General features: G+C 51.4%; 41 protein-coding genes (2 of these 41 running past the window's edge). 20 read left to right on the top strand and 21 right to left on the bottom strand.

Annotation, left to right across the window (positions count from 1 at the left end; translation table 11 throughout):
• The 3 genes from ACO08I_RS06085 to ACO08I_RS06075 form a co-directional block, all read left to right on the top strand.
• A protein-coding gene (locus ACO08I_RS06085; protein ID WP_421949709.1) for a beta-galactosidase crosses the window boundary here: on the top strand, positions 1–433 show its final stretch. 1,574 nt of this gene lie to the left of the window's left edge; 433 of the gene's 2,007 nt are visible here — the last part of the coding sequence; its start codon lies off the left edge, out of view; its stop codon occupies positions 431–433.
• A gap of 99 nt (positions 434–532) precedes the next feature.
• Entirely contained in the window at positions 533–1,129 is a 597-nt protein-coding gene (locus tag ACO08I_RS06080) for a DUF6992 family protein (RefSeq protein ID WP_282778656.1), read from the top strand.
• A 68-nt stretch (positions 1,130–1,197) separates the two neighbouring features.
• A complete protein-coding gene (locus ACO08I_RS06075; RefSeq protein WP_044228686.1) occupies positions 1,198–1,665 on the top strand; it encodes a DUF4199 domain-containing protein in 468 nt (155 codons plus the stop codon).
• Positions 1,666–1,747: 82 nt separating this feature from the next.
• Here ACO08I_RS06075 and ACO08I_RS06070 read toward each other — a convergent pair whose 3' ends face one another.
• The 3 genes from ACO08I_RS06070 to ACO08I_RS06060 form a co-directional block, all read right to left on the bottom strand.
• Entirely contained in the window at positions 1,748–1,951 is a 204-nt protein-coding gene (locus ACO08I_RS06070) for a YgaP family membrane protein (RefSeq protein WP_044228683.1), read from the bottom strand.
• A gap of 187 nt (positions 1,952–2,138) precedes the next feature.
• Positions 2,139–2,774, bottom strand: a complete 636-nt coding sequence (locus ACO08I_RS06065) for a Crp/Fnr family transcriptional regulator (protein WP_282778653.1) — start codon at positions 2,772–2,774, stop codon at positions 2,139–2,141.
• Between the two features lie 61 nt (positions 2,775–2,835).
• Positions 2,836–5,250, bottom strand: coding sequence for a TonB-dependent receptor (locus tag ACO08I_RS06060; protein ID WP_421948815.1), 2,415 nt, complete (start codon positions 5,248–5,250; stop codon positions 2,836–2,838).
• A 107-nt stretch (positions 5,251–5,357) separates the two neighbouring features.
• Between ACO08I_RS06060 and ACO08I_RS06055 the strand changes: the two genes are divergently transcribed.
• The 5 genes from ACO08I_RS06055 (at position 5,358) to ACO08I_RS06035 (ending at position 11,301) form a co-directional block, all read left to right on the top strand.
• Complete coding sequence (locus ACO08I_RS06055) at positions 5,358–5,975, top strand: MarR family winged helix-turn-helix transcriptional regulator (RefSeq protein ID WP_282778649.1); 618 nt, start codon at positions 5,358–5,360, stop codon at positions 5,973–5,975.
• A 207-nt stretch (positions 5,976–6,182) separates the two neighbouring features.
• The gene (locus ACO08I_RS06050) at positions 6,183–7,067 is read left to right on the top strand and encodes a T9SS type A sorting domain-containing protein (protein ID WP_421948814.1); all 885 of its coding nucleotides are present in this window, start codon (positions 6,183–6,185) and stop codon (positions 7,065–7,067) included.
• A gap of 1,185 nt (positions 7,068–8,252) precedes the next feature.
• Positions 8,253–9,677, top strand: a complete 1,425-nt coding sequence (locus ACO08I_RS06045) for a helix-turn-helix transcriptional regulator (RefSeq protein ID WP_421948813.1) — start codon at positions 8,253–8,255, stop codon at positions 9,675–9,677.
• A gap of 36 nt (positions 9,678–9,713) precedes the next feature.
• The gene (locus ACO08I_RS06040; RefSeq protein WP_282774064.1) at positions 9,714–10,844 is read left to right on the top strand and encodes a glycerate kinase; all 1,131 of its coding nucleotides are present in this window, start codon (positions 9,714–9,716) and stop codon (positions 10,842–10,844) included.
• Between the two features lie 58 nt (positions 10,845–10,902).
• Positions 10,903–11,301 carry a hypothetical protein gene (locus tag ACO08I_RS06035; RefSeq protein ID WP_282774065.1) on the top strand — a complete coding sequence of 133 codons (399 nt, stop codon included), beginning with the start codon at positions 10,903–10,905 and terminating at the stop codon, positions 11,299–11,301.
• A gap of 2 nt (positions 11,302–11,303) precedes the next feature.
• Here the strand turns inward: ACO08I_RS06035 and ACO08I_RS06030 are convergent, their stop codons facing one another.
• A complete protein-coding gene (locus ACO08I_RS06030) occupies positions 11,304–13,865 on the bottom strand; it encodes a PKD domain-containing protein (RefSeq protein WP_282774067.1) in 2,562 nt (853 codons plus the stop codon).
• A 56-nt stretch (positions 13,866–13,921) separates the two neighbouring features.
• Positions 13,922–14,248 carry a 2Fe-2S iron-sulfur cluster-binding protein gene (locus tag ACO08I_RS06025; protein ID WP_044228656.1) on the bottom strand — a complete coding sequence of 109 codons (327 nt, stop codon included), beginning with the start codon at positions 14,246–14,248 and terminating at the stop codon, positions 13,922–13,924.
• Positions 14,249–14,463: 215 nt separating this feature from the next.
• On the opposite strand from ACO08I_RS06025, the gene rplS reads away from it, so the two are divergent.
• Positions 14,464–14,817 carry a 50S ribosomal protein L19 gene (gene rplS / locus ACO08I_RS06020; protein ID WP_282774071.1) on the top strand — a complete coding sequence of 118 codons (354 nt, stop codon included), beginning with the start codon at positions 14,464–14,466 and terminating at the stop codon, positions 14,815–14,817.
• Positions 14,818–14,934: 117 nt separating this feature from the next.
• Here the strand turns inward: rplS and ACO08I_RS06015 are convergent, their stop codons facing one another.
• Positions 14,935–16,140 (bottom strand): hypothetical protein, encoded by a 1,206-nt coding sequence (locus ACO08I_RS06015; protein WP_282778447.1) that lies wholly within the window; start codon positions 16,138–16,140, stop codon positions 14,935–14,937.
• A gap of 223 nt (positions 16,141–16,363) precedes the next feature.
• Here ACO08I_RS06015 and hpf point away from each other — a divergent pair, with 223 nt between their 5' ends.
• The 4 genes from hpf to ACO08I_RS05995 all read left to right on the top strand — a co-directional run bounded on the left by hpf (position 16,364) and on the right by ACO08I_RS05995 (position 20,532).
• Positions 16,364–16,669, top strand: a complete 306-nt coding sequence (gene hpf, locus ACO08I_RS06010; RefSeq protein ID WP_044145907.1) for a ribosome hibernation-promoting factor, HPF/YfiA family — start codon at positions 16,364–16,366, stop codon at positions 16,667–16,669.
• A 466-nt stretch (positions 16,670–17,135) separates the two neighbouring features.
• Positions 17,136–18,542 (top strand): MBL fold metallo-hydrolase, encoded by a 1,407-nt coding sequence (locus ACO08I_RS06005; protein ID WP_282778449.1) that lies wholly within the window; start codon positions 17,136–17,138, stop codon positions 18,540–18,542.
• Positions 18,543–18,681: 139 nt separating this feature from the next.
• On the top strand, positions 18,682–19,500 hold the full coding sequence (locus ACO08I_RS06000; protein ID WP_421948812.1) for a sterol desaturase family protein: 819 nt from the start codon (positions 18,682–18,684) through the stop codon (positions 19,498–19,500).
• An 81-nt stretch (positions 19,501–19,581) separates the two neighbouring features.
• Positions 19,582–20,532: an aldo/keto reductase gene (locus ACO08I_RS05995; protein WP_421948811.1), complete on the top strand. Its 951-nt coding sequence runs from the start codon at positions 19,582–19,584 to the stop codon at positions 20,530–20,532.
• An 8-nt stretch (positions 20,533–20,540) separates the two neighbouring features.
• On the opposite strand, the gene ACO08I_RS05990 is transcribed toward ACO08I_RS05995, so the two are convergent.
• Positions 20,541–21,014, bottom strand: a complete 474-nt coding sequence (locus tag ACO08I_RS05990) for a hypothetical protein (protein WP_282778455.1) — start codon at positions 21,012–21,014, stop codon at positions 20,541–20,543.
• A 112-nt stretch (positions 21,015–21,126) separates the two neighbouring features.
• On the opposite strand from ACO08I_RS05990, the gene ACO08I_RS05985 reads away from it, so the two are divergent.
• Positions 21,127–23,535 (top strand): DUF3536 domain-containing protein, encoded by a 2,409-nt coding sequence (locus tag ACO08I_RS05985; protein WP_421948810.1) that lies wholly within the window; start codon positions 21,127–21,129, stop codon positions 23,533–23,535.
• A gap of 28 nt (positions 23,536–23,563) precedes the next feature.
• Here the strand turns inward: ACO08I_RS05985 and ACO08I_RS05980 are convergent, their stop codons facing one another.
• Complete coding sequence (locus ACO08I_RS05980; RefSeq protein WP_421948809.1) at positions 23,564–24,979, bottom strand: pyridoxal phosphate-dependent decarboxylase family protein; 1,416 nt, start codon at positions 24,977–24,979, stop codon at positions 23,564–23,566.
• A gap of 137 nt (positions 24,980–25,116) precedes the next feature.
• Between ACO08I_RS05980 and ACO08I_RS05975 the strand changes: the two genes are divergently transcribed.
• Both ACO08I_RS05975 and lptE read left to right on the top strand, forming a co-directional pair.
• Positions 25,117–26,073: a WD40 repeat domain-containing protein gene (locus ACO08I_RS05975; RefSeq protein ID WP_421948808.1), complete on the top strand. Its 957-nt coding sequence runs from the start codon at positions 25,117–25,119 to the stop codon at positions 26,071–26,073.
• 176 nt (positions 26,074–26,249) lie between these two features.
• Positions 26,250–26,756 (top strand): LPS assembly lipoprotein LptE, encoded by a 507-nt coding sequence (gene lptE, locus ACO08I_RS05970; RefSeq protein ID WP_044228627.1) that lies wholly within the window; start codon positions 26,250–26,252, stop codon positions 26,754–26,756.
• Positions 26,757–26,764: 8 nt separating this feature from the next.
• On the opposite strand, the gene ACO08I_RS05965 is transcribed toward lptE, so the two are convergent.
• From ACO08I_RS05965 to ACO08I_RS05955, 3 genes are all read right to left on the bottom strand, one after another.
• Positions 26,765–28,399: an ABC-F family ATP-binding cassette domain-containing protein gene (locus ACO08I_RS05965; protein ID WP_282778463.1), complete on the bottom strand. Its 1,635-nt coding sequence runs from the start codon at positions 28,397–28,399 to the stop codon at positions 26,765–26,767.
• Positions 28,400–28,463: 64 nt separating this feature from the next.
• Positions 28,464–28,565 carry a hypothetical protein gene (locus ACO08I_RS05960; protein WP_421948807.1) on the bottom strand — a complete coding sequence of 34 codons (102 nt, stop codon included), beginning with the start codon at positions 28,563–28,565 and terminating at the stop codon, positions 28,464–28,466.
• Entirely contained in the window at positions 28,562–28,870 is a 309-nt protein-coding gene (locus tag ACO08I_RS05955) for a nucleotidyltransferase family protein (protein WP_421948806.1), read from the bottom strand. Before ACO08I_RS05955 ends, ACO08I_RS05960 begins: the two co-directional genes overlap by 4 nt.
• A 109-nt stretch (positions 28,871–28,979) precedes the next feature.
• Between ACO08I_RS05955 and ACO08I_RS05950 the strand changes: the two genes are divergently transcribed.
• Positions 28,980–29,993: a sodium:calcium antiporter gene (locus ACO08I_RS05950; RefSeq protein WP_421948805.1), complete on the top strand. Its 1,014-nt coding sequence runs from the start codon at positions 28,980–28,982 to the stop codon at positions 29,991–29,993.
• Between the two features lie 24 nt (positions 29,994–30,017).
• On the top strand, positions 30,018–31,991 hold the full coding sequence (locus ACO08I_RS05945) for a hypothetical protein (protein WP_421948804.1): 1,974 nt from the start codon (positions 30,018–30,020) through the stop codon (positions 31,989–31,991).
• Positions 31,992–32,178: 187 nt separating this feature from the next.
• Here the strand turns inward: ACO08I_RS05945 and ACO08I_RS05940 are convergent, their stop codons facing one another.
• The 4 genes from ACO08I_RS05940 to ACO08I_RS05925 all read right to left on the bottom strand — a co-directional run bounded on the left by ACO08I_RS05940 (position 32,179) and on the right by ACO08I_RS05925 (position 34,892).
• Positions 32,179–32,634, bottom strand: coding sequence for a hypothetical protein (locus ACO08I_RS05940; protein WP_421948803.1), 456 nt, complete (start codon positions 32,632–32,634; stop codon positions 32,179–32,181).
• A 163-nt stretch (positions 32,635–32,797) separates the two neighbouring features.
• Positions 32,798–33,136: a hypothetical protein gene (locus ACO08I_RS05935; protein WP_421948802.1), complete on the bottom strand. Its 339-nt coding sequence runs from the start codon at positions 33,134–33,136 to the stop codon at positions 32,798–32,800.
• A gap of 73 nt (positions 33,137–33,209) precedes the next feature.
• Complete coding sequence (locus ACO08I_RS05930) at positions 33,210–34,028, bottom strand: sterol desaturase family protein (RefSeq protein WP_421948801.1); 819 nt, start codon at positions 34,026–34,028, stop codon at positions 33,210–33,212.
• Between the two features lie 120 nt (positions 34,029–34,148).
• Positions 34,149–34,892: a hypothetical protein gene (locus tag ACO08I_RS05925; protein ID WP_421948800.1), complete on the bottom strand. Its 744-nt coding sequence runs from the start codon at positions 34,890–34,892 to the stop codon at positions 34,149–34,151.
• Positions 34,893–35,103: 211 nt separating this feature from the next.
• On the opposite strand from ACO08I_RS05925, the gene ACO08I_RS05920 reads away from it, so the two are divergent.
• A complete protein-coding gene (locus ACO08I_RS05920; RefSeq protein ID WP_421948799.1) occupies positions 35,104–36,156 on the top strand; it encodes a sensor histidine kinase in 1,053 nt (350 codons plus the stop codon).
• Positions 36,149–36,856, top strand: a complete 708-nt coding sequence (locus tag ACO08I_RS05915; RefSeq protein WP_421948798.1) for a LytR/AlgR family response regulator transcription factor — start codon at positions 36,149–36,151, stop codon at positions 36,854–36,856. The genes ACO08I_RS05920 and ACO08I_RS05915 overlap by 8 nt, the downstream gene beginning before the upstream one ends.
• 21 nt (positions 36,857–36,877) lie before the next feature.
• Here the strand turns inward: ACO08I_RS05915 and ACO08I_RS05910 are convergent, their stop codons facing one another.
• From ACO08I_RS05910 to ACO08I_RS05885, 6 genes are all read right to left on the bottom strand, one after another.
• Positions 36,878–38,761, bottom strand: coding sequence for an FG-GAP-like repeat-containing protein (locus ACO08I_RS05910; protein WP_421948797.1), 1,884 nt, complete (start codon positions 38,759–38,761; stop codon positions 36,878–36,880).
• 81 nt (positions 38,762–38,842) lie between these two features.
• Positions 38,843–39,529, bottom strand: a complete 687-nt coding sequence (locus ACO08I_RS05905) for a T9SS type A sorting domain-containing protein (protein WP_421948796.1) — start codon at positions 39,527–39,529, stop codon at positions 38,843–38,845.
• Positions 39,530–39,567: 38 nt separating this feature from the next.
• On the bottom strand, positions 39,568–41,517 hold the full coding sequence (locus ACO08I_RS05900; RefSeq protein WP_421948795.1) for a tail fiber domain-containing protein: 1,950 nt from the start codon (positions 41,515–41,517) through the stop codon (positions 39,568–39,570).
• A 307-nt stretch (positions 41,518–41,824) separates the two neighbouring features.
• Positions 41,825–43,312 carry a thioredoxin-like domain-containing protein gene (locus ACO08I_RS05895; protein ID WP_421948794.1) on the bottom strand — a complete coding sequence of 496 codons (1,488 nt, stop codon included), beginning with the start codon at positions 43,310–43,312 and terminating at the stop codon, positions 41,825–41,827.
• 126 nt (positions 43,313–43,438) lie between these two features.
• On the bottom strand, positions 43,439–52,003 hold the full coding sequence (locus tag ACO08I_RS05890) for an HYR domain-containing protein (RefSeq protein ID WP_421948793.1): 8,565 nt from the start codon (positions 52,001–52,003) through the stop codon (positions 43,439–43,441).
• Between the two features lie 387 nt (positions 52,004–52,390).
• Positions 52,391–57,671: the 3' portion of a T9SS type A sorting domain-containing protein gene (locus ACO08I_RS05885; RefSeq protein WP_421948792.1), read on the bottom strand. 581 nt of this gene lie beyond the right edge of the window; 5,281 of the gene's 5,862 nt are visible here — the last part of the coding sequence; the start codon falls outside the window, past its right edge — the gene reads right to left on this strand; its stop codon occupies positions 52,391–52,393.

Here is a 57,671-nt window from a genome sequence, read left to right as displayed (position 1 = left end):
CGGGGTGGGGGAATCGGACAATTATGTCTCCATCTGGGCGGAACTGCTAACCCCCGAAGGAGCGGAGGTGCTGGGGCGCTACGATCATCCTCACTGGGGCAGGTACGCCTGCATTACTCAAAACCGGTATGGCAAAGGGCAGGCCACCTACATTGGAGCGTGGCCCTCCCCTGCGATTATGCAAAAACTGATCGCTGACGCAGTGGGCGAGGCAGGAGTAGAGCGCCCAAATACACACTTCCCTGTTATCATCCGCAAAGGCGTAAACGGGCAGGGAGCCGTCCTGCACTACGTTTTCAACTACAGCCCCGAGCCTCAAACGACCGCAGGGCCAGTCATGCGCAGCACGGATCTGCTGACGGGCAAAAAGTACAATGGGCAGACCGTACTTCCGCTGGAGCCCTGGGGGGTGGCCATTCTTCGGGAAGACTAAGAAAGTACTGCCTGCAGAATCCCACTGCAGGCAGTATTATCTGAAGTTTTGATGAACATTCCCCGCCCGGGAAGATTTCTTACATCAAAAACCGAAGCTATGCCAACCAAGCGGATCCTCCTCACTTTCACTTTCTTCAATTTTCTGATGCTGGGCTATGCGCAGACCAATGCCCTGACCGATTTCAACCAAAATCGCCTGCAGAAACAGAAAACCAGCATGATGGTCCTGGGGGGCTGGGCGGTAGGCAATATCGCCCTCGGTGCCACATTAGCCAGTCAGCGGACCGGCGAGAGCCGCTATTTCCATGGGATGAATGCCGGCTGGAACCTGGTCAACCTGGGCCTGGCCACCGCCGGGTACATCGCTGCCACTAAAGGTGACCCCTCTGCCCTAAGCCTGGCCGAGAGCATCAATGAGCAGCATAGCGTACAGAAAATCTTCCTGTTCAATGCCGGGCTGGACGTAGGGTACATGCTGGGCGGTGCCTATCTGATAGAGCGTGCTAAAAACACCGAGGAAAAGCCGGAGCGCCTGCGGGGATTTGGGAAATCCATCCTCCTTCAGGGCGGGTTCCTGTTTGTTTTTGACCTGGCCGCCTACTTCTGGCAGGCGAGTGGCAATGACGACCTGCAGCCCCTGCTGCAAGGGCTTTCCTTCACCGGCAACAGCATTGGGTTCCGGCACCAATTTTGAACTCGTAACGGCAGTTTGTAAACATAGGTGCCTGATTTCCAGTTTTATAAGAAATCAAGCATCACGATATGAATAAGATTGCAATTAAGTACGGACTGTTATTATTAGCCAGTTTTGTCGGGCTATTTTTATTAATGCACGAGGTCATTCAAATCCGAAATTATAACCTGAGGATACTCAACGGTTTTGCGCACATTGGATTACTCTATATGGCCATCCGCCGCTACCGGCGCGAGAATCCGGATACTGTTAATAATTATGTGTCCGGTGTGGTAACCGGAATGTATGCCTCCATTATCGGGGTATTGCCGTTCACCGCTTTTGTTATGTTTTACCTTATTGGCGACGATACTTTCATGAATTATATTCAGGATACCATTCCGATTGGAAAGTACTTCAACCCATTCACAGCCAGCCTGTTTGTCTTCACGGAGGGTATTGCGGTGAGCCTGATCGGTTCCTATATTGCCGTTCGGATAATTGACATGAATTTCGAGCAAAACCACTCAGAAATACCTACGGAATACGCTGAATAGTGCTAGTCCTGTAAAGAAATTGAAAAGCCGCCCGGGTACTCTGGAAGCGGCTTTTTTAGTATGTGGTTTCGAAGTGAAAAACTTACGCCCTTTTGCAGGTACTCAGTCCAAAGGGCGCATAGAGCGGGCAAAAGCTAATGACGCTCGTGAGTACAAAAACGCCCGCCAGCACCAATAAAACAATACCCAAAGTGCCTGTAATGGTATTCGTGAAGTACAGAGCAGCGATGATTACAGCAATGATGACCCGGACCAGCTTGTCGGTGTTTCCCATGTTCTTTTTCATGACGTATTAGGTTTTAATGAGTTGAATCAATGCAACCATGCCCCAAATTAAAAGCAGGCAAGTCAGGCAGACTGCGATGAGCTTTGCAATTTTGCGGGGATTCATGGGCACTGTATTTTAATTGATTCAAAGATAAGGGCAGGCTGAGGAGGAAGCAGGTGACCGCAGTCACCACTCGGGAAAAAACTTAAAGGACTTCAATGCCCTCCTCCAGCAGGCGTACACTGCCCTCGGCTTCGAGCTTTTTGAGTGTCCGGGTAATGACCTCTCTGGCAGAGCCCAGGTCCTCGGCAATTTGGCGGTGGGTGAGGTTGAGTTTTGATTTTCCGGTGAGGCGTATACGGTCGTTGAGGTAGGCAAGCAATCGGTCGGGAAGACGGTGGAAAAGCACCTGTTCAATATTTTTCAACAGTTCTGTATACCGGCGCTGGTATTGCCGGAAAAACAGCTGATTCAGCATAGGGTAGTGGCGCAACCATCCGTGAATCTGTCCACTGGGCAAAAGCAGCACCACCGCATCTTCCTCTACTTCGGCTACAATACTGCTCGGGCGGTCTTCCAGCACTGCACTGAAGGACATCACGCAGCTCTCCTCTGGCCGGATGTAGTACAGCAGGAGCCTTTTGGCTTCCACCTCGGCGTAAACTTTGAGGCGGCCTTCCAGCACCAGCGGAATCGCACTTACGTACTGCCCTTCCCGAAGCAGGGTAGCACCTGCCGGAAACTGCTCCAGGCGGCCATTATGGATGAGTACTTCCTGCAAAGGCAGCGGGAGGAAGCGCAATTTGCCGAGGAGGTAGTCTTTATCAGGCTTTTCTTTCATCAAAACCAGTTGTCAGGCGTCGAAGTTACTAAACTCGCCTGACAACCGGTTGCCGGTAATGCTAAATTTCAATTTGAAGGCCGATACTCGGGACCACCGTACCCGTAGCATCATTAATGGTCTTGAGCCGGAACTGCTGCTGATTGATGGGCGCATCCGGATTGGTGATGATACCTCCGCCGATTGGTTGCCCGTTTTCATCCAGCGGGCGATCCAGGATGAGCTGATCCTGGCCTACGCCATTGCCGGTAACGTTCTCGATATCGAGGAAGATATTCAGGCTCCATTTGTCGAAAAACCACTTTTTATCTACCCGGATGTCAATAGCACTGACCAGGTCGGCACGACGGGTATTGAGCTGATCGAAGTCGCGAATGCCCCGGCCGTTAGCCTGCCAGTTGAGGACGAGGGCGGAGGCCTGCCGGTCGAAAGGCGTGAAAGGCAGCCCGGTCTGGAAGCGCCAGTTAACCCCCACTTCCCAGTTTTTCTCAAAGCGCTTGCCGACGACTACGTTGGCGATGTGGCGGGCATCCCAGGAGGAAGGCACAAAGTTGCCATTCTTGTCCTCAAACTCACTCCAGCCCAGGGTGTAGGAAGCAATACCGTAGAACCCCTTGTAGAGGCGCTGCTGAAAGAGAAACTCGATGCCGTAGCTGCGCCCCTCAGAACGAGGCACAACCGGCTCATTGCCCAGTACTCCGAAATCGCCCCCAAGGTTAGCCAGCGTCAGGCTGTCGCGCAGCAGGAAAGGGTAGTCATAATAGTATTTGTAGTAGCCCTCGATGGAAATTTTGGAATTGGAAGCCGTGTTGTATTCGAATCCAGCCACCACATGATCGTTTCGGATGTACTTAATGCCATTCTCCCGGTTCACGAACACGCCGTCCTCCTGATAGCCCAGTATGGTGTAAGGGGGCAGCTGGTAATAAATGCCGGTGTTGAAGTTGACTGCCAGGCGTTCAGTCAGGGCATAAGAAGCAGAGAAGCGTGGCGAGAACTGCTGCCCCAGGTTGCTCATCTCGGTACTGTAGTCATTGGCATCCATCCGGAAGCCCAGGGAGAGGGTCAGGCGCTCATCCAGAAACTTTTGGCTGCCCTGTGCAAATAATTCGTAGCGGTTAAGGTCAAAGTTGGAGGCAAAGTCGATGGTCTGTGGCCCGGCGCTGGTGAAGATGCGGTTGAAAGTGCTCACGTTATACTTTACATACTGATAGCCCAGGCCATAGTTGAGCTTGAAGTCGCCAAAGCGGATATCATGCTCCACCCGCAGCTTGTTTTCAATTTCCTGGGATTTGTAGCGCAGGGTCAGGTTCTCCTCGCTGCTGTCGTCGTTGTCCAGGTATTTTTCGCTCTCGTTATTGAGCATATTCCGGCTGACCACAAAGGTCCAGAAGCCATTGTCGGCGTAGTGTTTATAGACAAGGCCGTTGGTGTAGTTCCACTGTGGGGAGACTGGCAGCTGATTGAGCAGAAATTGTTGCTCTTCGGTCTCGTTGGCATCCAGGTTGAGTTGAAATTGATCAAGGGCGCCCAGCCCAATGAAGGTCAGCTCGTTTTTCTTATTAAACTTGTGCTTCACCTTTACCTGAAAGTCATTGTAAGTCGGCAAAAACGGAAGTCCGATCACATCAAAGAGGAACTGCAGGTACGACCGGCGAACGGAAGCCAGGAAAGTGGTTTTGTCTCCAATAGGGCCCTCCAGAGTCACGCCCACATCCGTAGCACTCATCAGGAAGGTGCCACCAATGCGGTCATCCCGCCCATCGCGCTGCTTGAACTCCAAAACTGAACTCAGGGTGTTGCCCCGGTTGGCCGGGAAGGCACCACTGTAAAACTCTACCTCCCGGATGAAATTCACATTGATCAATCCTACCGGCCCGCCGGAAGCCCCCTGCGTGGCAAAGTGGTTGATAGTTGGTACTTCCACATCATCCAGGTAGAAGCGGTTTTCATTAGGTGCACCGCCTCTGATGATAAGGTCGTTTCGAAAGCCGGCGGGAGTAGTCACACCGGGGAGGGTTTGAATGACCCGGGAGATATCCCGGTTGCCCCCCGGATTCCGCTGAATTTCGGCCACCCCTATGGTGCGCAGGGAAAGCGGGCTTTCTTCTGTTTTGGTGAATGGCGAAGCTTTGACGACCACTTCCTCCAGATCCTGGGCAGACTCGCTTAGCGCCAGATTGACGATGGCGGGCTTGGAGTTGGTCACTTGCACTTCATACTCTGTCTTATTGGTATAGCCCAGGTAAGAAGCGCGCACATCGTACAATTTCGGCTCCAGCCCGGTGATTTCGAAATTGCCGTCTATGTCAGTCGTAGTACCAATGTCGGTACCCAGCAAAAGCACATTAGCAAAAGCGATAGGTTCATTGTTCAGGGCATCGGTCACCTGCCCCTTAATGATGCCCGACTGGGCCCAAAGCGCAGGGCTTAGCAGCAATCCAAGCCATAAAGTCAATAAATGTTGAACTTTCATTATGTCGTTTTGTCGTGGTGATGGATTTGTTATTTATGCCAGCAGAACATTCTGTTTTTGAAAGTGTTTATATGATATCAAACTTTTTTAGTTCAAAATAGAACTTTATGAAAATCGAAGATGCCAAGCAGGTACTCGACTGGCTGGGAGCTTTCCAGGAGCAGGATAAGGACAAAACCCTCTCCCCGGTTGCCTTTGGAGAATGGTTGCAGCAGCAGGGGGAAGCTGCTCCGCAGCCGGCAGTTTTGCCGCCTAATACCGACGGTTTGATATCCATGTTCTTCGGTTTTATGGCCAATTATGCGGCCTACTACGCCCGGCGTATCTTCCGCCACCTTGATCTGTATTCCATGACAGATTGGGCATTTCTGGCCACTCTGGAGCAGGAAGAACCCCTGACCAAGTCGGTCCTGATCCAGAAAAATATTTTGGAGAAATCCACGGGCACCGAAGTGCTCAAGCGCCTGAAGAAGCAAGGCTACATCGAAGAGCTTTCCAACCCGGAGGACCGCCGCGCCAAGCTGGTCCGGCTGAGCGACAAGGGGCGGAAGGTAGTGGCAGAAGCAAATGCCCGCATTATACCGATGGGGGAAGTGGTGACGGGTGACCTGACAATGGCTGAAAAGCAGCAGTTGCTGAATCTGCTGCAAAAACTGCATCGGTTTCATCAGCCAATCTTTGAAGGTGCAGATGAGCGCGAGCTCCAAGCGCTGTTGCACCTGTAGTTGTACATCGTTCCTATGTTGCAGGTGAAACAGGTGTTTTTTACCCTGCTGTTGACTACCACATTTACTTTTTTACTTTTGCAGTTCAAGAAATAAGGTATTGACCGCTCTGTAATTGTTTTTTTCCAACTATGCCCAACATGCACGTACGAAGTACAGGTCACGTCGATAGATGTAAATGGGAACGAGTCGTCCTGCACCTCCACGGTGAGCGTACAGCAGAGCCCGGGGCTGCCACCGGAGTGGTCGGTGACGGGGCTGAACGGTTCACCGGGCAGTGCCACGTGGGACATCTGTACGGATAACGGGACGCTGAACCTATGGTCAGGGGGGTATCATTCAGGCAGTGGCGGCAGCCCAGACGGCTACCTGTTTGTGCACCAGCCGTTTTGTGCGAGCAAAGGTGGGCTGCAGTTGGACCTGGGCACGGTCTCCGGGGACAGCTATATTGGGCTGAGCGTGCGGAGCAGCCTGTTGCCCGATGCGGCTATGGTCGGCTTATATTGGAATGGCAGCGGGCTGTTGCGCTGGGAAGTCCGCGGAGCAGACGGTGCCCTGCGTGAAGTTACGCTGCTGGATGCGCCGAATGCGAAAAAGATCCGCCTGGAATATTTCAACGGGACGTGGCGCGGGCGTTATCAGATACTGGGCGCAGGGTGGCTGAACCTGGCGGCGGTATCAATACCACAGCCATCGGGGAGCTGTTTTGAAGTGGGAGTGGGGGGCTTTACGGTGGACCCATCGGGCAGCATGTCAGGTTCGGTGAGCAAGGTGCGGGTCGTGGTACTGGAGCAGCAGGTGTGGTCGCCTCCGGTCACGAACCATACATCCGGCTCTGGCAACGGGCTGATTATCTGGCCCAACCCAACGGCTGGCGCTGCGGTACTGGAATGGGCGGTACCTCTGGAGGCAGAAGCGGAAGTACGGATATATGGCCCGCTGGGGCAGTTGGCCCTGCCGGTTCAGCAAGCGGAGGCCGGGCAGCAGCAATTGAAACTGGATATGGAGGGGCTTCCGGCAGGCGTGTACACCGTCCAATGCAGGTCTGCCGGAAGCCCCGGTCAGTTGGTAAGAATAATAGTGTGCGAATAAGATAGAGTTGGTGCAGCAGCTACGATAGCTTGAGGTTTTTGTGGGCGTTTTATTTGTGCATTATTTTCGGCTGGTATGCTTAAGTGTATACCAGCCATTGTTTTTTCGGCTGAATATGCTTTGAAATGCCTTACTTTTTTTGATAAATCCCGCGCAAATCGTTAACGGTGAATCTACAAGCGGGCATTTTCGCTCTACAAAATAATTTAAAATGAAGTAAATCAACGACTTATGATATTTTAACCTTTAGGCTAATTTCTTTGATGTTTTGAGAATCCCCCTTATGTTTGAAAAAGAATATACGGGTCTACATTAATAAGAACTATGAATAACGACTAAGCTTTACTAATTAGATCTAAGTTTTCAGTGAGTACGAATGCGCTCCTCTCTTAATTACTCCTCCTGATATGGAAGCTAATCAAAGAAGGTTAGCTTCCCGGGGGGAAGACTTCTCATTCTGTTTGGGTAATTTTATGTTAAAGCTGGTGGCCTGTTGGGCACCAGTTTTTTTTTATCTGATCCTTATGTGCCCTTTCAGCAATGATAAATAAAGAATGCTCTCATTTGCTGTTTGCAACACGAATACGAACGATCCTTACTGTAGGGTTACACAATTCGATTGGGTCGTTTTTTGGGAAGGATGGGAAAAAAAACTAACTTAGTTCCTTATAAGGAACAGATATGCACAGTAAACGTATGAAACGGCAGTGTTTGTCGTTATGTCTCTGCCATTGCAGGCAGGGCATCCAGCAATTGGCTCTATTCAGTATTATTTTTTTGGTGTTGCCCCTTCAAAGCTGGTCTTTCGGGCAAACAGAAATAGATACCCCCTGTGGAAACAGCCTCAGTGAACAGGATAACACCTATTCACCCAGCCGCCTGCTTGAACTCTTGCAACAGGCAGAAAAAACCGGTAGCCCAGAGGCAGAATGCTATGACAGCCTTTACAGAAGCTTGTTTTTCCCATCAGATTCTCTTCAGTACGAATACCATAAAGCCCGGCTTAGAATGGTGTTGTACAGCGGTAAAACGGAAGTGATAGAAGGCGTACTTGATGAGTACAAATCCCTGGCTGACAAAACGAATTCTGTCCAAATCAAAGGAGGGTACTGGCTGTCGAGGGGCAATGCTTACTTCGCAAATGGGGAGAAAAGCCTTGCTGAATCCGCATATCGCAAAGCAATTGTGTTCTTCGATCAGGCAGAAGATCAACGCCGGCTTTATCTGGTTTACAGTAACCTCAGCATGGTTTATCTGAATAGTAAAAAATATGAAGCGGCTTACCAATATCTTTTGCTCAGTCAGCAATTAGCAGGAAAAACAGAGACGCTTATCTCTGAGCAGGAAAAGGCGGTAGTGCTAAATAATATAGGGCTTACCTATTTTCGTCGGGATATGTACCAAGTTGCTGACTCTATTTTTACAGAGGTACGGGAAAAAGCCTCGGCTATTGAGGACGGCGCCTACCCCATGGTATTAAGTTTGATTAATCAAATAGAAGTGGCTGGTTTACAGGAGGATTGGGAAAGAGGTGAAGCATTACTGGAAGAGCTTGACCTGTATATGGAAGAGTTCAATTATCTGTTGCCCGCTTACACAGAGGCTGCTTTCAGAATATACTTAGGTAAGCAGCAATACGCCCGTGCTGAGTATGTGCTGGATAGCCTGCGGCGTTATGAATTAAATAAGAGGACTTCACTCTCGTACGACTTTTACTTCATGAAGATTGAGTACCATCTTGCTTTAAATCAGCCAGATCAGGCTCTTGCTGCTATTGACCTGGCCGAAGGTCTGGCTCGCGAGGATGCACAGTCCCGGGTAGCGTTATCAGAGTCCCGGGTCAAGGCTCTTCTTCTGAAGGGGGATGCAGGTCTTGCCTCGATTGAAATGCGTGAATTAGGTCGCAGGCATAACGCTTTTCAGCACCTAAGTAAACAGCTACGCGTGGAGGAAATGGCAGCTATCTATGAATTGGAAACTTTTAAGAACCAACGAGACCAGGCCGAGCGTGTCGCACAGGCAGCTGAGTTAAGAGCCACATTACTGGAGCGGAACCGCCTCTACCTTGGTGCAGCTTTGTTGTTTGCTATTGCAGCACTGATTACCCTGGGCATGCTTCTTCGCAGTAACCAAAAAAGGGTGGCAGAGGCAAGAGCAAAAGCACAGGCAGCCAGAAAACACAGCGAGCAGCTGGATAAACAGCTCAAAGTGCAGCGTCAGAATGCCTTGCAGAGTGGTATCGGAGCTGCACAGTTGAAAAATAATGCTATGGATGCAATAGAGCGCTATGAATCCAACCCGTCTTTGCTGAAGCGAAAGCTGAGTGTTTTAATACATGATTATACAGAGAAGACCGATTTTGTAGAGCCTTTTCTTTTATCCTACCCCGGCTTTTTCAAGTCATTGTCAGAAAAAGCTCCGGATTTGACAAAAACACAGCTACGCTACGCTATTCTTATCGCCCTGGGGGCTTCGACTATGGAGATTGCGTCTACTCAGGGGGTGAGCGAAAAAGCAGTGAATATGGCGCGGTACCGTCTTAAGAATAAGCTGGAACTCGATAATGAGCTTGGTCTGGAGCCTTACCTTCGCCATTTGCTTTTGGAATAGGGCACTTTTGGTTACTTTCGTTTAAATGACTGTACTATGCGCATCCTGATTGCCAGTGATACTTTCAAAGATGCACTGCCCGCCGAAGCAGTTTGCCAGGCTATTGAAAAAGGGCTGAAAACTGCCAATGATCAATTTCGGGTAACCCTTATGCCACTGGCTGATGGGGGCGAAGGCACCGCTGCTATACTGGCGCACCATACCGGAGGGCAGATGGTGGAAGACCGCGCCAGCAATCCACTTTTTGAGCCTGTGATGGCACCGTATGGTATGTCTGGTGATGGTAAGACTGCATTTATCGAAATGGCTTCGGCTTCCGGGCTTCAGTTGCTGAAACCAGAAGAACGAAACCCGCTTAGGACCTCCACAATGGGCACCGGCGCTCTAATCATCGCTGCTATGGGACGGGGGGCGGAAAAGATTATCCTGGGTCTTGGTGGAAGTGCCACTAATGATGCGGGTATGGGCATGGCTGCTGCCCTGGGTTACCGTTTTCTGGACAGACAGGGCCACGAACTGGAGCCGGTGGGGGAGAACCTCGTGAAAGTACATCGTATTGATGACCGCATGCTGTTCCTGGATCCGCGGCAGATTGAGATCATTACCCTATGCGATGTGGATAACCCGCTTTTTGGCGAGCATGGCGCTGCCCGGGTTTTCGCACCTCAGAAAGGAGCCGATCCGGCAGCAGTGGAGTTGCTGGATGCCGGTCTGCGGCATATCGCTCCGCAAATGGAAAAGCTTGCCGGAAAACCCATAGCCGAAGTACCGGGCAGTGGCGCTGCCGGAGGCATGGGGGCCGGGTGCCTCACCTATCTTGGCGCTTCATTGAAACCAGGTATTGAAACCATCATGGAGGTGGCGGGTTTTGAAACCGCCCTTGATCAGGCCGACCTGGTTATCACCGGGGAAGGGCGCCTGGACGAACAAACACTCAGAGGCAAGCTCATCAAGGGCATCACTCTACGTGCACGCCAAAAAGCTGTGCCGGTGATTGCTCTGTGCGGTGCTCTTCAGGCCAGCCCGGAAGCCGTCCGCTCCATTGGGCTGCAAGCGGCATTCTCCATCCAAAATCGTCCGGTTGACCTGGAAACAGCACTGCAGGAAACAGCAAGCCGCCTGGAGGAAACTGCCTTCCATGTTGGACAGTTATTATTAGCCGGATAATTTGGCAGGATAAGACAATTGCTATTATCGTTTTTCCCGGAAATTGGTTCTAAAAAAGATGAAGCAGTTCTGGATGATGCTAATCCTGCTCTGTGGAACAGGGCTTGCCTGTGCTCAGCCTCCTGCTGTAGCGCATGCTCACTTATTTTTACCGGATACCATCCAAATCAAAGACACCTGGTGGGGTGGGCAGCGGTATCAGCTGGAAGGCGATTACCTCAGGCAGCGGGAGCTCAAGGCTATGCTACGGTCAGATCGCGAAGCCTGGCGGTCCTGGCGGAAAGGGCAGTGGTGGCACTGGGGCTCAGCGGCTGTCTTTGCCAGTTGTTTTTACGTCGTGCGCACCGATCAGCCAAACTGGAGTTGGGCGCTGCTGGGCTCCAGCGTGCTCATGCAGGGTATTGGCTACGGGCGGAAGCATCAGGCCGTAGCCCGGTATAACCTTAGCCGGCGGTAAACTTACTGTACGATAAGCTGCAAAAGGTACACGTTTTCTTTACTTAAAATCTTGATATAGTGGGTCCCTCCTGTCCATCCTTTCAGTGAAATACATCCCGGTATTTGCCGCAAGGTACCCTCGGCCACAAGCTGCCCGGTAGCGTTGAAGCATTGCCAGGGGAGTGGGAGCTGCAACTCCGGGACAGCCTGCAGGCAGGTTTGGTTGCCTGCAGGATTGGGCGACAGCCATATTTGCCGCTTCTGATCGGTGGCCGTTGTGGAAGAAGGCTGTAGGAAGATCGTCTCCGTTACTGCGCGGGAGCAGTTGGGGTTAGACGCGTTGAGGGTAACATCATAAGTGCCGGGACCGGGAAAAGTATGTACCGGGTCCTCTGCTGTGCTTGTTTCCCCGTCTCCAAAGTTCCAGGAGAAGAAATCAGCATCCGTTGACAAATTGGTAAAAGTGACGGTCAGATCATCCGTATCATAGGTAAAGGCGGCGGTGGGCCGGATATAAATGATGACTTGGTCTTGAATGGTCGCCTGTTGTGGGGCAAAGGCACTAAACAGGGTAAGGCTGACATCATAAGTCCCCGGCGTCTCATAGGTAATTGTGGGATTTGGCTGCGTGGAAGAAGCAGGCGTACCTCCGGGAAAAGCCCAAAGCAGGCTGTCAAAGGTACCTGTGGACTGATTGACGAAGCCAATGCTCCGTGGGGCACAGCCACTGCTGCTACCGCTCACGCCAAAGTCCGGCACGGGCGCACTGCCTACGGTAATGGTTTGCTCAGAAGTGGCGGTCCCACAGGCGTTGGTGACCGTTAGGGTGACAGTGTAAACACCAGAGGAAGGGTAAGTATGAGCCACCCCGGCAGAGGAGGAAGTATTTCCATCCCCAAAATTCCAGGTGTAGGATATTGCATCCATGCTGACCGGAGAAAAGGTAGCGGTCAGGCCATTCAGGTCCACCGTAAAGTCAGGTAGAGGTGGGGCCCCGCTTGTCACTTCAATCACACTGCTGTAAACTGGCGGGAAGCAGCTGGAGATTGCCGACAGGCGGAAGCTCAAGCCAGCGGAAGCAGCCGGGGTGTTGAGGAGCAGGTTGGGGGTGTTGACCCCATCATAGTCGGCATTATCAGGCACAGGCATAAAACCGTTGCCGTTGTCGAATTCCCAGATCAGGGTATTGAAACTTCCGTCGGGCAGTGCGCTTAGGGTAAGGGTTTCTGCACAAGCAGTAAGCGTATCCTGATCGGTAGCGACTATAGGAGGCTGTGGTATTGGGATGGTGCTAAACGGGAAGGTCAGCGGGCCTTCAAGTAAGCCATCTGTACCCGGAGTGGCTCCGTTTGGTGATTCCGGGCATTCGGAGGAATTGAGGGAGAGCCCGGGCGCTCCGCCATTTAACAGGATATCGGTCTCAAAACCTTCGGGTGCGCCGATGTAGCCTCCGCTGCCACCGCCGCCCGGGCCGAAGCACTGATCCTGATTGTTGTTGTTGGCGCTACCGCCGTTGCCGCCCATCGCAGAAAAGGTGATTGGGCCGTTGATGTTGTTGGCATTCAGCAGGATCATGCCACCTGCGCCGCCCCCGCCGGCACCATCGCCTCCGGCGTTTTGGGCATGTTCTCCATTCGTTACAATGACTCCGTTATTGCTTATGATTTGGCCGGCTTCCAGCAAAATGATGCCTCCACCTTTTCCACCGTCCGTAGCTACGTTATTATTGCCATGGCCGGCTCCGCCGCCCCCGCCCAGGAAGAGCCGGCTATTGTTGGGCAAAGACCAGCCTGCGGCACCTTCTCCAAACCCTTTGCAGCCCAGGAAGTTAGGGTTGTCATTTTCCCCGCCCCGGCCGCCGGCAGTGAGTAGCGCCCCACCGCCTCCACCGGCATTATGGTCGTTGCCGCCTCCGCCCCCGTTGGCAGCCGCACCTCTGCCCCGTGGCCAGGCCGTTGGTACGCCGCCTATGCCTTCTCCCTTAAGCCCGCCGCGAATGCTGTTGGCTCCGAAGCGGTAGTCCTCATAGTTGATCAGCCAGGTACAGCTCCCATCGTAATTAAGGGCAGCGCTCCCGCCCCGGAACCCTTTTCCCGTTGCAGTAAGGCGCCCATTCAGCGTAAGCGTACCTGCCCGGAAGGCCAGGATGCCACCGGTTTGCCCGTCCCAGGCCTGGGCGGCTACCGAATCGGTGACTAGAGCCTGTTCGTAATAGGGGATACTCACCACCTGTACATTGCCAGCTATATTATAGGTGTGAAGCAAAGACTGAGTGAGCAACAGGTCATTTCCCTGAACCTCCTGAATGACAGCCTGCTCCCAGATGCCTGCTGTACCCAGCTCCGTCAGAGACCCAAACTGGGAATTGTCGGCAACAGAGATGGCCGCGCCCTGCATTTGGGCAATTAACAGGGTATCGCCCTGCTGAAAATTGGCGGCACTGCCTACGGTCAGGCGGGCGGTACAGGTGTCAATAGCGGATACAGGGCTGTAGTGGTTGAGAACTCCGCTAAGGGTGTCTGTCTGAGTAAATAAATTTGATAGGAAAAATAGGGAAAGCGCAAAACTGATTATAGTCTTCATGTTTCGGGAATTGTGTCCGTCATTTATGACAAGATAGCCAATTCCCGGGACTTAAGCTAGGCTTCTTCGTCTTCAGGAGCCAACTGCACCTTCAGTCCATTGAGCTCAGGCGTGATGCGGAGCTGACACCCCAGGCGGGAGTTGTCTTCCACAAAGAAAGCCTGATCGAGCATGTCCTCTTCGTTTTCGCCCATTTCGGGCAGCTCATGATCGCTTTCCACATAAACGTGGCAGGTAGAGCAGAGTGCCATGCCGCCGCAGGTGCCTTTTACCGGTAGCTCATACGCCTTGCAGACCTCCATGAGGTTCATGTTCATGTCTGTAGGGGCTTCAAGCTCGTGGGCTTCTCCCTGCCGGTCTACAACGGTAATTTTTACGTCCATAATCTTTGTAGCTGTTTTCGCTGCGCAAATATAGTGCATCCGTCGAGGTTGGCAACTGCCGGGGGCATTAATTCGGAAAGGTTGTGTTTTGGCAGGAGCTCCGGCAGCTTTCTGTTTTTGTTGATTTTTTTGTTTCGCTTTAGGTTTTTCAAAATTATTGGTTTACCTTTGCACGTCTAATTGAAGGACCCTGACAATTTTCAAATATCAGTACGATGGACGCTATTAAGTTTGTAGAAGATCAGCTGTTGGCAAAGAAAGACTTTCCAACTTTCCGCCCCGGTGACAATATTGTAGTAAGCTACAAAATTGTAGAGGGCGATAAGGAACGTATCCAGGACTTCCGTGGCGATGTGATTAAGATCAAAGGCCATGGCAGCAACCTGATGTTCACCGTTCGGAAGACCTCCAGCGGCATTGGTGTAGAACGTATCTTCCCGATCGTTTCACCGAATATTGTTGACATTAAGATACTGAAGCGTGGTAAAGTACGCCGTGCCAAGCTGTACTACCTGCGGGACCTCGTGGGCAAGAAAGCTCGTATCAAGGAGCGTGCGCGCGTGAAGTAAGAAATATTCAGCAATTCGCTGATAGCATATTATCCGGTCAGTTTTCCCTTTGTGGAAAGCTGACCGGATTTTTTATACCTGCCTGTGAGGGCTTTATCGAAATTTGGCGCCTGAGGATTAATCCACCCGGAATTGTTTGATCATTACGGCTCCGCTCTCTTCCAGGTTGGAGCTTACGATGATGACCTGTTCGCGCTCCCCGTCATCTACGGAGACGGCCACGGTATTGGGCCGTATGTCGCCGAGGTCGTCTGCGTGGAGGACGAGAAAGTTGTCGGTTTGCGAAAGCGTAACGGGAATGCCGATGCGCCGCTTAGAAACGCGGTGCTGATTGAGGATACGCTCTCCGTTGAGGAAGAGCGTAGCGACATCGCCGTCCACGGTTCCATTGTCCCAAATTTTGATCCGGATATTCGGGCTGCTCACTTCCAGAACCCGCTGGACTTTGATCTGCCGCTGATTTTCCAGCTGATAAGGTTCGGCAATGGCCTGCCGGGTTTGTACGATTTCCCTGGTCAGTATTGGCTTCTCAAGGTATAGGGCGCCACTGGCGCAGGGGCCGGATTCCAAATCATACCCCTCAATATACCCTTTCCAGGTTCCCTCCAGTACGAGGCGGCTGCCCTCACGTCGGTAAGCCAGGTCGCCCGATTTAATGCACCAGGGCCAGGCCGGGTCCTCCTTTTTTATAACGGAGCCTTCCTGAAAGTGCAGTTCGTTGCTGTTGGCGTTGTAGGTATACTCGAGGTCCATATGAGCGCTGCCGCCGTTGCCTTCAGATACGATATAGGAGCCACCCAGCCCGCGTGGCCCCAGGTCCACTTCGAAGTAGAAGCCATAGTCGCGGTCGGACTGAGAAAGCGTGCCTGTCCACTTACCGGCAACCGTAGGCTTTATTTCCTGTACGACCGTATCCTGTATGGTTTTGACCGGGCGCTGAAGGAAGAGTTGACCTGGCGTGCAGCCATCGGCGCGCCAGGGGCCGGACAGGGTAGGGATGCCGTCCTGCTCTCCTGCCCGGAGGGTCGCGTATTTAATGCACCACTGAGGCGATGCGGGCTCGATCTGTTCCACCTCCTGAAGAATGAGCTTTTGCCCATCCCAGAAACCAGTAAGGAGAAACCGGGCGGTGTGCTGCCCGTCAGCGGTGGCGGAGTAGGCTTCGCCGTTCAGAGAGGTGCCGGACTGCTGTAATTGGACGCGGTATACAAAGGTATCGGTTTTGCCGCCCTGAGAAAGATGCCCTTCCCACTGGCCGCCCAAATTTTGTGCAAAAAGTACCCCCGGGGCGAGGAGCCAACCGATAATCAAATGCCATCTCATAGTTTTCCCATTCTGTGGAGCCTGATTTTCAGACCGCTATAAAGGTAGTGATAAGGATCAACTACTGCAACTGATCTTTGTCAATGCGCCCCCAGCTGTGAGGGCATACCTTGGAAGTATTAAATCACTAAAACGGAATCCACCAGAAACTTAAAAAGGACGAGACCGCAGCCCTAACCGCTGCCGAAATCAACCAGCCTAACCGAACTAGAAAATTGAACTTATGAAAGTACAAGTGAATTCCACCTTCGAGGTAAACGAATACCTAAATGGTGTTATTGAAGAGAAAGTCAGCAAATTAGCCAATTATTCAGATCGGATTACGGAAGCGGAGGTTTACCTCAAGATTGGGGAAAAGCGCCACCGCCAGCCGGAAGATCAGATTGTGGAACTGCGCCTGACGGTGCCCGGCCATACTTTTTTTGCCGAGGACCACAGCGATGCTTTCGAAAAGGCTGTAGCCGGTGCTGCTGATAAAGTGAAGCGGCAACTGTTGAAATACAAAGAACAAGTTACGAATCATCATTGATCTGAAACGGGGAGCACAGACCACTAATGTTTACTGATCGCTATTCCCCTTCATCTTTTGGAAATAGCGCTTTGGCAGAGGCTTTATATATACATCAGTTCCGCTCACGGAGCTTCTCAGTTAATCCAGCCTTTGCCTCTTACGCCGGGCAGCAGCATTCTATTGTCACCTTACCTCCGCTGCCCGGCGATTTTTTGTCCCTTACGGAAAGCGGTGACAAATGTCAATGCCTGCCTGACCAAAGTCACCTTGTTATTTGATCTAGATCACAAACCCCGCCTCCCAAACCCCCTTAATTTGTAATCGTAATCAGAAACAATATTTGAATAATGATTTGCAAGCACCACAACCGTTGCCCCTGAGCAGAAAGCCTGGGTATTTTTTTACCCTGAATCATGAATGAATGATCATATTTTAAGACAATAATCTATTACTTCAGTCCAAACCTTGTAAAATTTTTTAACCAATGAAAGTAGAACAAATATATACCGGATGTCTGGCCGAAGCGGCTTATTACATTGAAAGCAATGGCGAAGCTGTAATTATCGACCCTTTGCGCGAAACGGATCCTTACATCGAGCGCGCAGAAGCTGATGGTGCACGCATCAAGTACGTTTTGGAGACGCACTTCCATGCGGATTTTGTTTCCGGCCACCTGGACCTGGCCAATAAAACCGGCGCCACTATCGTATTTGGCCCTACTGCCAAGCCAAACTTCGAAGCGCATATAGCTACCGATGGCGAAGAACTGAAAGTTGGTAATGTTATCGTAAAAGTGCTGCATACACCTGGCCATACGATGGAATCTTCCACTTTCCTCTTATTTGATGAAGAAGGCAAGGAACATGCGATATTTACGGGTGATACCCTCTTCCTGGGTGATGTAGGCCGCCCTGATTTGGCGGTTAAAACCGATTTGTCCCGCGAGGACCTCGCCGGCCATCTGTTTGACAGCCTCCGCAACAAGATTATGCCTCTCTCGGACGAGGTGATTGTGTATCCTGGCCACGGTGCCGGTTCTGCCTGTGGTAAAAAGATGAGTTCTGAGACCTGGGGCTACCTGGGCGATCAGAAGAAAACCAACTACGCCCTGCAACCTATGACCCGTGAGGAATTTGTGAAGGAAGTGACCGATGGCTTGGTGGCGCCTCCACAGTACTTCCCCAAGAACGCGGTGATGAACAAAATGGGCTATGATTCCATCGACGACATCCTTGCCAAAGGCCTCAATCCGCTGAGCGTGCGCGCCTTTAAAGCCGCATGGGCAGAGGAAGAAGCACTGGTGATTGATACCCGTCATCAGGATGACTTTGCCAATGGCTTTATCCCTGGCTCGATCTTCATCGGTATTGACGATAACTTCGCGATGTGGGTAGGTGCGCTGATTACGGACCTGCAGATCCCCATTCTGGTTGTTGCCGATGAGGGCCGTCAGAAGGAGGTGGTAACCCGTCTGGCCCGCGTAGGCTATGATAACCCAATCGGTTACCTGGAAGGCGGCTTCGAAGCCTGGACAGCAGCCGGTGAAGAAGTGGATGCGGTTGAAGAGGTAACAGCTGCCGACCTGGCTGACCGGTTTGACAAAGAAGGTATGAACGTACTGGATGTACGTAAAGCCAGCGAGTATAACGCTCAGCATATCGTCGGTGCCCAAAACTTCCCGCTCGACTTCATCAACAGCAATATGAGCGAGGTAAGCCGCGATAAGCGCTACTTCCTGCACTGTGCAGGGGGCTACCGCTCCATGATCACGGCTTCCATCCTGAAGTCCCGCGGCTACAACGACGTAGTTAACATCAAGGGCGGCTACAAGGCACTGGTGGAAACCAATCTGCCAATGACGGAATTTGAAGAGCAAATCACAGAACTGTAAGGCAAGCTTTTTTAAAGATTGTTTTATTGTGAATTAGCTACGGCCCGGTGCAATCCTTTTGTGCCGGGCCTTTGACATTTTTATTGCCCATATAATTATCGGTTTTCTTAATTTTGTACAAAATGAACACCGGTAAACTATGGAAAATTTTCTCGCATTTTTTGAAACCATGCCAGCCTGGCAAAAGCTGGCCTGGGTTTTCGCCTGTTTGTCTGTCAGTTGGGTACTGGAAGGTGCCGTGCCGCTGGTCACCCTCAATTATAAAAAGTGGAAGCACGCCGGGGTCAACCTCATCTTCCTCAGCACTTCTCTGGTGATCAATTTGCTGTTCACCTTCGCCACTGCCGGGGTGTTTATCTGGGGGGCACAGTATGAATTCGGGCTGCTGTACTGGCTGGATTTGCCGGTCTGGGCAGAACTGATTCTGGCGGTGATGCTCCTGGACCTGGTCGCGCAGTACGTTGCTCACTACCTGCTGCATAAGGTGAAGTGGATGTGGAAATTCCACCTGGTTCACCACAGCGATACGAAAGTGGACGCCACCACAGGCACCCGGCACCATCCTGGCGATTATGTCATCCGGGAGGTCTTTGCGTTGTTTGGTGTGATCGTCTTCGGCATCCCATTGGCGTTTTACTTGTTTTATCGCATTGCCACCATCCTGTTCACCTACCTCACGCATGCCAATATCACTGTGCCGGCCTGGCTGGATAAGCCGCTGAGCCTGCTGTTCATTACGCCCAATATGCATAAGTTCCACCATCACTTTGAGCGGCCATGGACCGACTCCAACTACGGCAATATCTTCTCGCTTTGGGACCGCATGTTTGGTACCTTTGTCTATGATGACCCCCGCAAGGTACGCTACGGCGTGGATGTGCTCAGCGATGATTTGGATGAGAATGTGGGCTATCAGTTCAGAGTGCCTTTTGACAAAACCATCAAGACTGATTATTAAAGCCGTTCAGGTGTGGCAATAAGATCAAATGCCCGGGGTGTTTTGCCAAACATTCACCGGGCATTTGCAGTTCGGGATAGTATGAAGACACTAAACTTTTCCCACAACGACAAAATGCCCATCATTGGACTGGGTACCTGGAAATCCAAGCCCGGAGAAGTATACGAAGCGGTGCTGACCGCCCTGAAAACCGGGTATCGCCACATTGACTATGCCCCCATCTATGGCAATGAGAAAGAAGTAGGCAACGCGATTAGGGATGCGATCAAAGAGGGCGTCCTGACCCGTAAAGAACTTTGGGTGACTTCCAAGCTTTGGAATGATGCCCACCGCAGGGACGATGTCATTCCGGCATTACGGAAGACCCTGTCTGACCTGCAGCTGGATTACCTTGATCTTTTCCTCATGCACTGGCCCGTTGCTTTGCAGCCGGGGGTGATGTTCCCAAAAGGCAGCGATGATTTTCTGAGCCTGTCCGAAGTGCCGGTAGCCGAAACCTGGCAGGGCATGGAAGCCGCAGTAGATCAGGGGCTGGTACGCCACATTGGCGTATCCAACTTCAAATTGGAGCGAGTGAAGCACCTGGTGGAGAACAGCCGGATCAAGCCCGAGATGAATCAGGTAGAATTGCACCCTTTCCTGCCACAGGATGAACTGGTGAAAGGCTGCAAGGAACTCGGCCTGCACCTGACAGCCTATTCGCCCCTGGGGTCTAAGGACCGTTCTTCAGCAATTAAGAAAGACGACGAGCCTCTGCTGCTGGAGCACCCGGCAGTAAAGAAAGTAGCCGAAAAGCGCGATTGTACGCCCGGGCAGGTCCTGATCAGCTGGGCGGTACACCGTGGCACTGCAGTTATCCCGAAGTCGACCAACGCAGGGCGCATTGCGGAGAACCTGAACGCTGCTAAGGTAGAACTAAGCGTAGAGGATATACAGTTTATTGCCCAGATTGGCCCGGAGTACCGCTTTGTAGACGGGAGTTTTTGGGCTATGGAAGGTAGCCCTTACACGCTGTCAGATTTGTGGGGATAATCCGCGAATTATTCCAGGATCATCCTGGCCTCTTCAAAAAGAATCCGTGCTGAGTCCAGTTGGGTAGCCCAGGCTTTAGCCTGTTGCTGCCCTTCCTGTTTGAGTTGCTGCAGTTCCTTCAGGTCGGACGCAGAGAGGGTTCCGTTTCCGCTTTCTTTGATGGCATTTAGGCGGGTAGCGCCTTCCTGCCACCGGTTGACAAAAGCAAATGAAGCTTCAGATGCTTCGCCTAGTGCTTGCAATTCCTTTTCAAGCCGCGTTTTAATATCCGTCGCGGGACCCTCCGGCAGCGTATCAAGAGCACTAAGCAATTCCTGAGCGCTCTCCTGAGCTTTCAGAATCCCTGTAACCTGATCGGTTACCAGGGCTGTCGTGCTATCCCAGTCTGATGAAAACAAAGTCACCTCATCCTCTTTTGGGGGCTTTTCTCCTGAGCAGGCGCTCAAAATCAATAACGTCAGGCAAGCAATCAAAAAGCGCATGGGTAATTTTTAAGCTAAGATAGGGAATTGGTCCTCAATCCGGGAATACTTTCTTTATTTTGGGTATTACACTAAGTTCTTACCTTCGTTGAGATCAACTCAAGTTATAAAGATGACCACCTCTAAAAGATACGTGTGTATTCACGGCCACTTCTACCAACCACCCCGGGAAAATCCCTGGCTGGAAACGGTGGAAGTACAGGATTCTGCTGCCCCTTTTCACGACTGGAACGAGCGGATCAACTTCGAGTGTTATGCGCCCAATGCGGCTGCCCGCGTGCTCAATGGAATGCAGCGTATCATTGATATCGTCAATAATTACGCCCGCATCAGTTTCAATTTTGGGCCCACCTTGTTGTCGTGGATGGAAAAGGCCGACCCCAAGACCTACGCCCGTATCCTGATGGCGGACCGCGAAAGCCAGTCCATTTTTGGCGGGCATGGTTCGGCTATGGCGCAGGCGCACAGCCACCTCATCCTGCCGCTCTGTAACCGCCGCGACAAGGAAACGCAAATTGCCTGGGGCATCGCAGACTTTAAGCACCGTTTTCAGCGTATGCCTGAAGGGATGTGGCTGGCCGAAACCGCGGTGGATACGGAAACCCTGGAGGTCCTGGCAGAACAAGGGATCCAATTCACTGTACTGGCGCCCCGACAGGCCAAAGCAATCCGGAAAATCGGCGCAGCAGACTGGGAAGAACAGGGGCATGCAGCTGTGGATACCCGCCGGCCTTACCTTTGCCAGCTGCCTTCCGGCAAAACGATCACCCTGTTTTTCTATCACGGCGGCATTGCGCAGGGCGTAGCTTTTGAAGGGCTGTTGAACAATGGTACGGTCTTTGCGAACCGCTTTCGGGAAGCCTTTACAGATACAGAAGAGCCACTGCTGGCCCATATCGCTACCGATGGCGAAAGTTATGGTCATCATCACCGGCACGGCGAAATGGCGCTGGCTGCCTGTCTGCGCTCTATCGAAGAGCAGGGAATAGCTACGGTGACTAACTATGGTCAGTACATGGAGCTCCATCCGCCAACCTATGAGGTACAGATTCATGAGAATAGCTCCTGGAGTTGTGTGCATGGGGTGGAGCGCTGGCGGTCCAATTGTGGCTGCAATACTGGCGGCCGGCCTACCTGGACACAAGACTGGCGGGCACCACTGCGGGAAACGCTCAACTGGCTGCGCGACCAGTTGATGCCTGTCTACGAAGCAGAAGCCGGGAAACTGCTGAAAGACCCATGGGCGGCCCGCAATGACTATATTCAGGTGCTCCTGGACCGCAATGACAACTCAGTGGATGCTTTTGTAAGGGCACACGCCAAAAAAAGCCTGGACGAGGAAGCATTGACACAACTGCTCCGGCTGATGGAGCTGCAACGCCACGCCATGCTCATGTTTACCAGCTGCGGTTGGTTCTTCGATGAGGTGTCAGGTATTGAAACCAATCAAATTCTGCAGTATGCCAACCGCGCCATCCACTACGCCATACAGGTGGCAGAAGTAGATTTGCACGATGAATTTGTCTCCAGACTGGAGCAAATACCCAGCAACGTTTACAAAAATGCAGCAGAAAGCTACCAAAAGTACATCGCTCCTGCCCGGGTTGACCTTATGCGGGTAGGTATGCACTACGCTGCTTCCTCTATTTTTGAAGAGTATCCGGAGCACCTGGAGTTCTTCAACTATATCGCGGATAGCGAAAGTTTCTACCGGCTTTCTGCCGGGAAATACCGGCTGGCTGTGGGCCGGACGATGGTGCAGTCCAAAACCACGTTGTCCCGCAAGCAATTCAGTTTTGCGGTACTTTACCTGGGGCAGCAAAACATCATCGGCAATATTTCCCTGGACATGAGCCGGGCGGATTTCGATCAAATGGCAGAAGCTGCCAAAGCAGCCTTCCGGAGCACCAATCTGGGTGAAGTGATCGGGCTAATGCAGACCTACTTCGGTCAGGAGAAATTCTCTATCTGGGAACTTTTTACCGATGAAAAGCGCAAAATACTGCAGCAAATCACCGAGGATAGCCAGGGGCAGGTGGAAAAAGCGCTTCGCGATATTTACGAAGACAATTATCAGTTAATGATGGGTATGGCGGTAAGTGATATTCCGGTGCCCGAATATTACCGGAGCGCAGTTGCTTTTGTGCTTAATCACGACCTCCTGGAGGTTTTTGAGAATGGAAGCCTAAACCGCCGTGAGTTGCGCCGCATACATGCCGAGTTCCGCCGCTGGAATGTGCCCCTTGCCAACGAGCAGGCCTTTAAGCTTGTGGTCGAGGAACGGGTATTCCGTGAGTTGCAGCAACTGCAAAGTGGGGAAACGGGATCAGACCAACTGCAGACCCTGGTTGCGGTTTTGCAAACCATTAGTCAGCTGGATATTTCCATGGAATATTGGCAAAGCCAAAATCTCTACTTTTCATTGCTGCAGGACTACCAGTCCGGAAAGCGTACTTTCCAGGACGAAGAATGGCGTGAAGGATTTCTGGCGTTGGGGGAATTACTGAGTGTTGAGGTTTAGGCGGCCATAGGATAGGTACAGGGGCTGGTCAGGTTCCAAGCGATGCTGCAACTGTCTGTAATTCTGCCCGGGCGGCTTCCATGTGCCGTTTTTCAACATAAGTCTGCCCGAAAACCATACGCAGAACATACTGGTCCTCAATTTTGGTGTGTGTCAGGAACAGCTTACCCCGCTGATTCACCCTTTCCACCAATGCCTGGTTGAGGGCGTTGAGGGCTTCTTCCGTCTGACCATCCGGCCGGTAGCGGAAGCAGGTGAAGTTGAGAAAGGGGGGGAGAAGCAGCTCAAAGTTCTCTGACTGTTCGACCCATTCTGCAAACTGGGTATTGAGTACAATATGTTGCCGTAGCCGCTCCTGCATGCCTTTTAGCCCAAAGCTGCGCATGACAAACCACAGCTTCAGTGCCCGGAAGCGCCGACCGAGCGGGATACCCCAGTCCCGGTAGTCATTGACCTGCCCGCGGGTGCGGGTCTTGAGGTACTCCGGCAGGATATCAAAAGTACGCACCAGCATATCGGCATCTTTCACATAGTAAGCCGTGCAGTCGAAATTGGTAAACAGCCATTTGTGCGGATTGAAGACAAAGCTGTCGGCCTGTTCCATCCCCTCAATCATCCATTGGTACTCTGGTAAAATGAGGGCAGAACCAGCATAGGCCGCATCAATGTGGTGCCATACGTTATGCCGGGCGCAGATAGCGCTGATCTCAGGGATGGGGTCTACGGCAACGGTGCCGGTAGTGCCCACAGCAGTGACCACACAACAGGGAAGGTAGCCCGATTCCATATCTTGCTGAATCTGTGCATCAAGGGCATCCGCCCGCATCCGCATTTGCTCATCCACAGGGATTTTGACCAGGTTTTTACGGCCGATACCGGCTATTTTTACTGCCTTTTCAATCGAGGAGTGGGTTTGTGTGGAGCAATAAACGCGCAGATTGGGCGGCACACCATTTTCATTGGCTTCGAAGTTGGTCACCTTTTCCCGGGCCGTCAGAATAGCCACGAGGGTCGCGGAAGAAGCCGTATCCTGAATGACCCCTTCCCAGTCTTTTGGGATGCCCATCGCTCGCTGCAGCCATTCCATCATACGCTCTTCCAGTTCCGCGGCAGCCGGGGATGTTTCCCAAATCATACACTGTGCGCCCATGGCAGCGGTCATCATTTCGGCGTAGACCGACTCCACAGAACTGTTGGCAGGGAAGTAGGCGTGGAAGTTGGGGTGCTGCCAATGGGTCATACCGGGCAGGATAATCCGGTCCAAATCTTGCAGGATAGCCTCTAGCGGCTCTCCGGATTCAGGCATTTGATCCGGAATTTGCTTGTAGATATCACCGGGCACTACCTGTGATTTTACGGGCAGTTTCTCCAATTGGTCGAAGTACTGCTGTATCCAGTTGGTAATATCAGGTGCATGGCGGTGGAAGTCTTTGCGGTCGATCATGGTTTGAAAAGCAGATTTTGGAAAGCACTAGTATACGGAAAAGCGCGCTGCGCGGCAGTGTTAACGATATGGTAATCGTGATTTTTTATCAGCCTGATGGGTGGCAGTAGTCTATTTTTATCCCAAAATCACCCGATATGAAAAACTACCTCGTCCTGGCACTCCTATTCACCGGTCTATTCGCTTGCAAAACGCCCTTGCCGGAGTACACTTTTGAAACCATCATCTGGACTGCCGCGTGGAGCCCGGACGGACAATATGTAGCCTCGGGAGGCAATGGTGAAGTCCTCACGATTTGGTCTTCTGATACCTGGAAAGTCGCAGAACAGCATTCCTTTCCGCAGACTATTACTAATACCGCCTGGCATCCTACACTGCCTAAACTTGCTGTTACCCTGCACCTTACGCCTAAAACCAGCGTGATCATTGATATGGAGACCAAGCAGAAGACCGAATTGCCGAGCGTATCACCTGAAGGAGCAAGGGCTGTGGCCTGGAGCCCGGACGGCCAGTGGCTGGCTTTGGGCGACAATGAAGGTTACCTGAGTCTCTACACGCCTCAGGGCGCCTTGGAGCGACAGGTCAAAGTCGACCCCAAAGCCATTACGGGTTTAAGCTGGCATCCGGATGGACAGCAGATCGTTACTGTAGGTTCCAAGCTGGGCTTCTACAACCTGGAAACGGAAGGTGTGGAAACGATTGCCCACCGCGATACGCCGGTATTAATACTATCTGTAGCCTGGCATCCTTCTGGTACTTTCCTGGCATTGGGGGACTATGGCGATTCTGAACAAAAGCTGCCCCCATTGTTGCAATTCCGTAAACCCAATGGAGCATTAATAAAATCCATCCAAAAAAGCCGGGCGGAATACCGCAATCTGCGCTGGTCGCCTGATGGTAAGATGCTGGCTTCCGCAAGTGATGGTATCCGCCTCTGGTCTGTTGATGGGAAATTGCTCGGTCATGCCCTGAAAGACCAATACCTTTGGGGTTTGGACTGGAGCCCTGAGGGGGAACAACTGGTGGTGACTACCGCTGGGGGATTAGTGAAGGTATTGGGCCAGGACCTTAAAGTTTTGTTTAGCCGGCCCTAATATGTTGAGTGGGAAACAGATTGGACAGATTCCCGGCAGGGGCGGGCGCGGAGGAGCCTAATCAGTACAGCCTTGTTGTGAGAAGAAGAAACAGCCGCCGGTTCGTCTCAGCTGTTAAGAGAAAGCAAAGAGGAGTGGCCTTTTAAGCGGGATTCAATACCTTTACCGCAAAAAGCATGCGCCAATTATTACTGGGCTTAGCGGCCCTGGCTATTTTCTCAGCCTCCGGGTGCTACTCCTTTAAGGGTATAAGCATCGACTATTCGCAGGTGAAGACCTACTTCGTAGACCAATTTGACATTACCGCACTCAACGCGGAGCCTACGATTGCCATACGCCTGACGGAAGACCTGAAAGAAAAAATCCGGACCGAATCCCGCCTGACACTGGAGGAAATCGATCCGGATATCTCTTTTGAAGGTACCGTGACGCGCTATACGGTGACGTCTGAAGCCCCGCAGCCCGGGGAAGTAACAAGTATCAACCGCTTAACTATAGAAGTAGCGGTGCAGTACATCAATAATGTCAATGAAGAAAAAAGCTGGGAACGCAAGCGCCCCTTCTCCTTTTTCTTCGACTTCGGTACTTCCCAGGCCCTGGCAGATGTAGAGGAAGAGGCCATCAGCACCATCAGTCAGCAGATGATGGAGGATATTTTCAACGCTGCCTTTACGGACTGGTAGTTCTGATTTTAAGCCGTCACGCTAGCATAGAGTTCGTCCCGCTGCGCATGTATCGCATCTGACCGCAGGTAGTCATCGAAGTTCATCAGGCTGTCGATAATGCCGTTGGGGGTGATCTCGATGATGCGGTTGGCCACGGTCTCCGTCAGTTTGTGGTCATGGGAGGTAAAAATCATATTGCCCTTGAAGTCTGTCATGGCGTTGTTAAGTGCCGTGATGGACTCCAGGTCAAGGTGGTTAGTCGGCTCATCCATGAGGATAAAGTTAGGGTGGGTGAGCATGATCTTGGACAGCATGCAGCGTACCTTTTCCCCGCCCGATAGGACCGAGGCTTTCTTAAGCACTTCTTCACCTGAGAACAACATGCGGCCCAGGAAGCCCCGGATAAACTGCTCGTCCGGATCTTCAGAGTATTGCCGCAGCCAGTTGATAAGGTCGAGGTCGCCCTTACCGGTGAAGTACTCGTCGTTTTCGTTAGGCAGATAGCCTACGTTGATGGTTTTGCCAAATTCAATGGTGCCTCCATCTGCCTGCGCCTTGCCTGCCATGACATCGAAGAAAGCCGTCAGCGCTGTGGCATTGCGGCCCATGAGGGCAATTTTCTCCCCTTTGTTCATGGTGAAGCTTACATTGGAGAAGAGGGGTGTGCCATCCGTACCCTGCAGGCTTAGGTTCTCGACCTTCAGGATTTGGTCGCCTGGCTCGCGTTCCATTTTGAAGTTGATGTAAGGGTATTTTCGGCTCGAAGGCTGAATGTCTTCCAGGTTGAGTTTTTCCAAAGCCTTTTTACGAGACGTGGCTTGCTTGGATTTTGAGGCATTAGCGCTAAAGCGCTGAATGAATTCCTGCATCTCCTTGCGCTTCTGTTCGATCTTCTTATTCTTATTGGCCATCTGCTGAGCCATAAGCAGGCTGGACTCGTACCAGAAGGTATAGTTGCCGGTGAAGATTTTGATGCGCTTGAAGTCGATATCCACCACATGCGTACAGACCATGTCCAGGAAGTAACGGTCGTGGGACACCACGATCACCATATTCTTAAAGTCAGCCAGAAAGTCGGCCAGCCAGGTAACGGTTTCCGCATCAAGGTCGTTGGTAGGCTCATCGAGCAGGAGGATGTCCGGATTGCTGAACAGGGACTGCGCCAGGAGCACCTTCACCTTTTCTCCACCGCTGAGGTCTTTCATTTGGCGGTAGTGGAGGGACTCGTGTATGCCCAGGTTGCTAAGCAGTTCGGCCGCATCGCTCTCGGCATTCCAGCCGCCCATTTCCCCAAACTTGTTTTCCAGCTCAGCGGCCAGCAGGCCATCGGCTTCCGTGGCATCGGGGTCCATGTAGATGGCATTTTTGCGCACCATGATGTCGTACATCTCCCGGTGGCCCATGATAACGGTATCGAGCACTTGCTCTTCCTCGTATTCAAAGTGGTTCTGTTTCAGAACAGCCATACGGTTGCCCGGCTCGATGTCCACACCGCCCCGGTTGGCAGCGATTTCCCCGGAGAGGATTTTCAGGAAAGTGGATTTACCGGCGCCATTGGCACCGATGACACCGTAGCAGTTGCCACGGGTGAATTTGAGGTTGACCTCATCAAAAAGGACGCGCTTGCCGTATTGCAAGCCAAGGTTATGTACGGTCAGCATGAATGTTACGCTTGGGGGCACGGAAATGTGCCATTAAATAAAGCCGCAAAGGTAAGGGTATTTTCTACTTTAAACCCTGTTGGGCAGCTTCTTTTAATATTGAAAGGTATTTTTTGACGATTGCCCAAACAATAGTCATGTCCATACCATCGTAATTGTGAATCAAATAGTTATCGGTTGGCGTGTTGAAAAAACTTCAGATCTAAAGTAAGGATTCTGAATAGGTTGGTCTGTTAGCAGGTCGACCTTTCTTCCGAATAGTTGTTCTAATTCATTCCAGATTGCCATTAAGTATTCTCCTTTCTGAATGGGGGGCATATGCTCAAGTTCTACCATGAGGTCCAAATCGCTTTTGTCATAATCGAAGCGTACCGTCGTCACTGAACCAAAAGCAAATAGTTTCGATACACGGTACTTTTCGCATATCGATTGCAAGGCTGTGCGGTTGGTTTCGAAGATTGAATGTTCCATATCAGGTAGTAATATAGATAATTTCTTTTGCAGTATGATGGTCCGCATACAACTATTACAACCGCTCGAACATCTTCTCCGTTCCCGCTTTCCTTAGTAAAAGACCACTTTGACGCTTAGCACTGCCATTTTTGCCTTCCTGGGGCTCGCTGCCCTTATTGCTACTGCCGGGACTGTCCTTACCCGTGCCGGGGACCGGATTGCTGATCTCACCGGACTGGGAGAGGCCCTCATTGGTGGCGTGCTGCTGGGGGGTATCTCCTCCTTGTCCGGCGTGATGACCTCTGTGACGGCAGCCTGGGACGGGCACGCGCACCTGTCGTTTAGCAATGCCGTAGGTGGGATAGCTGCTCAAACGGTATTTTTAGCGGTGGCGGACCTGACCTACCGGCGGGCAAACCTGGAGCATGCCTCGGCTTCCCTGTCCAATCTGATGCAAGGCATTTTGCTCATGTTGATGCTTACTTTCGTGCTCCTGGTGATGTCGGGCCCGGACCTCACCCTTTGGAACATACACCCCGCTTCGGTTTTGCTCCTGTTGATTTACGTCCTGGGTACCCGCCTGGTCGCCAAAGCCAGGAAGTCGCCTATGTGGGAGCCCATTCATACCCGGGAAACCGTGGAAGATGAGCCGGATGATGACCTGGAGCAGGTCAATAAGCCCCTGCTTTTAACCCGGTTTTTGCTCTCGGCGGCAGTAGTGGGGGTAGCGGGGTATTTCGTGGCGAAGGTCGCTGTGGTCATTGCCAATCAATCAGGACTGTCGCAGTCTTTTGTGGGGGCTTTGTTTACCGCGGTAGCGACTTCCCTGCCCGAGCTGGTTATTTCCATTGCGGCCGTACGTCAGGGGGCGCTGACTTTAGCTGTAGCCAATATCATCGGCGGTAACAGCTTCGATGTGCTGTTTTTGGCTTTTGCCGATACGGCTTATCAGGAAGGTTCTATTTACCATGAGGTAGGCAATGCAGAAGCCTTTGTGTTGTCCCTTGGAATTTTGCTCGCCGGCACCCTGTTGTTGGGTATGCTGCACCGGCAGCGGGAAGGGCTTGCTAATGCGGGATGGGAAAGCATCACGGTGATCGGGCTGTTTTTGGGTGGATATATAATGCTTTATTTTATGTAATTTAGGTGCTCAAATACGAGCACTATGCGACACCTGTTACTGCTGTTTTTTATCCTGCCCCTTGGTCTTTCCGCACAATCTACCTTTCAGCATCAGGCGCCGAGCCTTCAGATTGGGCTGGGTGGGCTGAGTTTTGGAAAGGGTACTCTGGACGCTGAGGTCATCGCCTCGGTCATCGCCGACAAGCAGGCCGAAGTGCGTGTCCGGCTGATCAAAAATATGTTCCTGGGGCGGATAGAGGAAGCAGGCGGATTAAATTACATCTACCTCGATAACATCATCAATACGGTACTGGAAGAGCGCAATGCCGAGACCCGTACCCGCAATATTTATGAGAATACGGTCAACCTGGTCTTTGTCTATGCGCTTTCCGACTACTACTTCGCTCTCTGCGATCCGGAGTTGGTGGCTTTGGCTGAAGCCTATGGAGGGCAGAAGACCGGCGCGGCGATGGCAGGTCAGACTTTTGCGCGTTTTCAGCTGGCGGTCTCCGGGGAGCGGCCCGGGCAGGGGCTGATAGCCAGGTCCGCCGCTATTACATTTTCGGAGGATAGCCTGACTACAGCGTTTAAAGCGCTGTTGCTGGATATCGTCAGCGAGGCCGTGCGCAATGAACCGACTTTGCAGGAGTTGGGGCTGCTCCGCACTATGTATCGCAATTCCGGCAGTGAAGCACTGAATACTTATCTCACCCTGACGGATACGGTCAGGAAGCCTTTGGCAGATGCTGTGTATAATCGTGTGCAGAGCCGCTTATCCAATCTGATTGACTACATCGGCCTGATCAATTATCTGTTCCGTACGACCAACTTTAAAGTAAACGGGGCTTCCATGGGGCTGGATTTGGAAAGCGCTGCCGGGCTTCGCAACAATGATGCTATTGGCGCTCAGCTCGATAGTGTGCGGCAGTACATCCGGCGGGCGATAGGCGAACAAGGCAGGGCGGAGCTTTCGGCAGAGGAACTACAGGTCTTGCTGTCTTTTCTGGGGCAACTGCAACAGCTCGATTTGGATAACATTAGCCCCGGTGCGCTGTCTGATCTCATCTTTGAGCTCTATAACGACGTGCTGCCGGTCCTGGAGCGCCTGGCCAAAAACTCACAGTACTTCATTGACACCTACTTCGAGCTGAACACCCTGCTGCAGTCGCTGGTCAAAACCGCCTTTGAGCAGGGCTTCCCCTTTGATTACGAAGCACTGCGCGACCATCTGCTGTTCCGGCTCATGGCTAAGTTGTACGAATTTGATCAGGCGGCCACTTACGATGACTACCTGAATGCCCTGGCCGGGCTGAGCGATATCTTTCCCAATCAGGACACCAAAGCCGCCCTTAACAAAATTATCAGTCTGTTGCGCAGCTATACCGAGATCCTTGAAGGATTTCAGGAGAATGAAGCTCTGGATTTTGACGTGGAAAGCTTTCTGGTTTCTTTGCAAAACATTAATTATGACCGGTGGCGGCCACTGTCTTTTATCTTCAACGTGGGGGTGAACAATGCCCACTTCCCGGACGGGCTATCCTTGCAGAATGGCGAAAGCCTGCGCAATTACACCTTCGCCGGCGAGAAGATCGGCCTCAAGGTCAATCTGCTGGATTGGGCTTACATCAACAGCTTCGGGCGGCAGGAGACTTTCCGGTACTGGGGCAAATCGTATGTACGGCTGGAGCCCGCCAAAGCGCCAACGGTGAGCAACCTGCACCTGCTGCTTTACGGTACGGGCCTGCTGTACAATCTGGCTAACACCGGCACCACTCCGGATTTCAACCGCCCCATGATTGCCGGCGGCCTGGGGCTCACCTTTTTCAATCAGCTGGACCTGAATGCTTCGGTAGGGGTTCCTGTCAATGCCACCGCTGCGCAGGCCACGCCACTTTTCCTGAATCTCGGCTTTGACATCCGCTTCGATGAGTACCTGCAGGCTTTGAATGAACGGCGTCGGCAGCGCCGGTATGAGCGCCGGGTGGATGCACTGTTGTTAGCGCCATCGGAGGATTAATCTTCTGATGGAAATGAGAAAAGACCAGTTTCGGTGGAGTAGGACTAAAAAGGCTTGTTGGTCGATTTCTGCCTAGTGGATTTCGGCGCAAATTGTTAACACCTAAAGATCAGGTACCAAAAAGACTTATGCGTGGAAATACGATCAATTAATCCGGTCTGGCCGCACTGGCAGGATATTGAACAGCTTAAATTCCGTCCCAATCCGGATCGAAGTTAAACTCCCAGGTACTTACCATAAGTACAATAGTCGCAACATCAATTGCAGCTCCCGCAGCCAGGCCAAGAAAAACTCCTTTGGTGATATTTCTTTCCTTCGCTTCAACCTTTTCAATATTTCCCCAGGGAATCACAATTTCATTGCCTTTCGCCCGGATGGTGACTCCGGAAAGCGGGTGTTCAGGCTCCGGTGGAGTAGCTTTCAGGTAGTTACCCGTGAAAGTAATTTCCTCCTTAGTGTATATGACTATTTCTGTACGCTGATTCAGCTTTTGTAGCTCTTCGTAAGTCACGGCGTAGGTAGCGTCATCGTAAGATGGTGCTGCAATGCCACCGATAATAGCCCCGGCTATAGTGGCGCAACCGGAGCTCAAAACCGCCAGCACAAGCGCAAAAACCAAAGATGAAAGGAATGGCTTTTTCATAACTGTGGGGATTTTGGTCCTGTCTCAGTTTCACCAAACTATTGGACTTTTGAAATGATAAATATTCCTTGTTTTTGGTGTTGTTTATCAGTGAGGCGGCTTCTGTATTAGAGTAGGATGCTAGAAATGAATTGGGTCATCCGAAAAATCTGTTGATTAGAGATTAGACCACCGCTGATTTGAGTTTTAGGTAAGCTTTGATCTGCGGTTCGGAAAGGAGGGGGAATAATTCTTTTTCCTTATTGTCCACAAGGTTCTGCATATAAAAGTAGGCAGAGAAGTGATTCATGCCTGTATCAATGACTTCCCGCTGTACAATGCGCGCGTACTTTAGATTCAGTTGATGGACCTGTTCAATCTGATGCGGAAGTAAAGGCAGGGCTTCCTTCATCTGATCCGTCTGGTAGTTGGCACGTTCCTCCGGGGTGCCATAGTTTTCCTGTGCCTCTACCCATAGAGAAAAGAGGAGGGAAACAGCAAGGGATAAGTATTTTATAGTCATTGATTTAGCGGTTTAAGTCGGTATTGCCTGCATATAAAGACGGTGGATGGTCTGTGGGTGTTGCTTTGGGGCTCTACCGGAACTGTCCGCGGCTTACTGTTTTAGGTTCTTTTTGTATCTCCGGATTGGTGATGTGGTCGAAAGTAGCGTGGTAATTCTTATGGTTGGTGTTCATCACCGTGTCCCAGAAATTGAAATAGAGCCCGTAGTTGCAGCCCGACCGTTCGTGGTGCATATTGTGGTGCGTGGAGGTGTTGAACCACCGAAAAACGGGGTGGTGAACAAACCCTGCCGGGAAAATTTCGTACCCCAGGTGCCCCAACACATTCCAAAGCAGGGACCAGGTGGCAAAGAGAAACAGCACTAGTGGGTGGAAAGGGATGATCAATGCTGCGATGGGAAGAATGGCTATTTCCACAATTGCTTCAAGTGGGTGGAAAGACAAGGAAGCCCAGGGCGTTGGATTGAAAGACTGATGGTGGACCCGGTGGAGCCGTTTAAATAAACGGGGATGGTGCATAAGCCGGTGCACCCAGTAGAAATAAGTGTCGTGCAGGACCAGGAGCAACAGGAAGGAAATGGGGATGTACCAAGCCCCATAGGCATTCCAGTCGGTATAAATCTCAGTGTACCCCGCTGTTCGCATGAAATAGAGCCCTACGCCAATTAACCCAAAGATCAGCGCGCTGTAGCCGGAGTGCAAAATTTCTGCCAGCATGTGACGCTGTTCGGCAGTGCGGTTTTGAATTTTCAGGTGGCGGAAGAACGTATGGCCGAAGCGGTAAAAGAGTAGAAACGCCAAGCCTGCAAAGACAAGATAACGGAAGAAAATAGCAAAGGCGGCCAGCATCCATCCGGGGAGCAGCCCGAAGTGTTCGATGAGGTAATGCATGATGTTTGTTTTTTGGAAAAACCGGGCTGCCGTTTTCAGACAGCCCGGGGCAGAAGGCAAATATGGGGTAAGGTTCAAAAAAGGGTGTTCATAGTGGTTGGCTCATGGGATTATCAGGGATTAAAAGAGGTCAATGGTATAGGAATTGCCGTTGATGATCAGGGTGACGGAACCATCGCCGTTAAAGACCAGGTCGCCGGAAAAGGTTTGCGTGTTCCCACCCGAGCCTGTGATGACGATGGTGGCCTCGGCGATACCAGACTTGATTTGCTTGGTCCCCTTGTCGATATTCAGGTCATCCACCTCAATGGTGATGACAGAGGTAAAGGCATTCTGATTGCGGACTTTAGACTCCTGTGCTCCGGTGCGCTCGAAAGTGCCATTAAAGACATAATTCGCTCCGGTGAAGAGGTTATCAACGGTCCAGGTACTGCTCGATGCATCTTCCGATAGCATGCGGCTGGTTTCGTAGGTGCCGGAAGATGTGGTTGCTAAGTTGAGCCCCAGTGGGATGTCCGCAGCGTTGCAGTCCAGGCTCCATTCCCAGGTGAAGGCATATTCAGCGGTGATATTGGTTTCATTGACGCTGCGGACGAAGGTGGAATCGAACGTTTCGCCGCAGGGGGAGCCGCCGGACTTTTCCGTGTAGGATTCGGCCAGGTCGGCAGTGGCGTCGATTTCCTGCGCCATGCCTTCGGTGGAGGCTTGAAGGGCACCGGTCATGGCATCTACGGCATCTTCTTCGGTGGGCTGTTTGAGGTTTTCCGGGGTGGTGTCGGTTGCTTCCTTGTCGCAGGAAGTGGTGAGTGTACCGAGTGCAAAGAAGGCAAAAACGAAAAGAACAGACTGAAACTTGATTTTCATGATGTTTGATTTTGGTGTGGTTGAATGATTCGGTACAAACATGCAGGGTTTTGAGCGGCATCGAAAATCCCTTCAACCAATGGCCTGCCTTTTTCAACGAACGGTAGGGAGAAGACTGAAATACCATTGGTTGAAGAAATCCGGCTATTCATTGAAAGTGCTGCGGGAAAGGCGGGGCATTGTGTACCTTTGAAGGAAAGCTGTAAGACCTATGGATATTAGCCCCTGGCATATTACCGACCGGCTTAAGATGGCTATTCAGGTTAGCGCCTGGGTATCTATTGTGGTGTTGTACGGTATTATTTTCACTGGCTACTTTTCCCTTGGGCTTAGTTTGGTCCGCGGCTTGCTGAATACGGTGCCCATGATGGTACTGTTTTACGTGAATCTGTTTTTGGTCAATCGTTTTTTTGAAAAGGGGCATTATCTGAGGTATGTGCTGCTGAACACGGTTCTTCTGGGAGGGGTAGTTTGCCTCAGAGTGGCCTTCAATTCCCTTTTTCCGGAAATCGGGCGGGAAGCTTTTTTGCAAAATGAGCAGCAGGGCTGGGTTGTGGGCGCGATTGCGACGAGCATAGCCGTGTTGGTAGTCAGTACCTTCTATCAGGTGTTGGTGAACCGCTACGAGCGTGAGCGGGAAGCCCAGGCCATCATTCAGGAGCAGCAGGAAGCACAGCTGCAATTCCTGCGTGCACAGATCAATCCGCATTTCCTCTTCAATACCCTGAACAACATTTACTCCCTGGCTGTCGTGAAATCCGATCAGACTGCTCCTATGGTGCTGCGTTTGTCCAATTTGCTGCGGTATGTGGTGTACGATGGGCGTAACGACCGGGTACAGCTCAAGCAGGAAATCCACCAAATCGAAGAATACATCGCTCTGTTTCAAATGCGTAGTGAGACGAGTTTAGTCATTGATCTTCAAATTGAAGGTGATCCGGAGCCCTATTGGCTGGAGCCCATGATTTTGATCCCGCTGGTGGAAAACTGCTTCAAGCACTGCGACTTCGACAGCAATCCTGACGCCTTTGCCCAAATCCGGCTTGGCATCCGCGAAGAACAGCTTCAATTCGAGACCTTCAATAGCAAGGATGATGCCCAGCAAAAAGACAAAACTGGCGGGGTTGGGCTGCAAAATATCCGAAAGCGACTGCAACTCAAGTATAAGGATGCCTACAAGCTGAGCATACTTCCAGGGGTTGATCAATTCCGGGTGCAGCTGTCTCTGCCCTTGTCCACACAAAACCCATCCCACCATGGCTAAACCCATTACTACCCTTATCGTTGACGACGAGTTCCTGGCCCTCAACTTGCTTGAGCACTACATCGAACAGGTACCGGGTTTAACCTTATCGGGGCGGCTTAAATCCCCTTTGGAAGCTGCCCAACGGTTGCAGGAAGGGGATATTGAGCTGTTGTTTCTGGATATTCAAATGCCTACCCTAAGCGGCAATCACCTGCTCCGCACCCTGAAGCACCCGCCAGTGACCATCTTCACCACGGCTTATGCTGATTATGCGGTGGAAGCCTTCGAGCTCAATGCCGTGGATTACCTGCTCAAGCCCTTCTCCTTTGAGCGTTTTTTGCAAGCGGTGAATAAGGCGAAAGAGCTCTTGCGCCCGGCCGTACCAGCCATGGTGCCGCAGGAAAGCAAAGACTATTTTTCCGTCAAGGTAGATGGGAAAGTAGTCCGTATTCCGTTTGAGGATATTCTGTTTATCGAAGGGCTGAAGGAGTACGTGCGCATTGTGTGCCGGGACGCTCGCCACGTCACCCTGGCCAGCCTCAAAGACCTGGAGGAATTACTGCCCGCCACGCACTTTCTGCGGGTCCACAAATCCTTCATCGTGGCCAAAAACAAGGTACAGGCACTCGACGGCAACCGGCTGGAAATCGGGGCGCACAAGATCCCCGTTAGCCGGAGCAGGCGAGAGGCTGTGGTGGAGGCGGTGTTTTATGAATGAGGGATTGCATAGGGTTTTTAACTATTGTTTAATCACCTTAAAAATATCCCGGGTGCCATCAGCCGCTATTAGCTCCAGCAAGTACATCCCCTTCGCCAACCCATCAGGCAGGTCCAGCTGAGTCTGTCCGGTGAACGGCAGCTCCTGATGGAACACTGCACGCCCCTCCAAACTCATTAGGCGGACCGAAAGGGTAGTGCCAGTCCAATTTCTGCCAGCAATCAACTCCAGGTGGTCTGTGAAGGGGTTGGGAGCGGCTACAATGCCCAGTTCGGCTTTCCCGGCATCGGTAGTGGTGACTTCCACGCCTTCCACGATTGTGTGGCGCTTATCGACTTCCGGGTTCTCAATCAAATCCACATGGCCGTTGGTCCATTCAATCCGGACAGAGTCCACAGTAGCGTTGTCGCCCAGCCCAAAGTGCAGTACGCTCGTGTGCTGAGAGGCATGGCTTGCACCACCCCCGTAAATTTCCTTGACGAGCACGAGGCTGTCTGTATAGACCCAGGCCCGGCTGCCGAAGGCATCGCGGTTGGTTTCCACACCAATTAGGTGAAGCTGCAGGTGGTGGTGGTCGTTTTCGGTTTCATTGACGTAGAATTTGGAGTAGCCGCCCAGCTCGTCCAGCACTACAGTTACAATGTCCAGGTCACCATCTTCATCATAATCCGAGTAGGCCATACCATGAACGTAGCGCGGATCGCTCACCCCGGCTTCATCGCTAATATCCGTGAAGGTTTTGTCGCCGTTATTCAGATAGAGCTTATCCGGGTCATTGATGGCGGTTGCAAAAGCCGGGAGTGTGGGTATCCTGCCATTGGCGACGTAGAGGTCTTCCCAGGTGTCATTATTGACATCGAAGAAAGCGGTACCCCAGCCTGTAGTATTCAGGTTGTCTTCTTCAGGGACCGTCGCATTTTCCACGCCGGCTTCCGTAGTCCGGTCTGCAAAGATGTCGTTTTGATTTTCGAGCAGGATGTTGCGCCCGATATTGGTGATGTAGTAATCCAGGTCCTGATCGTGGTCATAATCGCCGGCAGCAATGCCCATACCAAAAACTTCTATGCCGGTCCCGGTTGGTTCGCTGACATCGGAGAAGCTGTCTTCCGGGTAGTTGTTTTCAAATAGCCCGTTAGGGACAATGAACGGACCGAAGTCGTTGGCCAGATAAAGGTCCAGATCATTATCCAGGTCATAATCAGAAGCGATGGCGGCTATGGTACAGCCGAGGTCATCCACACCGAGCTCGGCCGCTACTTCGGTAAAGGTGAGGTCACCATTATTCAGGTAAAGGAAGTTGGGGTAACATTCGTGGGCAAGCCCGTCTACGGCTCCAAATTCGTCATAGGTAAAAATGACCTCCTGAATATGATTCAGGACATAGACATCCAGGAAACCGTCTTTATTGTAATCCAGGAAAACGGCGCCCATCGCGAAGGCTTCGTGCGTAATGCCAGCCTGCTCTCCGATTTCGGTGAAGGTACCATCGCCATTATTTAAGAACAGGAGGCTGCGGGCATCCGGCTGCTCAGACCCCTCAAAGCGCTCCCAGGTGGCTATGAAAATATCACGGTCTCCGTCATTGTCGATGTCCCCGGTGGTTACCCCCATCGTATTGTAATTCAGGGTGATGTTTAAGCCGATATCAGCCTGGATTTTTGTGAAAGTTCCATTACCGTTATTGCGGTAAAGCTCATCTTTGTTGAGGCCGCTGGTGACGTACATATCTTCATCCCCATCGTTGTCGTAATCAAAAAAGGCGGCACCGCCACCCATCAGGGCCCGGGCTTTAAAGTCATGGTCAAAGCCGATAGACTGCGCTTGTTCTGAAAAGACAACCTGTGCAACGGTTAGGAATGGGGAAGCCAGGAAAGAAAGGATAAGCAGGTAAATATACTTGAGCATTTTGCAGGTCTTTTTTGAAGGAACCAAGAATGGCAGGCCCCATCTACTGGAACCTGCCATTATAAACAAGGCCTTGCTTTTCTAGGGCTTGAAAATCATCACTTTGGTATCTACCATCTGGCCGTCCACTACCAAAGCGTAGAGGTAGCTACCGGCATCGAGGTTGTTGCGGTCAATATTCAGGCTGCTTTTGCCGGGCTGCACCGGGTAGGAAGCAATCAATGCGCCTTTGATATCGCGCAGTTCAATGACCGCACTGCCCAGGTTGCGGGGTACGAAGTACTCAATGCGGGTGTTGTTGATGAAAGGATTTGGGGCATTCTGTAACAGGTAGGCATCTTTGACGCCAAGGCCGGTTTCATCAGCAGCGCAACAGGATGCAAGACTGCGGCGGAAAATTTCGTTTTCGCGTTTCAGCGCTTCCTGATCTGCCTGTAGTTGCCGCAGCAGTGCTTTCATGGCTTCTAGTTGCTCTACTACTTCCTGCCGGGAGGACGTATTGAAAAGCTCGTCCTGTAGTACCAGGACATCCTGCGGGTATACCAGGGTTTCCTCCTTCTGTTTTGGGAGGTTTCTGTGGACATCCCAGTCCTGATCTGAATTCTCATGCGACCGGTCATTGGTTGGAGTACCGGACTTTTGGACTGGTGATGGAGTCATACCTGCCGATCTGCCATTATTAAGCACGGTTGTCTGCTCCTGGGCCAGGAGAGGCGTTCCGGCGATGACCAGGCATAGCATGATGATGAACGTAATTGTATTTTTCATGGTCTTGTTCGCTTTTGATTTTAGCGTTTCCGGTGATTTTATTTTTTTGTACGAGCTGCTGAAGCAGCCGGTGTAGCCCCGGCTTGCTGCTGCTCCTGTAATTGACCAACCATAACAGAAAGGGCCTCCATTTGAGCTTTGAGGGCCTCCATTTCTGAAAGTTGAGCCTTCAGTTCATCGATTTCCTGCTGTTGTGCCTCGATGACTGCCTGCTGTTCCTGTATAGCATTGATGGTAATATATATGAGAGGCGTGTCGTCGAAGGCAAGATAGCCTTTGCTTTCCTCCTGATCAGATTCTAAATTCAGGGAGCGGACAGCATAGGGCGCGAGTTCCTGCATTTCCTGTGCAATAATGCCAATATAATCTTTATCAGTAGGCATATTCAGTTTGCCATTGTAGCGGTATCGGACCGGGCGAATACTCATGAGCAATTCAAGACCGTCTTCGAAATTTCGGATATCCTCCTTCAGCCTGCGGTCGGAGGGCGTGCTCCAAGAACCGCCACCGGGCTTTACGGCATCATCCGCACCCAATGTAAGTAAGTGGCCAACCGAAGGCAGATCCCCCAGGCCAAGAAATCCTGTAGTCCCATCCAGGACCATCATGGGTTCGAACATCCCATTAAAAACAGAAAAACCGGAAGAGGTAAGAACGGTGAGATTTCCGGAAAAAAGCGAATTGCCCGAAATGTTGGCACCTCCCTGAACGGTAAGGCCAGTTGAAGCGTTTGGGACAGTATTTATCCCAACATTACCTGATTTGAGGTACAAGTTGCCAGACTCCAGTTGTAACTTGGAAGTTGGGGTTTGTGTGCCGATCCCAATATTATTGTCGTTATTAATTACCAGGCTGTTGTCATCTGCGCCTGGTTTGATTTTGAAGGGTAGACTGGAGCCTCCTGTAACATCGCGGATGAAGAAATTCGTTTCATTTCCTGCAATATCCCAGGTTTGAGGAGCCCAGCCACTTGAGCCATCCTGTTCGAAGCGTAGTGTAGGGGTGTCTCCATCCTTGGAGTGCATTTCGACAACCGGTGTGGATGTACCGAAGCCTACATCTCCGCCATTATCGACATACAGAGCATTGGAGGGAGCGGAAGCTTCAATCCGGAAAGGCGACCGCCCGGATGTTGCATCATCAATGCTGAAGTAGTTGGCACCGCCATTTGAAGAGTCATTGATAGTAATCCGCCAATCCGCTGAAGGGAATGAGGCACTGTTACTAGTGTCATTAAAATGAATACGGAGGTTATTTTCCTTATAGCGCTGCGTATCGAAACCAAAAGATTCCCCGTTGACACAATCAACCCCAACACAGCTACTGCCCTGAATGATGACATCCTGAACAAAAACCTGGGCATCTTCTGCCAGTGGGGTGTTGTCGGTGGCTATCGGTTCTGCCTGGGCCAAGATTCGCTTTGCGTAGTGAAGCTTTTTATGAGTGATGCTGGCAAAGGTCGCAGGTGGATCAATAAATTGCGGGGCAGCTTGGTGGTCCCACTGATAGGCATAGTGCGCTGCCTTGGGTTCCTTGAGGTTGGGGTCTGCAAATTTACCGTCCTGAATTTGATAGTAGACCGTGTAGCGCTCTACCGATGAGGGCAATTGATGCAATGTCCGGAAGGCTTTAAGGGCTTCTTCATCCTGTTGCGCTCTAATGGCCTGTAGTTCTGCTCTCTGCGCTTCGGAGAGTTTGAAGATTGGCGTTACCTGAAGGGTGTACTGACCGTCAGGCATCAGCTCCCCATCGGGCAGGGTGTTGCCAATGGTAATATCTTTTTGGTCGGCAACTTCAGCACGCCAGTAATAATCCGAGGGGCCGCTGATTTCCATAAGGAATGCATCCGGCGCAACCATATTTACGGTAAACTCCGTTTGGGAAGCGTTTACGCCAATGCTGTTGACATACTCCTGAGCTGATAGACTAAGGTTGCACAATAGCGTCGCTACTAAAAGCGGGGTTATTGTAAAGCGTCTTAGGGCCATGGTATAAATATTTGAGTGGTCAATGATTTGTTATAGGACAAAAACCCGCATGTTCATGCAAGATAATGAAATACTAAGGCTGGCTGTACGAAGTGTTTGTTGTGAAGATCCCGGATTTTCCGGGAAGCAATCGGTAGTGGTGCTTGTTCAAAGAAATACGTACTCAAGATAGGAAAAAATGAGCATCGATTGGTTCTTTGGGTGTCTATCTTTTCCTGATAGCAAAAAAAAGTACCTCCTGATTTTTTCAGGAGGTACCCCGTAGGTAGTCATGCTGTTGTTTTAGTAGACCAGAAATGCCTGTGCACTATCTCTGCTCTTTGTCTCGCCGGATGACTTCCTCAATCTGGTTGACCTTAATATTTTTAGCGATAATCTTCCGGTCAGGCCCGATTACATAGATCTCGGGTGTGACATCTACGTAGTATTTGCCGTAGATGGAACGGTTGGAAGGGTCGAAGACATTGGTCCAGCTCATGCCAGTTTTCTTAATGTAATCTGTCCATTCCTTTTGGTCGGTATCCAATGCGATACCGTAGACATCGACGCCTTTGTTTTTCCACTCCCGGTAGAAGTTGACCAGTTTGGGCGTTTGCTCCATGCAGTGCTCACAGGTAGGGTTGTACATGTAAACGATCAGGTAAGGCGCTTTAAGGTCAAGCAGTGTTTTCTCGGAACCATCAGGAGCAAAGGAAGTCACATTGGGCGCTTTATGGCCAACCAGACTGCCTGCCATTTCCTCGGCCCGCTGCTGCAAGCCGTATATATTCATGGAGTCTGACCAAAATGCCCGCTCCTTTGTAAAGTAGTTTTGCACCATAAATACATACATCGCCTCTGCATCCATGAGCGTAGTCTTAGTTGGCTCATACTTCAGGGTAATCCAGTTGGCGAAGAATTTGAGGTACTCTTTAGTGGCTTCGTTGTCAACCACTTTATCCATCAGGAATTTAGTGGCAGCTCTCAGAGAATCCGGGTTTTGAGCCGTTAGTTCGGTGATGTACCGGTTGAGCTTATTGAAAATGACGGGCGTGCCCAACAGGCGCTCATCGGTAAAGTCCACGCCATTCCAAAAGTCCTGCCGGAAGTAGTATACCTGTGCTTCGGTATCGATGCTGCCATCCGGGCGTTTGGGCTCGCGGAGGTCCGGATTTTGCCCGGCACGTTTGTAGCTGGTGAAGAAGGTGTTAGGATATTGCTCAAACAGGCTTTGCAGGTGTGCTTTGCGCTCCTGTATCAGTGCGCTCCGTTCGGCGGTAAGGCGCTCGTATTCTGCAGATCCCTTCTGCAGGCCCTGCAGCTGGCTGGAGATGGCATCAAATTTTGGGGACTGGTTTTGCTCAAATTGCAGGTTTTGGTACAGTATCTCATTTTCGAGATTCCCTTCCACCTGCATGGTGCCAACCACATCACCGGCATCCGCCTGAAGCTGCATCGTCTGGTCTTTATCAATCAGGAGTTGGACCACCGCCTGCTGAGGAATAAGAATGTAGTAGAAGCCAGGCAGATAGGGCTCTGATCTTTGAAAATGAATAACGCCACCCTGTCCCACAACTGTAGAGTCGGCCCGGAAGCGCTGTTCGTTGAGGTGACCGATGAGGGATACGGGGCTGCCGGCCTGTATGCCGGAAAGCGTAAGTGTGATGTCCGGGGCCTCAGCGGGAGAATTGTCGCGGACAGCCATAGGTGTAGCGGGAGTTGGGGCACTATCGTTCGTGTTGCTGGCTCCCTGAGAAGCCGGAGAATTGCAGCCCATGATAAAAAGGGCCAAAACGGCTATTAGTATTGGTTTCATATTGTGCGTATTAAGACTTTCAACAATTTGCTGCGCAAAAGTAATAATATCCATTCAGGAAAACCCAATAAAACAGCCCCGGTAATACTACGGTACTACCGGGGCTTGAAGAAAATGGCTCTTGTTTTACTTCGTCTTGATAAACCGGAGCAACTGCGCCTGACCGTCTGCTGCCCTAACCTCAATCAGGTACAGCCCGGTTGCCAGCTGACTGACATCCCAGGTGGTTTGAATGCTGCCTGGCTCAAGGATTCGGGTCTCGATGGCTTGCCCCAGTTCGTTATGTAAAATGAGGTTCACAGGCTGTTCCACCGGCTTTTGCCATTCCAGCGTAAGCTGTTCGGTCGCAGGGTTTGGATAAAGTTGTATGTTTTCGTCCGAAATGCCGAAGGTGGGGGCTTGTTCTGCTACTTCGCCTTCCAGCCATTCCTTATCTTCCTGAGAGAGGGTATTGTTATTCAGTACCCGGTATTTAACATCTCCAAATACGGCACGGGTTGTGCCAAACGGGTCATTGGAGAAAGCAGTCAAACCAATTTTCAGGCATTCGTTCATGTTAATTTCCACGACACTAATGAGTTGGAAATTACTACCGCTGTTACTGTACAGCGCTCTGACGAGATTCCCCCTACGTATTAATCGTAAGAAAACAGGGAAGGGTTTATAATAAAGAGCGGTCTGTTTAAAGCCATCCGTATTCTGACGATGCTCCCAGCGCACCAGGTTAGTAAGATTGGAAAGTACGCTAACTTGCTTGGCGCCAGGGTCATTATTTTCCCGGATCATAATCCCACCGTACCCGCTGTCTCCAAGAAGGCTGTCCACGCGTACCTGCATGCCAAAATCACCACACAGCTCAATGCTGATGTAGGCCTGGTCGTCTTCCGTCTGGAATGTGGTGTTTTGGGCCGTAGAAGTAATGGAAAACTGTTCTCCGCAGGGGTTATAAGCATAAGTGTTGCCGCTCGTACTTTCGCCAATATCCGCACTCTCCCAGGGTTCGGGCAGGGCATCACCGGTATTGACCAATAGCATAGCCGTGCAGCTCGCAACGTTGCCTGCGGCGTCTGACAGATTGACTTCCACAGGCACAACGCTTCCTGATTCATCACAGGTGATCATTGTTGTTTCTATTTCTGCCATACCCAACTCACAATTGTCTGTGCTGGCACTCAAGTCAATGACATCTTCAATCGGTACTTCGAAGGTGCCATCGGGTTCGATAATGATTTCTGTATCCAAACAAACTGGGACCGGCGCTTCTGTATCATTTACCGTGACGTTGAAGGTACAGCTCATAGCAGGGTTATTGCAGGCGTCAGCACCATTGACTTCAACTATTGTTGTACCAACTTCAAAGAAACTGCCTGGTGCTGTGCTATAGTTCACCATGACAGAACCGCAGTTGTCATTCGCCTCAGCGGCAAAAGTGACAATGGCTCCGCAGTCTCCTTCATCATTGCTTACCGTTATATTGTCCGGGCAGGTGAGCACGGGCGGTGTCGTGTCTTCAATGGTGATCATCTGGTCTTGCTCGTCGCTGTTGCCGCATGCATCAGTTATGGTCCAGGTTCGTGTAATGACTCCGGAATTACCACAGGCTCCGGAGAAGCTATCCTCGTAATTGATGTCAATGGTACCGCATAGGTCGTCCCCGGAAGGCATACCGGTACTGGCCGGATCGGTACTTTGTCCACATTCTACTTCTGTGTCCATTGGGAAGCTGGTAAACTCCGGCGCGGTGTTGTCGACAATAGTAATGGTTTGTACCTGCATGACGGAGTTGCCGACATTATCCGTAGCCGTCCAGGTGCGCTCAAAGGAGCCGGTGTCCCCGCACCCATCTGTCATTGGCCCGTCTTCATAGGTGGGCATAGGGGAGGAGCAGTTATCCGCTGCCACCGGCATACCTGTACTGGCAGGGTCGGTGCTTTGGCCGCATTCCACCTCAGCATCCATTGGGAAGCTGGTGAACTCGGGGTCGGTGGTATCCTGAATGGTAATCGTTTGCATGCATTCATTGCTGTTCCCCGTGTCATCCATTACACTCCAGGTCCGTTCGATCGTGCCAAGACCATTGGTGAGCATATCCTCATCTTCGTAATCCGGCATTAAGCCAGAGGTGCAGTTGTCGGTAGCAGTTGCCATACCGGTGTTGGCGGGCAGGGTGCTCTCATCGCATTCAATCGTAATGTTGTCAGGACAAGTGATTTCCGGGTCTTCTGCATCATTAACCGTTACCGTAAAGGTACACTCATCTGCCATCAGGTTGCAGGCGTCGGTTGCATTGACGGTGACAGTGGTTTCACCTACAGCGAATACTGTGCCCGGATCCTGACTGTAGGTAATCATAACTTCACTACTGCAGGCATCATTGGCAGTAGCCATAAAGGTAACCACAGTACCGCAGGTGCCAGCGGTATTCGTTTCTACGATATCATCCGGGCAGCTCAGGCTTGGCGGCGTCGTATCCTCGATGGTGATCAACTGATCCTGCTCCCGAACGTTGCCACACTCATCAGTAGCCGTCCAGGTACGGGTGATGATACCCGTGTCACCGCAATCTTCCGCAAAAGCATCGCTGAAATTAATCGTAACCATACCACAAACATCCGTACCACCAGGCATTCCTGTATCGGCAGGATCAGTACTTTCGCCGCACTCCACTGTAGTATTTGCCGGGAAATCAGTGAATACAGGTTGGGTATTATCCACAATAGTAATGGTCTGAACTTGCATCACCATATTGCCAGCATTGTCGGTAGCCGTCCAGGTACGCTCGAAGGAGCCGGTGCTTCCACACCCGTCCGTCATAGCTCCGTCTTCGTATTCTGGCGTAGGGGTGGAACAGTTGTCCTCTGCCACAGGGGTTCCGGTACTGGCCGGGTCAGTGCTTGCCCCACATTCCACTTCGGCATCCATCGGGAAGCTGGTGAACTCGGGGTCGGTGGTGTCCTGTATGGTGATGACCTGCACGCAATCGTCGCTGTTCCCTGCGTCATCCATGACGCTCCAGGTCCGTTCGATGGTGCCCAACCCATTGGTGAGCATATCCTCATCTTCGTAATCCGGCGTTAAGCCCGAGGTGCAGTTGTCAGTAGCGGTTGCCATACCGGTGTTGGAAGGCATTGTACTCTCGTCGCACTCGATGGTAATGTTTTCCGGGCACGTAATATCGGGAGGAATGTTTTCAGCCTGTATTTCCAGGTCTGCCGTAGCTGGCTCTCCTACGGATAGTCCATTGCTTGATACTAAAGAGGTGGTATTCGTATAGGTATCAGAGGAGATATCACAAGCGGCATCTAATTCCACTGAAAAGGTGCAATTGCTACCGGGAGCGAGTATACCTCCTGTAAAGGAGAGCAGGGTAGATCCTGAACCACTAAGCACCGAGCCGGTACCACAGATATTGGTCTGCGCGGAGCCACTAAAGGTGAGCCCTGAAACCATAGCGGAAAGGTCATCTGTAAAACTAATGCCGGAGACCTCGGTAGCACCATTATTGGTCAGGGTGAATTGAAGCGTGGTACTGTTTCCGGCAATGACAGAAACCCCAGGGAAGGACTTTTCCAAATTTATGGACTCTATGGTCAGCTCATCGGTTGCAGGGCTTCCGGTGACGGTGTAACCATCGCCTACGGTGCTGCCGGTCAGGGCAGAGGAGGTACTGGTATAAATACCACCGTCCGCAGGATCAGGGACCTGAAGCGTCACGGTAAACATACAGGAATTCCCCGCTGTAACAGAGGCTCCCGAAATATTGAGTACACTGGTTCCTGTGGCATTGCCTCCACAGGGCGCCACCGGGAGCATTGCAATGGAGAGCCCGGATAAAGCGGCATCAAAATCATCTGTGAATTCAATGTTTTCCAGATCGTACGCATCACTGAGGTTAGTCAGGGTATAAATAACCTCAACGGTGCCGCCGGGAACGGTGGAATTGGGCAGGAAGGTTTTTTCAATGCCTATTAATTCAGACTGCACCTCCAACGTTGTATTCAGCGGAGGTAAAGTAGTAGCAATACCATCAAAGTCTGATGAAATCTGAGAGGTGACCAATCCGTATTGGTTATCATCGGCGCTTGCCGGCACACGGACATTCACGGTAAAGGTTTCGGATGTACCGGGTGTCAAATTACCTCCGTTGAGGGTTAACGTCGTTGTCCCGCTGATTTGGCTACCGATGCCAACGACGTCACTTTCAGGCAAGCCTTCTGCTGAGAATCCGGATGGCAATGAAAGGGTGAAGACCATATTAGTTAAATCAACAGTACTGACGTTCTCAAAGCTGAATTCTAATGTCGCCAGGTCACCTGCCACCACAGGGTTATTGAGGACAGTCAGGCTAGCTTCAAGACCCGAAATAATCAGCTGATCTGTTCCTGCCAGGCTGGATGCACTAAGTTCGTTGATAGTGGAATTGAGCGGGGATGTGGTATTGGTATACACTCCGGGCAGAACGCTTGCCGGGGTTTGGATGGTCACCTGGAAGGTGCACGATCCACCGGGGCTCAGTTCTCCACCGGTTAGTTCCAAATTAGAAGTGCCCGTGATTGCCGAGCCGGTCCCGCATGGATTGGTGGGCAGTGGCCCCGAAACGACGGTCCCGCTGAGGAACGCATCCAGGTCATCTGTAAAGCTGATATTGGTCGCATTGTAGGTCGCCTCGTCCGTGTAGTCAATCGTAAATTCAAGCGTAGCTGTTTCTCCGGCAAGGATGGCTCCCTCTACTATGGATTTGGTGATTCTAGGGGCAGGGAGTATCGTAAGGTCATCGCTGGCTCCGGCACTAAATGTGGTCTCTCCGTTAGTGGTGGAGGACAGTAATGAGGTCGTATTCGTATAGGTTCCGCCTAGGGTTCCCTCCTGGATCTTTAATGTTACAGTGAAAGTGCAATTTCCTGCCGGGGGGAGGTTCCCTCCTGTCAGCTGAAGGGTAAGCGAGCCGCTTACAGTAGGAGTAGTTACCAATGACCCGGACCCGCAAAGATTTGCCCCCAGGCCTGAAAGCACTTCAACACCTGAAAGAAAATCCCCAAGGTTATCAGTGAAGCCTATTCCTGTCATTGCCTCAGTGGCATTGGGGTTGGTTAGAGAGAATTCCAAATCAACCGTACTTCCTGGCACAGCTTCAGTACTTTGAAAGGTTTTTGTGAAATTAGGTACAATTTTGATCGCCAGATTATCCTGAGCAGGGTCACCAGAGATCGCCCCTCCAGATGTATTCGCAGTTATAGCGCTCGTCGTGTTAGGATAAATGCCTGTGGCGGCTCCCGCAGGAACTTGTAGTGTTACCGTAAAAGTACAGCTGCCTTCCGATGGGAGATTACCACCGGTGAGGGTAAGGGTATTCGTCCCGCTCAACGTTGAGCCCGTGCCGCAAACGTCACTTTGAGGTAAGCCTACTGCAACCAGACCGGATAATGTAGCATCCAGATCATCGGTGAAACTGATATCCGTTAGCGCTTGATCTCTGCTAAAGTTAGAAATGGTAAAAGTCAGGTCCACCTGATCCCCGGGGCCGACTGGGTCATTACTGAAAGACTTTTCAAGAAAAACCTCACCGGGCTGGTTCACGTTAAGTGTGGCAGTAGCAAAACCGGAGGAGCCAGTTTGTGTGCCAAGCGCACTCGTTACGTTTTCAAGCGTTTCCACCCCCAGTTCCGGAACAACATCAAAGGAAACGGAGCAGGTTGCGCCTGCATCAAGAAAAATGCCAAAGGCATTTAGGCTGGTGCCATCTTCTGATAATGTAATCGTTGCAGGCTGTGAAAAGGAACCTACGGTAAAGCCTTCACAATCAGTCTCAAAGTTGGAAGGCGATGCAGCAACCATACCGACTGGCAAAGGATCCGTAAATGAAATATTCTGAACGTTATTAGTATTGAGCGTGTTGTCAACGGTTAAGGTCAGCCGGCTGGGCTGTCCAACGGTTACACTGCCTGGGGCAAAATTCTTATAGAATCCAGGCCTTGAAACATTTATTTGGATATCGGCCATGGTGTTGCCACTATTACCCCGTTCTGAGGTAAGATCACCAGAGGTGTTGGTAATAGTAGCAGCGGATGCAGAGGTACTAACGACATTAATGGATACCGTACAACTTGCTCCTGCAGTCAACTCGCCATCGGTATAAGTTAAAGTTGTACCACCGGAAGGCCCGCTCAGTGCACCCCCAGAGCAAGTCGTTTCTAATCCCGGCGCATCAGCGATGACCAGGCCACTTGGCAGCGTATTCGTAAACGATATTCCGGTCAGTGGATTAGGAGAACCCGTATTGTCTATTGTAAAAGTCAAACGGCTGGAACTTAAAGGTCCAATATCGTTGGGTGAAAATGCGGAAGAAAAAGAAGGAAGTATATCAAAGACTTCAATATCGTCACTCACCATTGATCCGTTAACGGTGTAGGTAATCGTATGCACCCCAACGCCCGCTCCAGCAGGATTAAAAGAGTACGTCATGCCATTGCCATCATCAGAAACGCCGGGGCCGCTGTAAACACCACCGGTAGGCGTACCGCCCCCTTGCCCGGTCAGGGTGGGAGTATCAATATTAACATCTTCGGGAGCTGTAAAGGCAAGATTTGGCTCTGTACTTTGCCCGCATACCTGTATCGCTGCTTCAAAGCCATCCTGGCAACTGGTAAAAGGGCCGGTAGACAATACAAAAATCAGGCATTCGTCAATCGCCGTACCAGTAATGGTTTCGCCGCTAAGGTTGGTGCCGGTTGCAGGGCCAAAGAGTATGGTTGAACCACCACCGGTGGACCCCTGGTAAACCGTGAGCACATCGTCCAAACCGAGGGTTCCTGCGATAATGTTGGCTTGGCCTACCTTGCCGGCATCCGGGCAGATTTCAAAAATGGTGCCTTCTGCCTGATTGTTGCCAAAACAGGCGTAACGGGATAGCTGTCCTGAAGGGCAGCCACAGGCTTCAGTTACCTCCACATCATCCATAGCCGCCTCCTCACAGCCACCTGGCTGCGTGTAGGAAAGGGTATGTATGCCGACCCCGGCAACGCCCGGGTTGAAATCGTAGGTGCCGTTGCCGTTATCTGTTACACCGGGGCCACTGTAGGTACCACCTGCCGGGGTGCCGCCGGTAAGATCTTGTTGTAATCCGGCATCTACGCATAAATCTGCCAAAGCGGTTAAACTGACGACCCCGGACTCGAACACTTCCACCTCATCCGTTCCCATTTCACCGCCAAAGGTGTAAGTGATGGTATGTACCCCAACACCTGCACTGGCAGGGTTGAATGAGTAAGTCATGCCATTGCCATCATCAGAAACGCCGGGCCCACTGTAGACCCCTCCTTCCGGATTGCCACCTGACAACCCGGTTTGAATGCCGGCAGTGATGCACAAATCTGCCAAAGCCATAACGTTAACCTCCGGAGCGACGTTTTCGCCGCAAACAGCCAGTCCGGTTTCCAATGGTAAGCCATTTCCAGTGGCACAGCTGCCAATGGGGCCTGAGGAGATTACGAAAATCAGGCACTCATCAGCTGCGGGACCGTTAATGACAGTATTGCTTAGGTCTCCGGTAAGAGGGCCGGAAACCAGTGTGCCGGAAGTACCAGAACCGGAAGTGCCGCTGTATACGTGGAGCACATCACCGTCCATAGTGAAAAAGGAACCAATCGTCCCAGCCGTGATGGTGGCCTTCGGTGACTGCCCGGCAGTAGGGCATACTTCAAAGGCGACGGTATTCGATTCATTGTTGTCGTAGCAATAGAAAAACGAAGATTGCCCAACCGGGCAGCCACAGGCTGCTAAAACTTCGATGTCGTCCATGGCAGTTTCTTCGCAAATACCCGGAATAGTATAGGAGATGGTATGGACACCAAGCCCGGCAATACCCGGATTGAAGTCATAGGTGCCATCCCCATTATCCGTTACGCCCGGACCGCTGTAGGTTCCGCCGGAGGGCGAACCGCCGCTGAGTCCCGTTTGTAGGCCTGCATCGATGCAAACATCTGCGGGTGCAATAAAGGAAGCCATTGGGGAAGCGAAAACCTCCACATCATCCATGGCGGAATTGCCGCCTACGGTATAGGTGATTGTTGTAATGCCCACGCCTGCTGTTGCAGGATTGAAATCATAGGTGCCGTCTTCGTTGTCGTTCACGCCATCACCGGAGTAGATACCACCGGTAGGCATACCGCCACTGAGGCCACTTTGTACCCCATCGGTTTCACACAGGTCATTGGGGGCGAAGAAGGTAACCGGTGCCGTACCGCCAACGTCGCTGGCGCAAACCTGTAGTTCGGTATTAACCCCACCGCTTTGGCAGCTGACCCCAAAACTATTGGAAGCATTGATGACGAAAATCAGGCAGTCACCGGCATTGGTCGAAGTGAGGGTTTCTCCAGCCACTCCAGTACCAGCTGGGCCGAAAACAATATTTCCAGGGGCGATGGAGCCTTCATATACGGTGAGCGTCGCAACAAACGTTGGTGGGTTATGCAGAAAACCAGCCTGTATAATTTCGGCTTCTACTGTTGCAGTAGGGTCATCGGGGCAGACTTCAAAGGCCGTAGTGTTGACTTCCGGTAGGGTGTAGCAATAGCTGTAAAATTCTTCCCCTGCATCGCATTGGGCGACGATGAATTCCGGGGACAAAACCGCTACAGCGACTAGCAGTGCAGCAGGGATCCATTGGGCTAGGCGGTTCTTTGTGCTCAGCATGGTGACTTTTTTCGATTATGATTTACTGCCTTTCCGAACACACGGAAAGGGGGCTTAACTTTTGAGCTGCGGGTATGATTGCCAATTTCGGATTAGCTAAAAAAACCAATGCCATATATGTCAAGGACATATGGCGGCGTTTCCCGCTTTGTCAAAAGTGTTTTTACCTTGTTGGAAAGGCTGTTTTAGTGTTAGATCATAGAGGAAGAAAGCTTCCGGACAGGGAGTAAAAAAGAGCTTTCAATACCTCAAATATAAGTATTAAATACTTCAATAGCTGGAAGACAGGTGCGATTTTATTTTTGGTCAGTGTGAAATTTTCCGAAAAAGAGGCTTAGGGTATCTTTCCCTAAGCCTCTGTCAATGCATAGCTGGTTTAAATCGGAGTTATCTTGTTGTAACAATCTTTATCGGAGCAAAATTACGGTTGGTTGCATTGATCTGCAGGTAATATACACCCGGCGCCCAGTGAGAAGTGTGACACTCGCTGGAAACTTCACCAGCAGCCATCTGCCATTTAGCTACAAATTGCCCAAACTGATTGAATACGGCCACCTCTGCCATTTCGGAAAGGGGCTGGCCCAATTCCAGCGTGAATTGGTCCCTCGCAGGATTAGGATAAACCACCGCTTCCCCTGGGAGGTTCGTATTTTGACTCATCAGCGGCAGCCCTGGGCTGCTTTGTGGCGCTTGTCCTCTGGTTCGTATCTCGGAGAAAGTAACGTCGACTGGATTGTTATCATTGGAGAAAACGGCCAGGCCGACTTCCGGGCATTGCCCCAGGTCTATTTGTACGGCCCCTATTGCCGAAAAGTTATCACCGCTTGTACTAACGAACTGACGAATTAGGTTGCCTTGTTTCTTAAGCCTTAAGTAGAAGGAAAAGGGGGCCGAAATATGCGAAATATCCTTTGCGCCGCCGGTGTTATATCGGACTTCTCTGCGGACCAGGGCGCTGTTGTTGGTAAATAATGCAACTTGTTTTGAGTCACTATCCAAAGTCTCCCGCATCATAATACCTCCGTAACCGCTTCCGTTATTTACAGTAATTTTAGCTTGCATACCAATCTCATTACCACATAACGTCTGACTTGCAAAAGCAGCATTGTCTCCATTGAAGCTGGTATTGCCATTGGCACTGCCACTGATGGTAATATCACCGTTGCCAGGCACATCGCTGGAACATGGAGCAAAAGAGTAAGTGCCTGAATTGTTGGAACTTCCAAGGTCGGTCGATTGCCACTGATTAGGGAGCTCCGCCTCATCAGATACTAAAATGCTGGCCTGGCAATTTGCGGGGTTTCCGGCCTCGTCCTCCACTGTAACATTAAGCTGAAGTGTGGTATTGGCATCATCGCAATCCAGGGAGTATACTTCAAAATCCGTTACCTCCACTGCCCCGCAGTTGTCGCTGCTAAGATTGGCATCGTAAATGTCGGCAAGGGTCAATTCATACGTGCCTTCAGCATTGAGGTTAACAACGCCGGTTTTGCAATGTGGTTGAGGAGGTTGATTGTCCATTAACTGCAGCGTGATTTCGCAGGTTGCTTTTTTTCCGGCTCCGTCCGTTGCCGTGACAGTAACGATCTGCTCTTCTAAATGGGCGCTGCCAAATGAGGTGCCTGCTTGTATGTCCTGAGAGAGTTCAGGTGTGCCGCAGTCGTCAGTGGCTGCAACAATCCCAGTCAGATCGGGCACCAATCCGTAGCAGAGTCCGGCTTCCATATCTACTTCCTGCTGTCCCGGGCAGAGCGTGAATTCGGGATTCCCAGTATCATCAACTTCAAGGCTGGCCGTAGCTTCAACGGTACACCCATCCGCAGAGGTGTAAGTGTAGGTGATGGTATGCATTCCCACGCCTGCACTTTGAGGGTCGAATTCAAAGTTGATCCCATTTCCATTATCAGAAACGCCCTCACCGGAGTAGGTGCCGCCCTGAGGGAGCCCTCCACCGAGGGTTGCAAGCCCGTCATTAGGACAGCGGCTGTCGTAGTCTTCCAGGGTTACCGTTGGCAACTCGAAGACTTCAAAGATTTGGCTGGCATCATCTGTACAGCCATCGTTGGTTGTAATGGTATAGGTGAGCGTATGTTGCCCGGCCCCGGCAGTTTGCGGGTCGAAGTCGAAGGTGCCGTCATTATTATCTGTTATCCCCGGGCCGGCATACACGCCACCGGCTTCGGTTCCCCCGCTCAAACCAGTTTGAATGCCATCATTCAGACAGAAATCCCCTGGGTTTTCAAGGGCAGCTTTTGGGGCATCAAAGACTTCAATGGTTACCATATCGGAGCCTTCACATCCATCATTGCTGGTCACGTTGTAGGTGATAGTGTGCTGCCCTACGCCAGCTACTACCGGATCAAAGCTGTAGGTTGTTCCGTTTCCATCGTCTGCTACTCCTGGCCCGGAATATACGCCACCCGCCGGTAGTCCGCCTCCAAGGCCGGTTTGAATGCCCTCATTGGTACAAACGTCTTCCGGGTCGGTCAGGGTGACATTTAGGGTGCTGTTGACTTCCACCGTTACTGATTGGCTGTTGGAGCACCCGTTTCCATCTGTGTAGGTGTAGGTCAGCTCGTGCTGGCCTATACCTGCCTGACTGGGATCAAAGGAGAAGGTTTGGCCGTTGCCATCGTCACTCACGCCGGTACCACTGTAGATGCCGCCGGAAGGGGTGCCACCGTTCAAGCCATTTTGTACCCCGGCATCCGCGCAAAAGTCGCCCGGGTCATTAAATCCGACATTTGGCAATTCGAAAATGGTGATCTGATCTTCAGCACTGTTGGTGCAGCCATTGCCATCGGTGTAGGAATAGGTGATCGTATGCATGCCTACCCCAGCCACTGAAGGGTCAAAGATAAAAGTTGATCCATTACCGCCGTCGCTCACACCGGTGCCGCTGTAGAGGCCTCCGGTAGGCGTTCCACCACTTAAGCCCATTTGCACCCCGCTATCCACACAAAGGCCTGCAGGCGCAGCAAATGAAACAGAGGGCAGTGCAAATACGGTAACCTGATCAGTCGTGGTATTGGTGCAGCCATTGCCATCAGTATAGGAATAGGTAATGTCGTGCATGCCCACTCCGGCTGCCGAGGGGTCAAAGCTGTAGGTTTCTCCGTTGCCATCATCAGATACCCCCGTGCCACTGTATGTTCCTCCGGTTGGTGTGCCGCTGCCCAGCCCGGTTTGTTGACCCGCATCAATGCACAGGTCATCTAAAGCAGTAAAAGATAAACCGGGGAGCGTGAATACTTCAACCTGATCGGTTGCCGTGTTGGTACATCCACTGTTATCTGTGTAAGTGTAGGTAATGGTATGCATACCTGCACCTGCGGTAGCCGGGTCAAAAGTGTACGTCTGCCCATTGCCATCGTCGGCTACGCCGGGCCCGCTGTAGGTGCCTCCAGCCGGACTACCGCCGCTTAAAGCGGACTGTACACCTGCGTTTACACAAAGGTCTGCCGGAGCAGAAAAGTTAACATTGGGAAGGGCCAGAACTTCGATGGTTGCAGTAGTGCTGTTGGCACATCCGTTGCCATCGGTATAGGTGTAAGTGAGTGTATGCAGGCCTACCCCTGCTTCCTGCGGGTCAAACGTAAAGCTCGAACCATCGTTGTTGTCCGTTACCCCGGGGCCAGAGTATTCGCCGCCCGTGGGGTTGCCGCCACCAAGGCTGCTTAGTGCCCCGTCATTCAGGCAAACTGCTGTTGGATCGTCGAAGGTGACAGCCGGAAGGTCAAATACTTCTACATCGTCTTCCAGCACCTGATTGTTGACAGTGTAAGACAGGGTATGCGTACCCACGCCCGCTGCGGTAGGGTTAAAAGAGTAGGTCTGGCCATTGCCATCATCGGAAACGCCCGGCCCACTGTATACCCCTCCGGAAGGACTACCGCCTGAAAGCCCGGTTTGTTCCCCCGCATCTATACATAAATCTGATAGTGCGGTAAAGGCATTACTGACTGCGGTTTCGCTGCCGCAAACTACAAGAGGGAGGTTGGTAGTGCCTTCCGGCAAACAACTGCCGCTGGCACCGGAGTTGATCACAAAAATCAAACACTGTCCGGTAGTAGTGCCTACAAATTGCTGGTTCGATACGTCCCCGCTTCCGGAGAATACCTCGGACCCGCTGATTCCACTGCCTGAGACTCCCTCATAAATAGTCAGCTGATCTCCATCATTGGCAAAGATCCCCTGATTGATTTTGGCTACCGGGTAGAGCCCGGAAGAACCACAAACCTCAAAGGCGACCTGGTTCGTTTCGTTGGCATCATAGCAATAGAAATAATTGGTTTCTTCGTCGAGGCAGCCGCAGGCCGGGTCGATACTGATTGCTGTGCTAATGTCGACCGTGCAGCCGTCATTGGTCGTTAGCGTGTAGGTAATATTCAGGTTGCCGGTTCCCGCTACGACCGGGTTGAGGTCGAAGGTGCCATCCCCGTTATCGGTAATACCCGTACCAGAGTAAGTCCCGCCGGCAGGGCTTGCGCCACTTAGCCCGGTTTGTACGCCAGCGTCGATACAGAAATCTCCGGGATTGGTGAATTCAAGGGTGGGAACGCTGAAGACTTCGACCTGATCGGTGGCTGAATTTGGGCAGCTGCCGGAGGTCATGTAAGTCACGGTGTATACACCGGGTGTGGAAGCACTGACGTCAATTTCACCGGTAGATGGATTAATACTCAAGCCACTCGAAGAAGAAAACGTACCGCCGGAAAGACCGATGACCGCTGGCGTTGGGTCATTATCATTGGCGCAGAAGGGGTCGGGACTATAGCTGAAGCCTGGATCGTCAGCTGCATTTATGGTAACTTCCACATTAGAGGTACCGTCACAGTTTGTACCGGCCACGGTATAAGTGACCGTATAAGTAGCTGGTGTAGAATTTGAAATATCAATCTCACCGGTGTTGGCATCGAGGCTGAGGCCTGCTGTACTGCTGAAAGTCCCTCCCTGTTCGCCGGTAATGGTTGGTAAAGGGTCTGCATCATTGGCACAATAGGCTGCTGCACTGTAGCTGAAGCTTGCATCAGGCCCAGCGCTACCCTCCACTACAATCACTGTATTACAGGTGGCTGTATTGCTATTATTGTCCTCAACCGTATAGGTGAGGGTGGTGGTGCCTGCATTGAAAGGCTGTGCCCCGTTTTGGTTGAAATAACCATTGCCTGACCCGGTTGTTGCTCCGGTAAGTTCCCAGGAGACCGCTGGGTCCGTATCACAATTATCAGAAGGTGTCCCAATGGGGTTAAGATTGGTAAGGTCGATTGTGCATTCCCCATTTGGTATGGTTATGTTGCAGGGATCAACAGTAAAGGGGTAGCTTTTTACTTCTATGGCAGGGTTATTTGTCCCCAAAGCAAGAACTGTTGTGCCGTCTACGCTTAGGTTTAATCCCTGAACCGCGCAGCCACAATCTACAAAATTTGTAATGTTAAAATTATAATCCGCATCACAAGGCAACTGAACCTCTGAGCTAGTATTTCCGAAAATAGAAGCACCACTACCAATAACATTTCCGTTTGAATTGGTTATCGTATACGTTATATCTCCTGCAGAACCTCCAAATTGCACTAAATTAACCGTAGCTATTGCGACGGCCGGGGAAGGCGGGCAGGTCACCACCGGGTCTTCTGTATCTGTAAGGTTACAGTCTACGGGGTCCGCA

Origin of the sequence: Phaeodactylibacter xiamenensis, assembly GCF_965229835.1 — a bacterium.
Lineage (GTDB): Bacteria > Bacteroidota > Bacteroidia > Chitinophagales > Saprospiraceae > Phaeodactylibacter > Phaeodactylibacter xiamenensis.
The sequence above is the reverse complement of the archived record's forward strand: the minus strand, read 5'-3'. Positions and strand labels throughout refer to the sequence as shown.

Bases quoted from the DNA above. Each gene is read 5' to 3' on its own strand.
- ACO08I_RS06070 (WP_044228683.1), bottom strand. From the start codon at position 1,951: ATGAAAAAGAACATGGGAAACACCGACAAGCTGGTCCGGGTCATCATT.
- ACO08I_RS05965 (WP_282778463.1), bottom strand. From the start codon at position 28,399: ATGCTGACCGTACATAACCTTGGCTTGCAATACGGCAAGCGCGTCCTT.
- ACO08I_RS05895 (WP_421948794.1), bottom strand. From the start codon at position 43,312: ATGAAACCAATACTAATAGCCGTTTTGGCCCTTTTTATCATGGGCTGC.
- ACO08I_RS05995 (WP_421948811.1), top strand. From the start codon at position 19,582: ATGAAGACACTAAACTTTTCCCACAACGACAAAATGCCCATCATTGGA.
- ACO08I_RS05985 (WP_421948810.1), top strand. From the start codon at position 21,127: ATGACCACCTCTAAAAGATACGTGTGTATTCACGGCCACTTCTACCAA.
- ACO08I_RS06065 (WP_282778653.1), bottom strand. From the start codon at position 2,774: ATGAAAGAAAAGCCTGATAAAGACTACCTCCTCGGCAAATTGCGCTTC.
- ACO08I_RS06040 (WP_282774064.1), top strand. From the start codon at position 9,714: ATGCGCATCCTGATTGCCAGTGATACTTTCAAAGATGCACTGCCCGCC.
- ACO08I_RS06005 (WP_282778449.1), top strand. From the start codon at position 17,136: ATGAAAGTAGAACAAATATATACCGGATGTCTGGCCGAAGCGGCTTAT.
- ACO08I_RS05930 (WP_421948801.1), bottom strand. From the start codon at position 34,028: ATGCATTACCTCATCGAACACTTCGGGCTGCTCCCCGGATGGATGCTG.
- ACO08I_RS06030 (WP_282774067.1), bottom strand. From the start codon at position 13,865: ATGAAGACTATAATCAGTTTTGCGCTTTCCCTATTTTTCCTATCAAAT.
- ACO08I_RS05940 (WP_421948803.1), bottom strand. From the start codon at position 32,634: ATGAAAAAGCCATTCCTTTCATCTTTGGTTTTTGCGCTTGTGCTGGCG.
- ACO08I_RS05890 (WP_421948793.1), bottom strand. From the start codon at position 52,003: ATGCTGAGCACAAAGAACCGCCTAGCCCAATGGATCCCTGCTGCACTG.
- ACO08I_RS05945 (WP_421948804.1), top strand. From the start codon at position 30,018: ATGCGACACCTGTTACTGCTGTTTTTTATCCTGCCCCTTGGTCTTTCC.
- ACO08I_RS06055 (WP_282778649.1), top strand. From the start codon at position 5,358: ATGAAAATCGAAGATGCCAAGCAGGTACTCGACTGGCTGGGAGCTTTC.
- ACO08I_RS05925 (WP_421948800.1), bottom strand. From the start codon at position 34,892: ATGAAAATCAAGTTTCAGTCTGTTCTTTTCGTTTTTGCCTTCTTTGCA.
- lptE (WP_044228627.1), top strand. From the start codon at position 26,250: ATGCGCCAATTATTACTGGGCTTAGCGGCCCTGGCTATTTTCTCAGCC.
- ACO08I_RS05980 (WP_421948809.1), bottom strand. From the start codon at position 24,979: ATGATCGACCGCAAAGACTTCCACCGCCATGCACCTGATATTACCAAC.
- ACO08I_RS05990 (WP_282778455.1), bottom strand. From the start codon at position 21,014: ATGCGCTTTTTGATTGCTTGCCTGACGTTATTGATTTTGAGCGCCTGC.
- ACO08I_RS06075 (WP_044228686.1), top strand. From the start codon at position 1,198: ATGAATAAGATTGCAATTAAGTACGGACTGTTATTATTAGCCAGTTTT.
- ACO08I_RS05900 (WP_421948795.1), bottom strand. From the start codon at position 41,517: ATGGCCCTAAGACGCTTTACAATAACCCCGCTTTTAGTAGCGACGCTA.
- ACO08I_RS06000 (WP_421948812.1), top strand. From the start codon at position 18,682: ATGGAAAATTTTCTCGCATTTTTTGAAACCATGCCAGCCTGGCAAAAG.
- ACO08I_RS06015 (WP_282778447.1), bottom strand. From the start codon at position 16,140: ATGAGATGGCATTTGATTATCGGTTGGCTCCTCGCCCCGGGGGTACTT.
- ACO08I_RS05935 (WP_421948802.1), bottom strand. From the start codon at position 33,136: ATGACTATAAAATACTTATCCCTTGCTGTTTCCCTCCTCTTTTCTCTA.
- ACO08I_RS06080 (WP_282778656.1), top strand. From the start codon at position 533: ATGCCAACCAAGCGGATCCTCCTCACTTTCACTTTCTTCAATTTTCTG.
- hpf (WP_044145907.1), top strand. From the start codon at position 16,364: ATGAAAGTACAAGTGAATTCCACCTTCGAGGTAAACGAATACCTAAAT.
- ACO08I_RS05975 (WP_421948808.1), top strand. From the start codon at position 25,117: ATGAAAAACTACCTCGTCCTGGCACTCCTATTCACCGGTCTATTCGCT.
- ACO08I_RS06060 (WP_421948815.1), bottom strand. From the start codon at position 5,250: ATGAAAGTTCAACATTTATTGACTTTATGGCTTGGATTGCTGCTAAGC.
- rplS (WP_282774071.1), top strand. From the start codon at position 14,464: ATGGACGCTATTAAGTTTGTAGAAGATCAGCTGTTGGCAAAGAAAGAC.
- ACO08I_RS06025 (WP_044228656.1), bottom strand. From the start codon at position 14,248: ATGGACGTAAAAATTACCGTTGTAGACCGGCAGGGAGAAGCCCACGAG.
- ACO08I_RS05910 (WP_421948797.1), bottom strand. From the start codon at position 38,761: ATGCTCAAGTATATTTACCTGCTTATCCTTTCTTTCCTGGCTTCCCCA.
- ACO08I_RS05955 (WP_421948806.1), bottom strand. From the start codon at position 28,870: ATGGAACATTCAATCTTCGAAACCAACCGCACAGCCTTGCAATCGATA.
- ACO08I_RS05915 (WP_421948798.1), top strand. From the start codon at position 36,149: ATGGCTAAACCCATTACTACCCTTATCGTTGACGACGAGTTCCTGGCC.
- ACO08I_RS05905 (WP_421948796.1), bottom strand. From the start codon at position 39,529: ATGAAAAATACAATTACGTTCATCATCATGCTATGCCTGGTCATCGCC.
- ACO08I_RS05920 (WP_421948799.1), top strand. From the start codon at position 35,104: ATGGATATTAGCCCCTGGCATATTACCGACCGGCTTAAGATGGCTATT.
- ACO08I_RS06035 (WP_282774065.1), top strand. From the start codon at position 10,903: ATGAAGCAGTTCTGGATGATGCTAATCCTGCTCTGTGGAACAGGGCTT.